Annotated in this window: 34 protein-coding genes; 19 read left to right on the forward strand and 15 right to left on the reverse strand. The window is 50.5% G+C overall.

The features are described from left to right. Positions 1-78 precede the first annotated feature (78 nt). On the reverse strand, positions 79-900 hold the full coding sequence (locus AACZ40_RS08415; protein ID WP_291174204.1) for a DUF1571 domain-containing protein: 822 nt from the start codon (positions 898-900) through the stop codon (positions 79-81). Between the two features lie 710 nt (positions 901-1,610). Here AACZ40_RS08415 and AACZ40_RS08420 point away from each other — a divergent pair. Next, the gene (locus AACZ40_RS08420; RefSeq protein ID WP_291174202.1) at positions 1,611-2,483 is read left to right on the forward strand and encodes a hypothetical protein; all 873 of its coding nucleotides are present in this window, start codon (positions 1,611-1,613) and stop codon (positions 2,481-2,483) included. Positions 2,484-2,652: 169 nt separating this feature from the next. On the opposite strand, the gene AACZ40_RS08425 is transcribed toward AACZ40_RS08420, so the two are convergent. Both AACZ40_RS08425 and AACZ40_RS08430 read right to left on the reverse strand, forming a co-directional pair. Further along, a complete protein-coding gene (locus AACZ40_RS08425; RefSeq protein ID WP_291174200.1) occupies positions 2,653-3,066 on the reverse strand; it encodes a hypothetical protein in 414 nt (137 codons plus the stop codon). A gap of 267 nt (positions 3,067-3,333) precedes the next feature. Beyond that, a complete protein-coding gene (locus AACZ40_RS08430; RefSeq protein WP_339674007.1) occupies positions 3,334-3,582 on the reverse strand; it encodes a hypothetical protein in 249 nt (82 codons plus the stop codon). Between AACZ40_RS08430 and AACZ40_RS08435 the strand changes: the two genes are divergently transcribed. Continuing rightward, the gene (locus AACZ40_RS08435) at positions 3,573-4,874 is read left to right on the forward strand and encodes an MFS transporter (RefSeq protein ID WP_291174195.1); all 1,302 of its coding nucleotides are present in this window, start codon (positions 3,573-3,575) and stop codon (positions 4,872-4,874) included. The two genes, AACZ40_RS08430 and AACZ40_RS08435, sit on opposite strands and share 10 nt — an antisense overlap. A gap of 91 nt (positions 4,875-4,965) precedes the next feature. Here AACZ40_RS08435 and AACZ40_RS08440 read toward each other — a convergent pair whose 3' ends face one another. Continuing rightward, positions 4,966-6,393, reverse strand: coding sequence for a hypothetical protein (locus tag AACZ40_RS08440; RefSeq protein WP_291174193.1), 1,428 nt, complete (start codon positions 6,391-6,393; stop codon positions 4,966-4,968). A 544-nt stretch (positions 6,394-6,937) separates the two neighbouring features. On the opposite strand from AACZ40_RS08440, the gene AACZ40_RS08445 reads away from it, so the two are divergent. The 4 genes from AACZ40_RS08445 to AACZ40_RS08460 all read left to right on the forward strand — a co-directional run bounded on the left by AACZ40_RS08445 (position 6,938) and on the right by AACZ40_RS08460 (position 10,606). Further along, positions 6,938-7,585, forward strand: coding sequence for an OmpH family outer membrane protein (locus AACZ40_RS08445; RefSeq protein ID WP_291174191.1), 648 nt, complete (start codon positions 6,938-6,940; stop codon positions 7,583-7,585). 115 nt (positions 7,586-7,700) lie between these two features. Further along, positions 7,701-8,582: a UDP-3-O-acyl-N-acetylglucosamine deacetylase gene (gene lpxC, locus AACZ40_RS08450; RefSeq protein WP_291174189.1), complete on the forward strand. Its 882-nt coding sequence runs from the start codon at positions 7,701-7,703 to the stop codon at positions 8,580-8,582. A gap of 84 nt (positions 8,583-8,666) precedes the next feature. Continuing rightward, positions 8,667-9,533 carry an acyl-ACP--UDP-N-acetylglucosamine O-acyltransferase gene (gene lpxA, locus AACZ40_RS08455; protein ID WP_291174187.1) on the forward strand — a complete coding sequence of 289 codons (867 nt, stop codon included), beginning with the start codon at positions 8,667-8,669 and terminating at the stop codon, positions 9,531-9,533. Beyond that, positions 9,530-10,606 carry a Gfo/Idh/MocA family oxidoreductase gene (locus tag AACZ40_RS08460; RefSeq protein WP_291174185.1) on the forward strand — a complete coding sequence of 359 codons (1,077 nt, stop codon included), beginning with the start codon at positions 9,530-9,532 and terminating at the stop codon, positions 10,604-10,606. Before lpxA ends, AACZ40_RS08460 begins: the two co-directional genes overlap by 4 nt. A gap of 48 nt (positions 10,607-10,654) precedes the next feature. Here the strand turns inward: AACZ40_RS08460 and bcp are convergent, their stop codons facing one another. Next, complete coding sequence (gene bcp / locus AACZ40_RS08465) at positions 10,655-11,140, reverse strand: thioredoxin-dependent thiol peroxidase (protein ID WP_291174183.1); 486 nt, start codon at positions 11,138-11,140, stop codon at positions 10,655-10,657. A 182-nt stretch (positions 11,141-11,322) separates the two neighbouring features. Next, a complete protein-coding gene (locus tag AACZ40_RS08470) occupies positions 11,323-12,984 on the reverse strand; it encodes an endo-1,4-beta-xylanase (protein ID WP_339674013.1) in 1,662 nt (553 codons plus the stop codon). A gap of 206 nt (positions 12,985-13,190) precedes the next feature. Between AACZ40_RS08470 and AACZ40_RS08475 the strand changes: the two genes are divergently transcribed. Then, positions 13,191-14,081, forward strand: a complete 891-nt coding sequence (locus AACZ40_RS08475; protein WP_291174179.1) for a phosphoribosylaminoimidazolesuccinocarboxamide synthase — start codon at positions 13,191-13,193, stop codon at positions 14,079-14,081. A gap of 388 nt (positions 14,082-14,469) precedes the next feature. Further along, a complete protein-coding gene (locus tag AACZ40_RS08480) occupies positions 14,470-16,776 on the forward strand; it encodes a hypothetical protein (protein ID WP_291174177.1) in 2,307 nt (768 codons plus the stop codon). Here the strand turns inward: AACZ40_RS08480 and AACZ40_RS08485 are convergent. Then, positions 16,773-17,987: an SGNH/GDSL hydrolase family protein gene (locus tag AACZ40_RS08485; protein WP_339674017.1), complete on the reverse strand. Its 1,215-nt coding sequence runs from the start codon at positions 17,985-17,987 to the stop codon at positions 16,773-16,775. The genes AACZ40_RS08480 and AACZ40_RS08485 overlap by 4 nt on opposite strands. Positions 17,988-18,204: 217 nt before the next feature. Between AACZ40_RS08485 and AACZ40_RS08490 the strand changes: the two genes are divergently transcribed. Beyond that, positions 18,205-19,182: a ThuA domain-containing protein gene (locus AACZ40_RS08490; RefSeq protein WP_291174173.1), complete on the forward strand. Its 978-nt coding sequence runs from the start codon at positions 18,205-18,207 to the stop codon at positions 19,180-19,182. A gap of 77 nt (positions 19,183-19,259) precedes the next feature. Here the strand turns inward: AACZ40_RS08490 and AACZ40_RS08495 are convergent, their stop codons facing one another. Then, entirely contained in the window at positions 19,260-20,819 is a 1,560-nt protein-coding gene (locus AACZ40_RS08495; RefSeq protein WP_291174171.1) for a TrkH family potassium uptake protein, read from the reverse strand. 151 nt (positions 20,820-20,970) lie between these two features. Here AACZ40_RS08495 and AACZ40_RS08500 point away from each other — a divergent pair, with 151 nt between their 5' ends. Together AACZ40_RS08500 and AACZ40_RS08505 are read left to right on the forward strand one after the other, a co-directional pair. Then, positions 20,971-22,908 (forward strand): VCBS repeat-containing protein, encoded by a 1,938-nt coding sequence (locus AACZ40_RS08500; protein WP_291174169.1) that lies wholly within the window; start codon positions 20,971-20,973, stop codon positions 22,906-22,908. 31 nt (positions 22,909-22,939) lie between these two features. Then, positions 22,940-23,512 carry a DUF1802 family protein gene (locus AACZ40_RS08505; RefSeq protein ID WP_291174166.1) on the forward strand — a complete coding sequence of 191 codons (573 nt, stop codon included), beginning with the start codon at positions 22,940-22,942 and terminating at the stop codon, positions 23,510-23,512. A gap of 80 nt (positions 23,513-23,592) precedes the next feature. Here AACZ40_RS08505 and AACZ40_RS08510 read toward each other — a convergent pair whose 3' ends face one another. Beyond that, positions 23,593-24,912 (reverse strand): nucleotide sugar dehydrogenase, encoded by a 1,320-nt coding sequence (locus AACZ40_RS08510; protein WP_291174164.1) that lies wholly within the window; start codon positions 24,910-24,912, stop codon positions 23,593-23,595. 173 nt (positions 24,913-25,085) lie between these two features. Further along, positions 25,086-27,188, reverse strand: a complete 2,103-nt coding sequence (locus tag AACZ40_RS08515) for a M3 family metallopeptidase (RefSeq protein WP_339674021.1) — start codon at positions 27,186-27,188, stop codon at positions 25,086-25,088. A gap of 342 nt (positions 27,189-27,530) precedes the next feature. Here AACZ40_RS08515 and AACZ40_RS08520 point away from each other — a divergent pair, with 342 nt between their 5' ends. The 6 genes from AACZ40_RS08520 (at position 27,531) to AACZ40_RS08545 (ending at position 32,943) form a co-directional block, all read left to right on the forward strand. Next, complete coding sequence (locus tag AACZ40_RS08520) at positions 27,531-28,415, forward strand: alpha/beta fold hydrolase (protein ID WP_291174161.1); 885 nt, start codon at positions 27,531-27,533, stop codon at positions 28,413-28,415. A 78-nt stretch (positions 28,416-28,493) separates the two neighbouring features. Then, entirely contained in the window at positions 28,494-28,901 is a 408-nt protein-coding gene (locus AACZ40_RS08525) for a hypothetical protein (protein WP_291174159.1), read from the forward strand. A 51-nt stretch (positions 28,902-28,952) separates the two neighbouring features. Then, complete coding sequence (locus tag AACZ40_RS08530) at positions 28,953-30,020, forward strand: lysylphosphatidylglycerol synthase domain-containing protein (protein WP_291174157.1); 1,068 nt, start codon at positions 28,953-28,955, stop codon at positions 30,018-30,020. Between the two features lie 31 nt (positions 30,021-30,051). Then, positions 30,052-31,029: a glycosyltransferase family 2 protein gene (locus tag AACZ40_RS08535; protein ID WP_291174155.1), complete on the forward strand. Its 978-nt coding sequence runs from the start codon at positions 30,052-30,054 to the stop codon at positions 31,027-31,029. 64 nt (positions 31,030-31,093) lie between these two features. Then, on the forward strand, positions 31,094-32,488 hold the full coding sequence (locus AACZ40_RS08540) for an MBL fold metallo-hydrolase (RefSeq protein ID WP_291174153.1): 1,395 nt from the start codon (positions 31,094-31,096) through the stop codon (positions 32,486-32,488). Between the two features lie 8 nt (positions 32,489-32,496). After that, on the forward strand, positions 32,497-32,943 hold the full coding sequence (locus AACZ40_RS08545; RefSeq protein WP_291174151.1) for an ASCH domain-containing protein: 447 nt from the start codon (positions 32,497-32,499) through the stop codon (positions 32,941-32,943). A gap of 3 nt (positions 32,944-32,946) precedes the next feature. On the opposite strand, the gene trpA is transcribed toward AACZ40_RS08545, so the two are convergent. Both trpA and trpB read right to left on the reverse strand, forming a co-directional pair. Next, complete coding sequence (gene trpA, locus AACZ40_RS08550; protein WP_291174149.1) at positions 32,947-33,768, reverse strand: tryptophan synthase subunit alpha; 822 nt, start codon at positions 33,766-33,768, stop codon at positions 32,947-32,949. A gap of 66 nt (positions 33,769-33,834) precedes the next feature. Next, a complete protein-coding gene (trpB, locus tag AACZ40_RS08555) occupies positions 33,835-35,040 on the reverse strand; it encodes a tryptophan synthase subunit beta (RefSeq protein WP_291174147.1) in 1,206 nt (401 codons plus the stop codon). A gap of 313 nt (positions 35,041-35,353) precedes the next feature. On the opposite strand from trpB, the gene AACZ40_RS08560 reads away from it, so the two are divergent. Continuing rightward, positions 35,354-35,557 (forward strand): hypothetical protein, encoded by a 204-nt coding sequence (locus AACZ40_RS08560; RefSeq protein WP_291174145.1) that lies wholly within the window; start codon positions 35,354-35,356, stop codon positions 35,555-35,557. Positions 35,558-35,575: 18 nt separating this feature from the next. Here AACZ40_RS08560 and AACZ40_RS08565 read toward each other — a convergent pair whose 3' ends face one another. Both AACZ40_RS08565 and nadC read right to left on the reverse strand, forming a co-directional pair. After that, positions 35,576-37,921 carry a hypothetical protein gene (locus AACZ40_RS08565; protein ID WP_291174143.1) on the reverse strand — a complete coding sequence of 782 codons (2,346 nt, stop codon included), beginning with the start codon at positions 37,919-37,921 and terminating at the stop codon, positions 35,576-35,578. 50 nt (positions 37,922-37,971) lie between these two features. Continuing rightward, positions 37,972-38,862, reverse strand: coding sequence for a carboxylating nicotinate-nucleotide diphosphorylase (gene nadC / locus AACZ40_RS08570; RefSeq protein WP_339674028.1), 891 nt, complete (start codon positions 38,860-38,862; stop codon positions 37,972-37,974). 168 nt (positions 38,863-39,030) lie between these two features. Here nadC and ald point away from each other — a divergent pair, with 168 nt between their 5' ends. Then, positions 39,031-40,137 (forward strand): alanine dehydrogenase, encoded by a 1,107-nt coding sequence (gene ald / locus AACZ40_RS08575; RefSeq protein ID WP_339674030.1) that lies wholly within the window; start codon positions 39,031-39,033, stop codon positions 40,135-40,137. A gap of 65 nt (positions 40,138-40,202) precedes the next feature. On the opposite strand, the gene AACZ40_RS08580 is transcribed toward ald, so the two are convergent. Beyond that, positions 40,203-44,914: Calx-beta domain-containing protein (locus AACZ40_RS08580; protein WP_339674033.1), on the reverse strand; the 4,712-nt coding region annotated here is incomplete at its 5' end.

Consider the following 44,914-nt stretch of genomic DNA (forward strand, 5'->3'; position numbering starts at 1 on the left):
GGCTGTTACAATAAAAAAAGCCGAAGACTGAATGAGAGTCTTCGGCTTTCGATTTGTTAGTGATGTTTAATATATAGTTTAGAAGTTGTAGCCAGGATTTTTAGGATCGAAGTCTGCATCCGTTAATCCGACGTTGGTGCGGATGTTGGTGTAGGTATATTCTTCGACTAATTCCGGCTGACTGTTTCTTCTGGTAGGCCAGTCATACTGTTCGACACGGACAGGCAGGTTGGTTTCCTTGTCGATGTACAGCCTGGTCATCTGGAAGCGGATACCCTGTTTCTGTTGCGGGTAGCTGGTCTGCAGTACTTTGCACTGCATGTTACCCAGTTTGGCATCCGGGAAATATTTAACGGCAACGCCGGCATCGACGGCTCGTTCTTCTTTCCACTGTTTCAGGATCTGATACAGCATTTTACGAATGCCGATCGTGGTAATCGGGTAGCGGCTCTCATCCATTGCCTGTGGGCTGTTGGGTTGCAGAGAGACGGTGCCGACAAGTCCCTTAATCCCGGTTTCATGGGCGAGAATCTGATTTCCATTTCGTCCATGGAAATAGATGACTTCGCGTCCGGCGTGTGGTTGCTGGAAGCCCAGGTAGACGCTCAATGGTTGCTCGCGAAACTTGATTGCCATTGTCTGGGTGGCCTGCATTTTACGGCCGACCTTCTCGCGTTTAATGAATGTTCCCTGGAAGTCTTTCACTTCCTCTGTCGTTTCGTAGCTCTTCATTGCGAGGCGAATCGCAGGATCAAGAGGATGTTCAGACTGTGCCTGTAATGGGCTGGTCTGTGTCAGGCAGGCAGTTGCGGTCAGAGCCAGAACTCCTGCGATGGCAACGAACTTCTTCGTCTGGCGAACCAGAACCGTGTTTTGTAAATAAGAGTGCTGTTTAACCATTGAATTCCGTGACTCCCTTTGTCGAAATCCACTTGCTTCAGGCTGATTTCCGACTGAGCACGGTAGGCGGAAACACTGTCTGAAACCAGTAAGAAATATAGACCACACAGATTTACGAAACCGCTGAGGGGTTTCCTGCAGTGAAATGATAAGGTCTTTTAAATGAATGTCGAACACAGATTCAATCTGCATTATGACTTGATACTGTAGTATAAGATCGAACCTCAAGACAAACCGTAATCAATCAGATCACGTGTTCTCCCTGTTTTTTTATAAATTGTCAAGACAGATTCTTCAGATTGACTTGTCGCTTTATTGCGATGCGTACCATTTATGTTTGCCAGGGCTGCCTGTTGACCCATTTTAACAGTTGGGGGTCAGGCAGGGAACAGAAGATTTTGTGTAGATTTCCTGAAAACAAGAGAATTCGCTAAAGTTCAATTGTTCCGTTTACGGTCTTTCTGTATGATCCGCATCCCTGTCACCAGCTGGATTGCTTTATATCGTTTACACTCGAGTGGTTTCAGGTAGCAATGATTCAACAGAGTTCCAGGTTGTAATCGAGCCTGGGACAGGCCATTGAGTGATTGTAAAAAGTGGTTGGCCAAGATGGTTTCTGGTAACCAAAACATTGAGAACAAGGAGTGTTCCCATTGTTCAAATCGGATAGTTTCCGATAGCGTGATTGCGAACATGGAGGAGAAACGCAAATGCGCTCCAAATCAAATGACTTTTTTTCAACGCTGCTTGTACTGATCCCCCTGGTCGCAGTACCGATGCTGGCGATATTCGGCATTCCGGAAATCGCTCCCGTTAAAAAGTCGGCTCTCAATGAAAACGATCTCTTCGAAAACGAAGGTTCCACCCGCTCTCCCTTTGAAGAAATTTCGTTCGACAGCTCGTCGCATGAAATTGATTTAGGCAGTGAAGCTGCTCTGGCAGATCGATCCGCTCAGGCCGGCGCGGGAATGCGAAACCCTTTTGGTGAAACAGCGTCTCCACAAAAAGGTCATAGGCAAGGGGAAGAATGGCTGCCTCCCGCCGGGGCCCTGGAAGGCTGGGAACTGGAACCCGCGCCTGCTCAGCGGAGGCCCGATCGGAATGTGAGGGAGCTGGCATCGTCAGAACCGCAAGAACGTCAGCCACCTGGCGGTAATCCCATCCAGCAGGCCTCATTTGATAACCAGTTCGGCGCGGCAAACGCACAGGATTCATTTAACCAGTCAGGGGTTCAGCCGATCGATACGGAAGCGAATCCATTTAATCAGAATACACAGCCACCATCGCAGTCAGAAGTTGCACCAGCGGAAGCCATCGATCAGCAGTTTCGGCAGCGTGCAGAAACGATGTTAAGGCGAGATCCCGCGACGTGGAGTGCCGCCGTACAGAAATTGAATGAACTGGGAATTCGTGATTATCGTCTAGAGCCAGGCTCCCGAGCTGACGAATTTTTATTCAGCTGTTCCTACTCTCCCCCTCACAATCCGCGCGTCTCGCGGCGGTTTATGGCAGAAGCACTTGACCCGTTGAAGGCGGTGATTAAAGTGTTGCAACAGGTTGACGAGTGGAATCAGAGTCGCTGAAACAACCAATAAAAACAGCCCTCTCTGAATTGATTCAAAGAAGGCTGTTTTATTTTGCGTTGGATTGTTTCAGACGGTGTCCCGTTTTACTGAAGCGTCTCCAGGGCCGTTTGGACCGAGTATCATAAATTGAGAGACGCCAGGTTTAAATGTGATGCGTATCAGAAGATCAGGCTTCGTTCTTCTTTTTCTTCTCTTTGTTTTTCTTCTTCTTTGCATCCATTTTTTTGCGCAGCTCTTTGGATGTCGGTGGTGCCTGTCGTTTCAGATGGGAGCGTTGATCGATCGTTCCTTCTGCTTCTTCGATCTGGCCACACAGGTCTGCAATTGAAGCAGCAACATCCTGCTGACGGTAAGAGGAAGAAGCCGACCAGGCACGGCAGCTTTGATGGCCTTCGATGTGGTAACTCTGATCAAGGCTGCGGATGGCGTGGCTGAACTCGACCATTTCATCGTTGATGGCAGTCGAAGCCGCACTTAATCCAACTGTGGCACCCAGAATTCCTACGGTACCAAGCATGACCAGTTCAGCAGACATCACTAAACCAGCTTCATCACGCCAGAAATTATTCAATAGATTCATAACAGACCTCTCAAGAAAGTGGTGACAGTTCAATTGAGAGTGAGGTGAGAATGAGTTCCGCCTGTGCCGATTGTAACGATTATTCGGATAAGTGGGATTGTAACGATTGTTTAACAGGTGTTAATATGGATTGACTGTAAAATTTAGATAAAATTTAAAATGGTTCGGCAAAATGTTTATAAGTGTTTGTGTGGAAAGACTTAATGTGCGATGGCGGGTAGTGTTTTCCCTGTTTTTCGGGAGTACCTGCGGCAAGGTGGGCGGTTGTTACAGCGCGAGTATGGCTGAGAAAAGTCTGGTCACGACAGCAGCGGTAGGTGAGAGGGCGGAGTTAATGGCTGTGATTAAGACAAATTCACTCGGCATGGAAGGATCTTTCAGGAGAAATTCGCGGGAGTGAATCCCTTTATACTTGCCTGATTTGTCGTTTCGGGGCATGATCGTAACGATCTTTGCTTTCGAGTTCACATAAATATGCCGCGGATCAGGAGAAGGGCCAGCCCAATATGTCTTCACAGCAATCGCCACTCACTATTGGTATTCGACTTTCCATTATGATGTTCCTCGAGTTCTTCGTGTGGGGGGCCTGGTATGTAACCGTGGGCAACTACATGGGGGCGAACGGGATGGGTGATGCGATTTACTGGGCTTACACTGTCGGGCCGATTGCAGCCATTCTTTCTCCCTTTATATTAGGGATGGTCGCTGACCGATTCTTTTCTTCAGAACGGGTGCTGGCTGTCCTCATGATTATTGGGGGCGTTGCCCTTTATATTGCTCCGAGTGTAGTTGGAGAGGGAGGAGCAGGCAGCAAGACATTCATCTTGTTATTACTGCTGCATATGCTCTGTTACATGCCCACATTAGGGCTGACCAACACGATCGCATTTACTCATTTGAAGAATCAGGAAGTCTGGTTTCCCCTGGTGCGTGTGTTCGGGACGTTTGGCTGGATCGGCGCGAATATTCTTGTCAGTAAGGTGATGGAGGCAGATATGACCTCCAAACCGCTGCTGGTCGCTGGGGGGGCAGGTGTGCTTATGGGGATTTACAGCTTAACACTGCCCCACACTCCCCCTCCTTCCAAGGGAAAGGCGATTTCTGTACGAGACATCCTGGGCCTGGATTCACTGGCTCTGTTAAAAGATCGCTCCTTCCTCGTATTCATGGCGAGTTCCTTATTAATCTGTATTCCGCTGGCTGCTTATTATGCCTACGCACCTGTTTTTGTAGCAGATGCTGGTATTTCTAATCCTGCCTTTCAGATGTCGTTCGGCCAGATGTCCGAAGTGTTGTTCATGATATTGATGCCGTTCTTTTTCAAATTCCTGGGTGTCAAACGGATGCTGCTGTTTGGGATGTTCGCCTGGGTGGCCCGTTATACATTGTTTGCAGCAGGTGCCGGGGCAGGGGCTGTAGAAATGGGAGCGAACAGCGTTTACTGGATGATTATATTCGGGATTGTTCTGCATGGGATCTGTTATGACTTCTTCTTTGTCACAGGACAGATATACGTCGATCAGAAAGCGGGCCCTGCCATTCGTGCACAGGCGCAGGGTTTTCTGGTATTAGCCACCCAGGGAATCGGGATGCTGGTGGGAGCCCAGATCAGTGGTGTTTTAATCAATCGAATTGTGATTGGTGATGGTGCAGCCAAATTGAAAAACTGGGAAGAATTCTGGATTTACCCTGCCGTAGCTGCATTTGTGATTATGGTGGTGTTCCTGTTCCTGTTTAAGGATGATCCGAAACGAGCCGTCACCGAAGAAGACGTTGCCAAGGCGGCAGGCACAGAAGAGTTGGTTTAAGTTGCTGCCTGAAGAAATAAAACAGCCCTCTGTTCCCGGCGAGCAGAGGGCTGTTTCTGTTTTCAGTGTATGAAACGTTGGCAGTCAATGATTATTGACGTGGCACAGGCGCTGCCTGCAGTCGCACGGGCATCATTGATTCGACCAGAATAAATTCCCCGCGGAGATCATTGCGGAACCAGCGTTTTCCAGTCACGCCGACGGGCTGGCCGATCGCCGCATCCAGATTGATTTGTGGTGAGACCGGCTGCAGATAAGCCAGAAACTGGCCGTTGGGAGCAGTCAGTGCATGTGTGGGCATTCCCCGGCGAACATTGCTCAGCCGGCGAACGATTCCCGCTCCAGAGAATTGAGGCTGCGCTGCTGGTGTTGATTGCTGTGTCATGCCTGGTTGCGGTATTGAAGGCTGGGGTGCACTGGGTTGTGGCAGTGGGGCCAGCGGTTGTGTGGGAAGCGTCGGTTCGGATGCAGGTTCCGGCGTTGGTGGCAGTATCGATTCAGAGCCGGGTGAGATGCTGGAATCAGGAGTGGGATAGCGGCTCGTTTTATTCTGTTCCGGAGCCATCGAGACCAGTTCCGCATCGCGTTTACTGGTTTCTTCAGCCAGTTTCAGAAAATCCTGATACTCGGATTGCACTTTACGATAGCGATTCACGGCTTCGATCCGCAGGTCAATTTTGCTGGCGATCGCTGGATGTTTGATTTCCTGTTGCAGGGTTTTGTAATCCTGTTCCAGTCCATTCAGATCCCAGGCAGTCGGTTCTGCTTCGATCATGGCACGGAACTGAGTGTCGATCGTTTTAATGGCATCTTTGGCGGCAGCAATCTGTTCCTCTTCGGGAACACTGCGCCGGGCGGAGCCATCTGTGGGAGTTTTAATCATTTCCTGCCGGGGGGCAGGTGAATTATTGAGTTGTGTACTGCCCTGGCTGAACGGATCATTCTGATTGGCGGCGATGGGTTGATCGATGGGAACCGGGGCACTTTTTCCAGGTTGATACTGGTCTGTCGGGATAATCAGATGCCCTTCAATCCACCGCCATTCACCCGTGGGCGGTTTGATCTGGTACATCAGCACATTCCCGAATTCTGTGGGAACATTTTTACTGCCGAGAATAGTTACTTCATCATTTTTGGAAAGCCGAATCTGCTCAACGTCACGTGATTCACCAAAGGCACTTCCTACCCGAACCACAACGCCGTTTTCAGTGACGCGTCCTGATTGATTTCCTGTTTTCTGTACGTGTTCCGCACGGATCCAACTGAAGCTTCCCTGCGGAGGGGAAATCATGAACCAGCCGCCTGGATCGTGGCGATGCACGGTGACGCGATTCCCCTTTTTGAGTTTGAGGGTGGGATAATAACGCGTTCCATTCCCACTACGGACCAGCGCTTCTTCCGCATTGACGACCGCGTCGTAGGGAAAAGTGCGTTTGGCCGCAAAGCTATCGTCAGCAAGACTGAGAAACAGCCCTGTGATTAATAAAGGTGTCAGAATCCAGCGGTCTAACGGACACATGGAATAAGCCTCCGTGCTGACTATAAAACAGCCCATTTGAAAGTATTTATTGAGGTGTCGAATGTGATCAATTCAACAGATAAGGTCAGGGAATTCGAATCGAAAAGGATTCAATTGAGGGGAAAGGTCCTGGTAGAGAAGTTGAAAGAGGGGCGTTTAATAATCAAAAACAAATTATAGGGCAAGACCAAAAACCGTGCTGAACGAAGGTGTCTGTGATTTACTGCCAAGAATAATGTCAAACAGCGGGGTTTGCATGAGAGGAGAATGGAGATCGATCTGAAAATGACTGCAAATGCTCACTTTTTCGTATTGACGTAAAATCCAATCTATGCAAAATTATCGTTCTCTCAGTATGGTTAGCTGGCTCATATGACATGAATCCAGTTGTATCATTAGAGTAAAATCACATTTCCCAGAGACTTTGATCACGAAACTGTCATATAGAGGCTGGGTACAGTTTCGTTACCAAATCAAGAGAAATTCTAATTCGTTTGATCGCCACTACGGAGAGTGGTCCATTCTGCAAAGGAGTGCTTAGGTCGTGAAAAAAATTATTGCTTCAGTTACATGTGTTGCCATCGCGGGTTGTTTTGCCTGTTTCACTGAAACAGCGTCAGCGCAAGGCACCGCACCTGCTGCGGGGGCCAGCTCTGCAGTGCACAAAGTGGGCCTGATTGATATGGCGCACGTGTTCAAGAACTACGAGAAATTTACAGCGCTGCGTGAAGAGCTGAAAGAAGAGATCCAGGGGAGTGATGCCAAAGCCAAAGCGATGGCAGAACAGATTCAGGCAGTTCAGAAAGAAATGCAGGACTTCAAACAGGGAAGCCCTGAATACCTGGCACGCGAAAAACAGCTGGCCCAGGCTGCTTCTGATTTCGAAGCATTCCGCAAAGTGGCGCAGCGTGACTTCCTGCGAAAGGAATCACGAATCTATCACACCATCTACATGGAAGTGACAGACACAGTCAAGAAGTATGCCAAGATCTACAACTACACTCTGATCATGCGGTTTAACCGGGAAAGCCTGGACACGGATGATCCCAAAAAACTGATCCAGGGCATGAATCGCCAGGTGGTATTTCACCGTGCCGACGATGACATCACATTGTCAGTACTGGACTACCTGAACCGCAGCTACAAGCCTGCAGGGACCGCTACTGGCCCGAAGACAAGCACTTCACGCTAAGCTGAATGTAGTGTGAGCACTCTCTTGGATGCAGCGCAGGTTCTTTCACCTGCCTGCATCCTTTTTGTGATTTTTTCAGGCACCCGCCAGTAAGCCGTCAGCGAAGGAGTAGGCAATGCGAACTCGTAACCAGAGAACGCTGGCCAGATCATTACAGTGTTCCGGGGTGGGGATTTTTACGAACAGCGATGTGAAAATTCGCTTCTGTCCTGCCCCTGAAAATCATGGGGTTCAGTTTGTACGAACTGATCTGGCTGGTTCAAAACCAATCCCCGCTTTGATTGAAAATGCTGTTTTTAAACAGCGACGGACTGCAATTGAATTTCAGGGTGCCTCAGTCGAAATGATCGAACACGTCATGGCGGCGTTAGCGGGCCTGCAGATTGACAACTGCCGCGTTGAAATCAATGCACCGGAAGCACCCTGTTTTGATGGTTCTTCACTGGAACTTTCAGAGGAACTGCTGGGAGCCGGTATTGTAGAACAGCCTTTTCAACGGAAACAGATCTGCATTGAGCAGGCTGTGACCGTCGAGGATGAGTCTGGCAGCTTTATTCAGGCCAAGCCTTTAAACCGTTCGGTGCTGGCCATCGGCTATTACCTGAATTACGGCGAAGATTCTCCCGTGTCTCCCCAGTGTCTGACGCTGGAAATTAATCCGGAGACCTGGATGAGCCAGCTCGCCTTTGCCAGGACATTCGTACTGGAGCACGAAGTCGAAGCGATGCAGTCACTGGGTTTTGGCCAGAAGCTGACTGCGAAAGATCTGCTGGTACTGGGAGAGCAGGGACCCATCGAGAATGAACTGCGAACATTAGACGAATGCGTGCGTCATAAAATTCTGGACTGCCTGGGAGACTTTGCCCTGATCGGTTGTGATTTGCAGGGTTATTTCTGTGCCCATCAGTCCGGTCACGCGTTAAACCGAGAGTTAATCAAAAACCTTAGAGCAACACAACAGTCTGCACTATCTGACCACAGCTGGAAGGTTGCCTGAAATTCCATTTTCGGTTGCTGTATCAGCAACTTCACATTCACCATCTGGTACGTCGTTGACTGCAGACTTTTCAGGATGTCGAACATGCCGACAAAAATTTCAAATCTATCCTATGTCGATCCCCAGGCAGAAATCGGGGAAGATGTGACCATCGGGCCATTTTGTCATATTGGACCGCATGTCACTATTGGAAACGGGACTGTGCTGGACAGCCATGTTTCCATCACCGGGCACACCACGATTGGCGAACGCAATCGATTTTTTCCTACAGCCGTCATCGGCAGCGAACCTCAGGATGCCGGTTACTCCGGAGCACCTACCACTGTTGTGATCGGCGATGACAACCTGTTTCGCGAAGGTTGTACAATCCATCGGGGAGCGGAAAAAGAAGATCACTGTACCCGTATTGGAAATCGGAATACGTTTCTCTGTAACGCGCATGTGGCACATAACTGTCGCGTTTTTGATGATGTCACACTGGTCAATGGAGTGTTACTCGGCGGCCATGTGCACGTTCATGACCGGGCCATTGTCTCAGGTAATACTGTCGTGCATCAGTTCTGTACCGTTGGAACACTGGCGTTTATCAGTGGATCTGCCCGTGCTACCGTTGATGTGCCTCCTTTCATGATTTGTACTGGATCCGATGATTTTCGCGTGCGAACCGTGAACATAGTCGGGATGCAGCGTTCAGGAATTTCAGAGAGTTCGGTTGCCGCCATTCGTCGCGCGCATCGATTGTTTTACCGCAAGAATAAAAAACTGGAAGAAGTCCGCGAGATCTTCAGTGAAGAACTGGAAGGCGTGATCCCGATGGCATTACAAACCCTGTTTGAACATTTTCAGGCAATTCAGGGCAGTAAAGCAGGACGGGGACGTGAAGCAGCCGCACGGAGTGCCAAATTCAACCCGGAAGATATTAATCAGCAAGCAACACGGAGAGCAGCATGAGTTCATTGAATGTAGCCGTTGTCGGAGTCGGGGCGCTGGGCCGTCATCATGCACGAATTCTGGCAGGCCTGGAAGGCGTCAATTTGTGTGCCGTTGCTGATACCAATCCGGTTCAGGGGCAGGCCATTGCCGAACAGCATGGCAGCCGCTGGGTCTCCGATTACCGGGAGCTGTTTGAAGGCGTCGATGCCGTCTCGCTGGCTGTTCCGACTCACGCACATCTGGCGGTCGCCAGCGAGTTCCTGTCGCGTCAGATCCCGGTTCTGGTAGAAAAACCAATCGCCTGCAATCTGGAAGAAGCAGAAGAACTGGTCCGCATTGCCGAAGCACACCGCACTTTACTGCAGGTGGGGCATGTCGAACGCTTCAATCCTGCTACCCAGGCTGCCTTTGAACGTTGTCCGAACCCGCGGTTCATTCGCAGTGAACGGGTCAGTCCTTATACATTCCGCTCTACCGATATTGGCGTGATTCACGATCTGTTGATTCATGATATTGACCTGGTACTCTCTATTGTGAAATCGACTGTCAAAAGTGTGGAAGCGTTTGGAATCTCAGTGATGGGAGAACATGAAGACGCTGTCCAGGCACGTTTGCGGTTTCAGAATGGCTGCATCGCCGATCTGACGGCGAGCCGAATTTCACCAACAGCGAAACGGGCCATGCAGCTCTGGGGCGCTTCCGGGTGTGTCAGCGTTGATTTTACCAGTCGTGAAGTCACCGCTTATCGGCCTTCCGAAACGCTCCTGTATGGAACGCCTCCCCTTGAGCGCGCCCGGAAAGCGGGAGCCAATCTGGAAGCATTGAAGCAGGATGTCTTCGGAACATTTCTGAAAGTGGATACGCCGGAAGTCTCTGCTGCGGATGCTTTGACAGCGGAGCTTTCCAGTTTTGTCGATGCAATCCGGACGGGATCAGAGCCACTGGTTGGCGGTACACAGGCTCTGCAGGCAATGCAGGTTGCCGAGCAGGTACTGGCAGCCGTGAATGAGCACGAATGGGATGGAAGTCAGCAGGGAGCAGTCGGGCCGTTCATTCAGTTCCCCTCAGAAGAACGCCGACTGGCCGGTTAACGCAGCCAGTCAGCGAGTTGTGCCTCTGCTGTCAGTTCAAAGACTGTCTTATTTCAGCTCTTTGAGCGCGGCGGTGACTTCTTCTGCATGACCGTCGACTTTCACCTTAGGCCAGGCAGCTGCGATTTTGCCTTCCTTGTCGATCAGGAAGGTGGATCGCTGAATGCCCATGTACTTTTTGCCATAATTCATCTTTTCCACCCAGACTCCATACTTCTCTGCGATCTCATGGTTTTCATCTGAGAGCAGGGTGAAGGGGAGTTCGAACTTGGTTGCGAATTTTTCGTGTGAAGCGACCGAGTCAGGGCTGATGCCTAAAATGACTGTGTCCTGGCGTTTGAATTTGGCGACCCGGTCCCGAAAATCACAGGATTCGGTCGTGCAGCCAGGCGTATTATCTTTAGGGTAAAAGTAGAGGAGTACATTTTTTTCTCCCTTAAACTGACTCAGACGCACTTTCCCTTCCGGGTAGGCGGGGAGATTAAAAGCAGGAGCACGCTTGCCAGCTTCGGGTACTTTGCTTTCGGTAGCCATTTGAAAATCCTTGAGATTGAGGGAGTAGTCGGCGTTGTTGCCTGTTAAAAACTGCGCGAGCTTGCCAGCCTGATTACATTGCAGGCTGCGATCTGTCCGTTTCTCACGCACGTGCATTCTAACAGGCGGACGTCAGCTTTTCGACTGACCGTGTTTCACGAACGCGAGGTAGTATGCCTGGGTCACGTGCGCCAGTATTGCCGGTGGTATTTCATAATCGTATTCAGAGCCGGTTTCGCCTGCCCCTGGGAATTGATCAGACCGGAATAAGGAAAGCGTCTGGCATCCTGATCTCGAAAACGGGACCAGTATACGCCGGTGACAGAGGGTTTGGCTAACAGCAGAGGCAGGTAGAGATCGACCCATTCGGCCTGGGCTGCTTCACTCCAGCCGGTCTTCCACTGGCTGGCCTGTACCTTGGACATGGACGGGGTTTTCTCATCCAGGTCAGAGTCATCACTGGGGAAGGCGAGCGTGAGGTGCAAAGGCAGGTTCAACACACTCCATTTATCAATCAGCTTGGAGATATCCAGCAGATCATGATGATGGGACCCGTTGGGGTAGTAACCGATTCGCAGTTCCAGATCGATTCCTGACAGGCCGACTCCCAGACGGTCGATCGCGTCCACAAACTGCATGGGCGATAACTGGTGCTGACCCTTCGAAAGGTAATCTCCCCAGGGTTGTTCGACGCGAATGTAGCATTGAATGGAGTCGTCGGTCTGCCTGGCGATCTCGATGGCCCGGGCGGTGAGTGTCAGGCGAGTTTCCTCGTTGAGACCGAAGACACCTCCCGTATTCATCGCGGAAACCAGCGTCCAGGTGCGTATGCTGCCGGTATAGCGGGTAATGGCCGTTTCAATAAAATGCGAGATAATGCTCTGGAAATTGACCATATCGATCTTCCAGGATTCCAGCCAGTCGGGCAGGCCCTGAGGTGCAAAATCCAGCAGGCAGCCGCCCCGGATCAGCAGATTATTTTTCTCACACCACTCCACCTGCTGGTCACAGAGATCCCAGTCCTGCTCTCCTTCATATTTTTCGATCAGTTTCCAGTTGACCAGGTCAATATTCGCGGCATCAAAAGCCTGACAGATCTGCTTACCTTCGCTGGCATTGGGGATAAACTCCCCCAGATTACAGCCGAGCGAGACCGGGAGTTTCATCGACTGGGAGCGCTGGTGCAGAATGGTCAGTCGCTGACGGGCATAAATCTGAACCAGCATTTCCGCAGCCGCATGCGCTTTCTGCAATGCCACCCCCGCCAGTTCAGAACATTCTTCCAGTTGGTCCTGGATGACTGCTGCCTGTGCGAAAGCCGTAAAGGCTTCATCGTGTAATCTGATTAACTCAGCCGGGATATTCAGGCCTGCAATCTGCCAGACACTGAGCTGGTCTTTCAGCGTCGAGATTTTCCCCCGCGCGAGTTCGAGCATCAGGACATAAGGCTCTTCGCGTTCGGGAAGGGAAGCCGTTCGGACGACGGGTCGACCAAAGTCGGTAATATTCCAGACGATGTTGAGCTTACAGCTCTGGGACGTCTGCCTACGAAAGGTCAGAATATTCCCGTCTACTTCAACCCGCGTAGGAAACACACGGCCGTCGACTGCATTCAGATAGGCGCGATGAAGATCAGACCAGTCTTCAGGTACTTGAGAGGGTGCAATTAAAAAACGCAGGTTGCCCATGTAACGGGTCGCAATCGTTATCTGAATGTAGAAAGAAGAGTTAAGAGTGTCATCGGGTTTATTGTAGCGGCTCCTGAACGATTTTGGGATCGTATCGCACAGGATGATGATGTAACGGGTTAAGGGACGCGCGAGAGACCGGGCCTTGATCTCCATTATTGCATTTGAGAGACCAGAGGCAAGTGTAGAGTCGTATGTATGTACATGCTGGGGGAGATACTGAAACTGACCTGAGTCTGACGATCCCCCATTTCGTAAGGGATTTACGGGTTATAATCGGTCCTGAATTGTTTAGCAGCATTGATCCCGCTACACTTCGGGTGTTCAAATTCATTAGATTTTAATCAGGGTGGTCACTGCATATGGCTTCAGCAGCTTTTACTGAAAGCACGCTTTCCGGCGTTCCCGTAAAGCGGGGAAAAGTTCGTGATGTATATGATTTTGGGGATCGGTTGCTGTTCGTGGCGACGGACCGCATCAGTGCTTTTGACTGGATTCTGGCTCCCGGAATTCCAGATAAAGGCCGGGTTTTGACCCAGATCAGCCGCTTCTGGTTTGAACGTTTTACCGGTATCTCCAATCATCTGCTGAGCATGAACCCTGCCGATCTGCCTCTGCCCGATGACGCGGATCTGGAGGCCTTACGTGGACGTTGCATGGTGGTCCGAAAAACGGAAGTGGTTCCCTTTGAATGTGTCGTCCGCGGTTATCTATCCGGTTCCGGCTGGAAAGATTATCTGGCGAGTGGCGCCGTCTGTGGAATCGAGCTGCCGACAGGGATGCAGCAGAGCGACCAGCTGCCCGAGCCTCTCTTTACACCGGCCACAAAGGCAGAGACCGGCCATGATGAGAATGTCTCGTTTCAGATGATGCGGGATGCGATTGGCGGTGAGCTGGCGGACCGCCTGCGTGAACTGAGTATTCAGATCTATCTGCAGGGGTCGGAATATGCACGTCAGCGGGGGATCATACTGGCGGATACCAAGTTTGAATTCGGACTGCTGGACGGGGAACCGATTCTGATTGACGAAGTTCTGACTCCCGACAGTTCCCGCTTCTGGCCGGCCGACCTGTATCAACCGGGGGGCGCTCAGCCTTCACTGGATAAACAGTTTGTACGTGACTGGCTGGAAACCACGAGCTGGGACAAAAACAGTACTCCGCCTGTGCTGCCCGATGAGATCGTAATGAAAACCCGTGAAAAGTATTTTGAAGCATTTCAATTGCTGACAGGGCAGGAATGCAGCTGGTAATTCGAGTCTGAAAACGATTGGAATTCAGGAAAATCTGGCGATGGGGTCCCTGGCTTACTATACTGGATACAGTTGAATTTCTCCGGTGGGGCGAAACGGATTATCGTTTCAGTCGGAACAGATTACCCTGGTTCTCTGTTTGTACCGGTGTTGAGGCACTGGATTGCCAAATTCAGCGATTTCTCCTGAATTATTGCCAATGAACGGTTCGAGTAATCGTAGGTTATCGACAGGGATATTTAATTTCTCAAATTCGGACAGACAGTCTGTCGATGAAACCAGTATGACTGTACGACTAATACCTGAATTCGTTTCTGATTCCCAACACAGCTCTGGTCGATTATTTCCATCCCGTTTTGTGTCTGCGCTGATTCTATGTTTCCTTGTAATGAATTTATCTCTGCTTCCGACTGCACACGCCGGTGAGGTGGAACTGGAAAATGGTACGATTCTCCGGGGAGATGTCGTACCGATTCTGGGGCTGACGGAAACACTGGCGTCTCGCCTTGAAGCTAAAGATGTCGAAGTGGAACTGCCTCCCCGCAAGCTGGAAGCATTTCCGATCATTCTGATCGATGATGGAATGGTTCGTTATTTTGTCCCCCGCCGCGCGACGGTCCGGATGAATAACGATCAGGATCTCTCACGATATGAAACGTTCAAGCTGCCACAGAAGGTTACGGGGCGGAACCAGATGCTGAAAACCGTCGGATCATATATTGATGTTACCGATTTCGATAAATTTGGTCGACGGACCGTGACCCTGAATACGAGTCAAGGCAGTCTGCCTTTACTGCAGGGTGTTACCGAGATCACACCGCATCACCTTAAGCTGACAGGACTCAAACAGCAATGGAATCTTGGTCTGCGTACGACTTCGATCAAGGAGGAAATCCTGGACGCCATGCTGAACAACGCCATCGATCACCTGAACCCGAATGAGCGCATCGCGGTGGCCCGGTTCTATATTCAGGCCGGCCTTTACCTGCCTGCTGGAGAAGCTTTTGAGGCGATAGAAAATGATTTCCCGGAATACAAAGATAAAATCGCGACGTATGTTTCTGAGTTGCGCACACTGCACAGCCAGCAATTGCTGGATGAACTGAACCAGCGTCGCAGAGCAGGCCAGCATCGCCTGGCACAAGATGCCATCATGAAGTTTCCTACTAATAATGTGGCGCAATCCATTCTACGTCAGATCCGCGAAGTTCAGGATGATTACCACAAACGACAGGAGCAGATCGATAAAGCACGCATTCGACTGGGAGAGCTGGAAGCAGAGATCCAGGATCCCGAAACGCGAAAGCTCCTGCAGGCATACCGTCGCGAGGTGATGTCCCAGCTTAATTTCGAAACCATTGATCGTCTGGGGGCGTTCCTCAATCTGGAAAGTGATGATTCACTGACGGCACGGGAAAAGCTGGCGCTGGCTTATTCAGGCTGGATCGTAGGTGCAGCAAATGTCGCGACCGATTTGAATACCGCGTTGAACCTGTGGACGGCCCGGGCCCAGGTCCTGGAGTACCTCAGGACCGAAAATAAGCAACTCCGCGAAAATATGCTTGAAACGCTGAGTAAACTGGAAGGCATCTCCGCGGCAGTCGTCAAACAGATGATTCCGCTCCTGCCACCCATTCTGGATGCGCCAGTGCGGGATGTTACAGATTCCTTTCCCGTTCATGTGACAGACCCGAACGCCGAAGTGCCCGTGTCATATTCCGTTTTGTTACCCATTGAATATGATCCGCATCATACCTATCCCATGATTGTCGCGCTGCGTCCTTCTACTCTGAGTGCCGATTCAGAACTGGGCTGGTGGGGCAAGTATAAAGATGGCCCCGGCCAGTCACAACGTCGCGGTTACATCGTGATTGCACCGGAATACCTGCAGAAAGACCAGCACAATTACGAGGACAATGTCACCGCACATTACGCTGTCATTGAATCCATTCGCGATGCGCGAAAACGCTTCAATGTGGATTCGGACCGTGTATTTCTCACAGGACACGGAACCGGCGCTGATGCAGCTTTTGATATCGGGATGTCGCATCCGGACCTGTTTGCCGGCGTGATTCCCATTGCAGGCAAAACCAGTGCCTTCAACCTGCACTACTGGCAGAATGCCAAAGATTTGCCCTTCTACATTGTGGGAGGTGAGCTGGACCGGGATACTCTGGAGCATAATTCGCTGGTGATCAATCGCATGATGCGCTATGGCTATGATGTGATTTATGCCGAGTACAAAGGCCGCGGCTATGAAAGCTATTACGAAGAGATTCACAATCTGTTTAACTGGATGGAACTCCAGAAACGGTTTAAGTATCCCAAAGAGCTTGAAGAAAAAATTCTACGTCCGATCGATAATCGGTATTACTGGGTGCGCACGGAAGGCTTTCCTCCTCAGATTATGCGTCCGGTCAATTTTACCGGGAATCAGCGTATCCGCACGCGCCCCGTGAGCCTGAAAGTCAGCATCAAATTAGGCAATGTGATTTATGTCAGTTCAGGCGGAAAGATCAACACGCTCTGGCTCAATCCGGAACTGGTCGATTTTGATAAACGCCTGGAAGTCCGCATAGACGGTCAGCGGAAGTTCAATGATTTTCTGCGCCCCGATATGAAAGCCATGCTGGATGATTTCAAAAATCGAGGAGACCGTCAGAAACTGTTTGACGCACGGCTCGATTTCTTTTAATTGCCCACAAATGACATGATCCGCGCAGCGTGTCCTGTGCTGGATGTCTTCCCGCTGACACGAATCCTCGCCTGATGTTTTCCCGGCTTCAATTCGCTGTTAAAGACGACAGTGCGAGGATAATGCAAACCTTTACTATAGTGATGATACAGGTCGAATGGCTGAAACGGACCATCATCAATACTGACTTCCAAGATACCGGCATCAGGGCCGGCCACGACAAAGACGCCCAATGCGGTTCCTTTGAAATCGAGCACCAGCTCCGCTCCCGCCTTATTTGCGGTCAGTATGGGAATGCTGGTGAAGCGGCTGCGTTTACTGCCGGGGATGTCATCCCACCCGGGTACCTCAATGGTCCAGCCTGATTCCAGTTTCGCATTTTTGATATCAATGAAATGTCCCTTGATAAAACTGTGGGGGTCGAGTGATTTGGCTGGCACCGGATGTTTGACCGGTTCTCCCGATTCCTGCCAGGCCTTCGTCAGCAGTTTTTCAATCATGGCTGCACAGATGGCATTTCCGAAGGGAGCGGGGTGGGTGCCTCCGAACTGTTCCCAGGTCAGCTGTTTCGCCTGAATCAGACGGGCGACTTCACTCGCCAGGTCAACGGTAGAGACCTGGTAGTGGCGGGCAACCCGTTCATGGCTGGAACTGGAGAGAGGTTTCTGTTTGTTTTGAATGGTCTCCAGCATGGAGGGATTCACAAAGTGAACCATTACGATATCCGCAGACGGGTTGTGGCGACGGATCTGGGCAATGATGCCTTCCATGCCCCTGATGGCGGCGGCTTCTGAATGACCTGCATCCTGGTCATCGTTGACGGCGAATTCCACAAAGAACAGATCGACGGGACCCTGGCTCAATACATCACGATTTGTGCGGAAGGCTCCCGTATTCGAACAGGTGGAAGAAATGCCAGCGTTAGTAAACTGAAAGCTGGTGTCGGGAAAGGTCTTTTTCAGGAATTCCATGACCATCGGACGATAGCCATTCATTTCCGTAATGGAGCCGCCCAGAAATGCAACATGGCCGGATTTGGTCGATTCGAATAGATGCTTACTGTTCAGATAGTTGCCCCGCAGCTGGATATGCTTTTCTGAAACCGCAGGAAGATTCTGGGGAGGTGCTGCGGTGACATACGTGTTGCTTAAAAAGAGGAGCAGCAAAACGAAATCAACGGTCGGTCGAGCGCCGTGTGTGTGGAATTTCATATCATTAGAAACTTAAAAAGAGGAAGCAATTCCTGTCGTGGGCAGGAAGATGAACGATTCGTGTGATTTCCAGCATGCAGAATATGAGAGCCGAGGTCAAGAGTTCTGCCTTTCAACAATTGATTTCAGGCACCCCGGTTCGCTACGATAAAAGCTGAAACGGAGCCGGTTGTCCTGCTTCGTACACTGAAAGCCCTCAGCGTTGGCAGGAGTATTCATGAAATCGTCGTCTTATCTCTTGGTTGTTTTTTCTGCGTTTCTGTTGGGATCACTATTCACTATGGAAACGCAGGCTGCAGATAAACCGCATGTTGTGTTTGTTACCGGAGACGATGAATATCGCTCTGAAGAATCCATGCCCATGCTGGCAAAAATTCTGAAACGCGATTATGGCTTTGACGTCACGGTCTGCTATTCCCTGGATGAAGAGGGACATATCGCGCCGGGAAATCAGAAATCCATCAGCGGTCTGGAAGTCCTGGATGATGCGGATCTGATGGTATTGTTCACCCGCTTTCGGGATCTGCCTCCGGAGCAGTTCGAGCATTTTTTGAAGTATGTTAAATCGGGAAAACCGGTCGTCGGCTTTCGTACAGCGACTCACGCATTTCTGTTTCGGGATCCGAAAAGTCCTTATCAAGAATGGAATGATAAAAAAATCGCAGAGCTGGTCGGACAGAAATGGATCACGCATCACGGCCATTTCGGCGACGGACATGAGTACCTCACCAAAGTGACGATTAATGTTGACGCCAAAGACCATCCGATCTTACGAGGCGTGGAACCTTATAAAGCTTATTCCTGGCTGTACCATGTGGAGGGGGGAAGCGAAGGACATCAACTGGCAGGTGACAGTCAGCCTTTACTGACCGGGCACTCACTCAAGTCGGGGCATGAGATGAAAGGCAACCTGGATAAGTATCCCCTGGACAATCCGGTCGCGTGGACCAAAACCTATACCGGTGAAGAGGGAACGAAAGGACGTGTCTTCTTTACAACGACTGCCCACCCGTTTGACTTTAAAGATCCCAATGTCAGGAAGCTGGCTCTGAATGGAATTTTATGGTCACTGGGAATGGAAGACAAAATCCCGACAGCTGGCGCAAAAGCAGATCTGGCTGGTGAATACGATCCGAATAATTCCGGTACCGGACCTGAAAAATACAAAACAGGCCAGAAGCCGCAAAAACTGTAAACAAGCACAGTTTGAATTTTAAATAAAGAGCATGGTCTTATATGAGGCTGTGCTCTTTTTTGTCGGTAGTTTGTTTGTCAGTAGTTTTTCCAGAAGCTGGGAACAAACAAAACGAGAATCGCAAACAGTTCAAGTCGTCCCAGCAGCATCAATACCGTCAGTATTACTTTCCCCGAGAGTGTGAAGTCGGCGTAGTTTTCGGTAGGCCCCAGTTCTCCGACGCCAGGACCAATGTTATTGAGAGTCGCAACGACAGCGCTGGTGCAGTCGATCAGTTTTTCAGGTTTATTCTGTTGCCATTCGGTATTCGGTTCAATCGCTGTCAATAACAGGCTGCTGAAAATGAATATAATCAGAACCAGGCTGAAATAGACGGTGACATCATTGCGAATCCCCTGTTCGATATTGGCAGAGCCAATCCGGACGGGACGGACCACATTCGGGCGAAATGATTTTTCAATTTCCAGCCAGATGATCTTGGCAAACAGGACAAACCGAATCACTTTGATCCCCCCTGCGGTGGAGCCGGCGCAGCCTCCGACAAACATCAGCAGCAGCAACAACATTTTGGAAGATTCATTCCAGGTATCAAAATCACCTGTTCCATAACCGGTGGTCGTCATGATTGACACCGCCTGAAACCCGGCGTAACGCAAGGCATCGGGAAGGTTGTTATAGATCTGATTGCTTAACAGGTTGTACGTCAGAAAAATGGTTGCCGAAGCGAGGATGATTAAGTACGTACGGTATTCGATATCATTCCGCAGCGGCGCAAAAAAATGTTTCCATGAATGGTCACGTGATCGCAGGTTTTTCAGTGAGAGAAAGTAGAGTGAAAAGTTCGTTCCGGCGATTACCATAAAAACCGCGATTGTAAATTCGATCAGCCAGCTGTTGAAATAGCCGACGCTGGCGTTGTGTGTACTGAAGCCTCCGGTTGCCATTGAACCGAAGCTGTGACAGAACGCATCAAACACGCTCATCCCTTCCAGCCACAAAATCAAAGCCAGTACCAGAGTAAATGTGACGTAAATCACCCACATCACAATCGCCGATTCCCGCACGCGTGGCCTGACCGCTTCACTGGTGGGGCCGGGAACTTCGCGCTTCATAAGAGCTTTTCCACCGGCGCCAAGGTGACTCAAAATGGCCACGAACAAAACAATGATCCCCATTCCGCCCAGGCAGTGGGTGAAACTTCTCCAGAACAGTACCGAGCGGGGTATCAGTGCCGGGTCTTCGAGTTCACGGAGTACAGAAGCCCCGGTGGTCGTAAATCCGGAGATGGATTCAAAAAGGGCATCAGGAATGGTCATCGGCAGATCCGGTGCCACCATCGAACCGGAAAACAGGTAGGGGAGACAGCCCAGAATTCCGGAATAGATCCAGCTCAGTCCCACAATGGCCAGGGCTTCTTTTCGCAAGATGGTGCCATGCTCTTTTCGACCGATCAGATAGAGCAGGGAACCGGAACCCAGGCTGCAGGCGATCGCCCCGCAGATTCCCCAGAATCCTGCGGCTTCGAATTCGGCAGCTTCACCAAAAACGGGAAATGCCCAGGGCAGGCTGAAAACCATGGAAGCTCCCACGAGCATACCCACGAGCCCCAGCAGACGACACAACAATAACCAGTTCATTATATTTCAACTTATTGATTTTGTACGGATTTGAACGACTGGATTCTTCCAGTAGATTCGAGTTAAATAGAGGTACAGCAGAAGTCGTGGGATTATAGCACGTCAGTACAAAATGAACGATACTACTCATTCCGATTTAGGAAATTCCATTATGGTCGCTCAGCCTCGCATTCGAATCGTTGCCGCTCTCTGTTCTGTCATGTTGTTTTTCTCAGCAGCTAATGCAGAAGATCTGGAACAGTTAACCTATCACAATCCCGGTCTTGAAGTGGATCTGGGAGTTGGCTTGTGGGCCTGGCCGCTGCCCATGGACTTTGATGGTGATGGTGACATGGACCTGCTGGTCTCCTGTCCGGACAAGCCTTCCAACGGAACCTATTTTTTCGAAAACAGTTCGAATGGAGAAACTAAAATGCCGGTCTTTGAACCAGGGGTCCGTCTCGGAAAAGGCTATCACAATACCTGTCTCTCCTATGTAAATGGCGTTCCCCGTGTCCTGGTCGCAGGACAGGAAGTGGTCGACTTCAAACAGCACGGATTTGACAAACTGACTAAGTTACCAGTTGATCGCAATGTGCATGGAAAAAAAGTTCGGGCGAATCAATGGTACTATGTTGATTACGATGGCGATGGAGATCAGGATCTGGTGGTTGCTGTAGGAGACTGGAGCGATTATGGCTGGGATGATGCCTATAACTCAGAAGGACAATGGACGAATGGTCCACTGCATGGATTTGTGTATGTTCTGAACAATGCAGGAACGGATCAGAAACCGGAATATGAGAAGCCGACGAAAATCAAAGTGGGCGATCAACCACTCGAAGTATTCGGCTGGCCTTCACCTAACTTTGCGGACTTTGATCATGATGGCGATCTGGACCTGATCTGTGGTGAGTTTCTGGATCAGTTGACGTATTTTGAAAATACCGGATCCCGCACGAAGCCGCATTATGTTGCTGGTCGTCGCTTGCACGATAACGGTCAGCCCATTCAGATGGATCTGCAGATGATAGTTCCCTCCGCGATTGACTGGGACCAGGATGGGGATATTGATCTGGTAATTGGAGATGAAGATGGACGCGTCGCGTTTATGGAGAATACGGGAGAGCTTCTGGGAGGCCTGCCTCAGTTTCTGCCTCCCCGGTATTTTCGACAGAAAGCAGCCGGAGTCAAGTTTGGTGCGCTGGCGACTCCCTATGCTTTTGACTGGGACGGTGATGGTGATGAAGACCTGATCGTCGGAAATACAGCCGGCTATATTGGTCTGATAGAAAATCTGGATGGGGACCCTCATTCTCCCAAACTGGCGGAACCCGTTTACCTGCAGGCAGGAGGACGACCCATTCGGATTCAGGCAGGACCCAATGGTTCCATCCAGGGGCCGTGTGAAGCAAAGTGGGGCTATACGACCCAGACCGTTGCGGACTGGAATCAGGATGGCCTGCCCGATTTGCTGGTAAATTCGATCTGGGGAGAAATTCTCTGGTACCAGAATATCGGCACCAGAACCAGGCCTGAACTGGCGCGGGCACAGACAGTTAAAGTTGAATGGGATGGAGAGGTACCGAAGCCGGAGTGGAACTGGTGGAACCCCCGTGGTAATCAACTGGTAACGCAGTGGCGTACCACACCCGTGGCCGTCGATTATAATCAGGATGGCCTGATGGACCTGGTGATGCTGGACCATGAAGGTTATCTGTCAATTTTCGAACGGGCGGGGTCGGGGCAGGATTTGAAGTTACTGCCCGGGAAGCGAATCTTCGTGGATGAATCGCTAAAGCCGATTCAACTCAATCCCAAACGCGCCGGCGGAAGTGGACGCTATAAAATCCATGTGGTCGACTGGGACGGGGATGGTCGACTTGACTTACTGGTAAACAGCATGAATGCCGATTTTTACCGCAATGAAAAAACAGTCGAGGGAAAAACAGTACTCAAGAACAGAGGGCCGTTGAGTGCACGAAAACTGGCCGGGCATACCAGCAGTCCCTGTACGGTCGACTGGGATCAGGACGGTGTGCGTGATCTGATTGTCGGAGCCGAAGATGGGTATCTGTACTGGATGCAAAATCCTCGTTCCCAAAAGTAATTTCGTTTGTAATGCGTGATCGGGCAGAAAAATGCAGTCCCAGAATCGAATCGCTTTGAAAGAATGGGGAGCTGTGTGTGCTGCGCTGGAAGAGGGAACCCAATCGGTGATTGTTCGTAAGGGGGGCATTCACGAAGGGGAAGCCGGCTTTCGCGTAGAGCATGGTGAATTCTGGATGTTCCCCACACGCTTTCATCAGGGAGCCGAACAACTACAGTCTGAGAAGAGCGATTTGCTGAATCAACCTTTGGCGCAGGAACCTGATTCCGGGAAGCTGAATCTGGGGCTGTATTCTGTCGTCGAAGCGGTTTTGGAACTGAAAGATCCGTCCCTGCTTTCGTGTCTGCAGTCATTGCAGGTATTGAACGAAGCGACAATCCAGCAGCGGTTTGAATACAGAAAACCGGGTTTGTTCGTATTGCTGGTTCGCGTCTATCGAATGGACCATCCTTTAGAAGTGGACCAGGAATCCCGATATGCCGGCTGTCATTCCTGGGTGGAACTTTCTCGGGATTATTCCACGGATGATCTGAAGCCTGTGCTTGATGTCGAACAGTTTCTGACGGTGAAACAGGCGTTTCAGGAAATCACAGCCAGAGCCTGAGATACTGTCGGCTATCTGTATCTGAAAACAGCCCGGCTCAAGTGCGCCGGGCTGTTTGCTTTGAATTTGAATCAGGGCTCTTACGCCTTGAAGATTTTCTCGCGACCGGTTTTTACATTTTTAGTTGCATTGCGCGTATCCAGGATCATCTTGCTGTGCTTGACGATGAACTCATAGTCGTAAGCTGTATGATCGGTGGCAATCAGCACACAATCCTGTGCCGCCAGGTACTCAGGCGTTAATTCCTGGCTCTCCATAGCGGGAACATTGTGGTGCCGCATCTTGGGAAGTTTCGGAATATGTGGATCGTTATAAGTGAACTCGACGCCCCGTTCCAGCATCAGATCAAGCAGGTGGAAAGAAGGGCTTTCGCGTGGATCGTCAACATCTTTTTTGTAGGCCACACCCAGCATGCAGATTTTGCTGCCTCTGAGTGGTTTGGACTTCTGGTTGAGGAATTCTGACAGCCGATCAATCACGTAGCGAGGCATGCGGGTATTCACTTCCCCGGCTAATTCGATGAAGCGGGTCGTCTGTCCTTCCTTGCGTGCCAGCCAGCTCAGGTAAAACGGGTCAATGGGAATACAGTGACCACCCAGGCCAGGGCCCGGATAAAAAGCCTGAAAGCCAAAGGGTTTGGTTTTGGCGGCATCGATGACTTCCCAGACATCGATGTTCATGCGGTCAAATAATGTTTTGAGTTCATTGACCATCGCGATATTGACAGCGCGATAGGTATTTTCCAGGATCTTACAGGCTTCGGCGATTTCTACCGAGGAAACCTGGATGACATTCACGACCGCATGTTCGTACAGAGCGGCGGCAATTCGCAGGCTGTTCTCTTCCAGCCCGCCTACCACTTTGGGAATTCCGGCAGCAGAGAAATCCGGGTTGCCGGGATCTTCCCGTTCCGGGCTGTAAGCGAGATAGTAGTCTACGCCAACTTTGAGCCCGGTCGCTTCCAATATAGGCAGCAGTACATCTCGCGTCGTGGTTGGGTAAGTGGTACTTTCGAGGACGACCAGTTGCCCGGGACGCAGGCTGGCGGCAATCGCTTCTGTGGTTTTTTCCACATAAGTCAGGTCGGGATCGCGACTGGTTGTAAGAGGAGTGGGCACACAGATCAGCAGGGCGTCGGCCTCTTTCATCCGCGAAGCTTCCGCAGTTGCCTCGAACTGCTTTTTCTCCAGCCAGTTGGTGACTGTTTTTGAGGGGATGTGCTGAATATAACTCTTACCGGCCTGTAGCTGTTCCACCTTGTTTTGATCAACGTCAAAACCCAGTGTCTTGAAACCGCTGTTCACAAACGCATCAATCAGAGGCAGCCCGACATAGCCTAAGCCAATAATTCCAATGGTTGCCGTTTTGTCTTTAATCGCCTGCTCAAGCTGATTTGCCATCTGATACCGTCCTTGTTTCGTTCCTAAATGCAGGGAAATGATACAGCTGAAGTGGCCGGATCATATCACTCGAACTTATTTCCTGCAAGCATTTTAGCAGTAAGGCTTCAGCACCCGACAAGACCGGCTTTTCTACTAGACAAGTGTTTGAAACCGGCTCTGTCTGAGCTGAATTATTCTTCGTTTGAGAGTAGTCCCGTATGCCTGAGAAGTGGTTCAGGGCTCGGTTCGCGACCACGGAATTCTTTAAACAGATCCATCGGATGGCGACTGCCTCCCATCGCAAGGATGGTATCCCGGAACCGACGCCCGGTCGCCTCGACAGCCTTTTCATCATCAAGGCCTGCCTCTTCAAATGCACTGAAGGCGTCCGCACTGAGGACTTCAGCCCATTTATAGCTGAAATAGCCGGCTGCATAGCCGCCTGCAAAAATATGCTGAAACGAGCATAAGAATCGATCCTCGGGCAGCATCGGCAGGACGGAAGTGCTTTTGCTGATTTCGCGCTGCACGTCAAAAACGGATTCAGCACCTTCCGGATCAAATTCGCTGTGCAGTTTCAAATCGACAACGCCAAATTGAATCTGACGCAACATTTGAGTTCCTGCCTGGAAATTGCGTGCGGCTTTGATTTTTTCAAACAGTTCATCGGGCAGTGTTTCACCCGTTTCGAAATGTTTAGCCATCCCTAGCAAGGTCGGTTTATGATAGCACCAGTTTTCCATGAACTGACTGGCAAGCTCGACGGCGTCCCATTCCACTCCATTGATGCCGGCAGCATCAGCTTCGTTGATTGTGGTCAGCATATGCTGCAGACCATGGCCAAACTCATGGAACAGTGTTTCCACTTCTCGAAACGTCATCAATGAGGGCTTGGAACCCACCGGAGGTGTCGAGTTGCAAACCAGGTGTGCGACTGGAAGCTGAACCTTTCCGTTCACAATCTTGCGACCCAGGCAGTCATCCATCCAGGCACCTCCCCGTTTGTCGGCAGGACGGGCATAGGGGTCCAGGTAAAAGCCGGCGATGTTTTCTCCGGACTCATTCGCGATATTGAAGTACCGGACGTCTTTATTCCAGACCGGTATGTCGTCGGTGACCTGGGTGACTGTAATCCCAAAGATGCGATTGACCAGTTGAAACAGCCCATCCAATACTTTTTCCAGCGAGAAATAGGGCCGTAATTCTTCATCGGTATAGCTGAATCGCTGTTCCCGCAGACGCTCTGACCAGAAAGCGAAATCCCATTTAATAATGGGTTCGGTTTCACCTTGCGCCGCGGCGAACTCCTGCAGTTCTTTCAAATCCTGCTGGCCATTATCGATGGAGGCCGTCCGCAGTCGTTCTTCCATCTCCAGCACGGCGTCGATACCGGGTGCCATTTTTTCAGCCAGGCTGATTTCTGCAAAGTTGGCATACCCGAGCAGTTGTGCTTTCTCTTTGCGTAACTTGAGAATTTCTGGAATCAGTGGTGCGTTGTTGATTTCACCTTCCGACGCACGCGTAATAAATGCGCGATATACTTTTTCCCTCAACTCCCGCTTGCGGCAGTGTTGCATGAACGGGCCGAAACAGGGAAAGTCCAGGCTGATGCGCCAGGGACCCTCTTCCGGAGTCGCTTCAATTTCAGGTGTTTTCTCTTCCCAACTGTTATAGGATTGTGCGGTCAACTGTTTGAGACTGTCAGGGAAGCCGACGACATCATCGGCACTGGTAATGATCAGCGTAAATGCTTTTGTGGCATCCAGTACATTGTTGGCAAATTTCGTGGACAGGCTCGAAAGTTCTCTGGCAATTTCATTGAATCGGACCAGCTGTTCGCCGGAAAGACCGATGCCGGCCAGTTCCGCTGACAGGATTCGTTTCTCGATAATCCGTTTTTGTGCGTCATTGAGCGAATTCCAGTTTTCACTGTCCCGCAGAGCCACTAAAGCTTCGTAGATGGGTTTGCTCTGCCTGGCACTTAATGAAAACGCAACAATGTCAGGTAAAACACTTTCGTAAGCTTCACGGATTTCAGGAGTGTTTTTCACCCCCAGGAGGTGACCTACTGAGCCCCAGGAACGTTCCCAGGGATAATCCAGTTCTTCCAGAGGCTGCAGCAAACCAGCCCAGGAAGGCTGCGCTTCCGCTTCGATTTTTTTCAGCCCTGCTTCTGACTGCTCCAGAAGTGCTTTGACCGCTGGTTGAATGTGTTGAGGCTCAATACGATCAAAACGCGGAAGGCCTTCTAAAACCAGGAGGGGATTATCTGATAAACTCGATTGCGGATCCATTTGTAAGTCTGTCCTTCCCGGGGGAATTGATAATATGCATAATTGAGAGGTTATAGTTATGAAAACCTGCGCTGTCACCGATCAGTCAGGTCATCATAAAATAAACAGCCGCTGGATTAAAAGGCATTCTTATGGATTCGGGAAATCGATACAATGCCTGAAATCAGTTTAACTCTTTTGCAGGAAAGTTAGTACCGGAGAGCAGGAAATATGAGACAGATTTTCTACGCCTGTTCGGTACTGGCACTCCTGTTTTTTCTCTCGGCTTTCTGTCAGGCTGAAGAGACTGCTCCGTCATCAGCTAAGATTCAAAATGAAGAATACCCAGCGAAGGGATTAGTAATGAAAACCATGGGTGGACGGCAATTCTGGGGGGATATACAGTTTTTTCAGGGCTGGAAGATTCAGCAGCATGTCATCAGCCAACATTATCGTCTGCTGGATCCGAAAGACCAGAGGCACGCGAGCGGATCACTGGAGCACTGTCGAGACCGCCTGGCAGAGATGAAGGCGGCCCGGCAGATCCCACCTATGCAGGGGAAAGCGGTGATTCTGATACATGGCATCATCCGCTCCTCCAAGTCGTTCGTAAAAATGAAAGAATCATGCGAGCAGAAAGGCTGGCTGGTAGTTCCCTTCGATTATCCAAGTACGCGACGCACGATCCCCGAAAATGCCAATTTTCTGGGAAAAGTCATTCAATCACTCGAGGGGATCGACGAGATAGATCTGGTGGTGCACAGCATGGGAGGGCTGGTTGTGCGCTCGTGGCTGGCTCAACAGGATGTTGTGGACCCGCGCGTGAAACGCATGGTGATGCTGGGAGTTCCCAACCGGGGAGCTGATATGGCTGATCGCTTCCGATCCAATTTACTGTTTAAAGCCATATTTGGTCCCGCTGGTCAGCAACTGGTCACCGAAGCCAACAGTGATTTTATCAGCAATCTGCCAACACCACCATTTGAATTTGGTATCGTCGCCGGGGGACGAAATACCTTGAAAGGCTACAATCCACTGATCCGCGGAGACGATGATGGAACCGTCGCTGTCAGCAGTACCCGCCTGCCGGGAGCGGCTGATTTTATTTTGATACCGATTCTGCATTCGTTCATGATGAATGATCCGGAAACGATTGCCCATACGCTGCGTTTCCTGGAGACCGGTGTATTCCGTGAATCAGGAAAACCTCAGCCGATTCCTGTACCTCAAGCTGCAACAGTGCCATAATCACAGTCTGGAATTGAGAGATCAGCTTTATTGTTTCAAGTGTTAATTGTACCCGTCTGAATGAATTGGGCTCTTCGAATGGACCGTGATCAGCGACATCTGCAGCTGCTTTCCAAATTACAGATCCTCTTTGGCATTCTTAATGTTCTGGTGACACTGATATTTTATAATGGATTGAAAGAATTGTCGGACGCCGCCCGAGACTATCTGGGACAAACACGACCCGAGCTGGAAGTGTCCCTGACGATCGGCTTTGGGGTCATCTTTTTCTTGATTGGTTTCGCGATCTTATTCTGTATCATTCTGGCCGGACAATGTCTGGCACGTTACGAAAACTATCGGTTCTGTTTTATCGTTGCCATTTGTGAATGTCCGATGTTCCCGTTTGGTACTCTCCTGGGAATTGCCACGATTGTTGTTCTGCTGAGAGATTCTGTGAAGCAGTTATTTCTGAAAAACAGCCAGGAAAGTCAGCCTGCCAGTTAGCTGCTGCGGTATCACTCCTCTTTCAAGTTTTCTCTCAAAGTCTGATCTTTCATGCCTGACAAATCAGCCGTATCTGCAAAAACGACTGGCTCCGCTCTTGCCTGGAAGTTGACGAAATGGGGACTGCTGGCGCTGGTACTCTACTTTGTCTGGCAGCAGGGGGCTCAACTGTATGCGCAGCAACAGGCAGCGATTACAGAAATTCAAATCAGGCCCATCTGGCTGATCCTGGCCGGCGTCTGTTATTTTATTGCCTGGTTACCCACTGTCTGGTTCTGGCAGAAACTGATGCTTGCCTCCGGGGAACAGGTTGATTTCTGGCCGACAGCACGCGCCTATTATTGCGGTCACCTGGGAAAGTATATTCCCGGCAAAGTAACCGTCCTGCTGATCCGTGCGACGTTACTCAAGGAATCTGGTGTTCGTGTTTCCATTGCCGCTGTGACGGCTGCGTATGAAACGCTGGCGGTCATGGGCGTCGGGTTGGTTCTGTTTCTGGCATTGATTCCATTCGCGATCAGCGCCGATCAGCTGGATCAATGGCCCGCCTGGATTCGGTATATTCAATCACATCCTTTTCTCGTTCCCACTTTAATTCTGGTGGTTCTCTTTGTCTCTCTGCCTCTGGTGGCACGCCTGTTAAATTTATTCTCAAAGAAGTTCACCCGTTCCAATGTGGAAGCATCCGCCGCAGAACCACAGCCGGAGTTTTCCCTGCGACTGTTATATGCCGGTGTGTTGATGTTTTTGCTCAGCTGGAGCCTGCACGGTTTAAGCCTGGGGATGACGCTGGCCTCGATTAGTGATCAAGGCCTGGTCTGGCAGGAATGGCCACGCTGGATCGCGGCCGTCTCGGCTGCCTATGCACTGGGTTTTCTGGCATTATTTGCGCCAGCAGGTCTGGGTGTACGCGAAGGGGTAATCTCGGCAATCCTTGCCGGTTCTCCGTTAATCGGAGACGTAAATGCGTTTGTTGCCGCGATATTAATACGAATCGTTTCATTTACCAGTGAATTACTGTCTGCCTTTATCTTATACTATAGTATCGGGAGTCAAGCTTCGTCAGCGGCCGAGACAGGCCGGAACGAGCCGTCTTCCGAGACAAATGAAATTCTGTAGTAATATAAAACGAGTGAAAGGTGTGTGTGTTGTGCTCTCTATCATGATTCCGGTTTTAAATGAATCCGAAAGTCTGCCACAGCTGTATCAGGAGATCTGTGACACGAGTCAGCAGCATAACATTGATCTCGAAGTGATATTTATCGATGATGGTTCCACAGACCGTTCCTGGGAGATTATCTCCAGGATGGCTGCCAAGGATGGTCGTGTTTCCGGGATTCGCTTTCGCCGCAACTTTGCCAAAGCGGCCGCATTGACAGCTGGAATGCGGGCTGCGCGGGGATCGGTGATCATGATGATGGATGCCGACCTGCAGGACAATCCGAAAGAGATCCCCCGGTTCCTGGAGAAACTCAACGAAGGTTATGACGTTATCAATGGCTGGAAGGAACGTCGTCTTGATCCCTGGCATAAAGTCTATCCGAGTAAAGTCTTTAACTGGATGATTGCCAAACTGACCGGACTTCAGTTGCACGACCACAACTGTGGCTTCAAGCTGTTTCGGAAAGAAGTTGCCGCAGAAATTCGGATTTACGGAGAGTTGCACCGTTTCATACCCGTGCTGGCTGACGCCCGTGGTTTTAAAGTCACGGAAATTCCAGTCCATCACCGCGAGCGACAACACGGTCATTCCAAGTACGGCGTGCGACGATTCCTCAGGGGCTTCCTGGATCTTTTGACGGTCCGCTTTCTAACCGGATACGGACAACGGCCACAGCACATGCTGGGAGCTATTGGCCTGGGATGTCTTGCCTTAGGTTTTCTGGGGCTGGGTTATCTGGGGCTGATCTGGATTCTGACGAATCTGTTTGGCATGGGGTTTGGCCCAATCGGAAATCGACCTCTGTTAGCCTATTCCATCGCCGCAACGTTTCTGGGGGGGCAGGCCATCAGCTTGGGACTGCTGGCAGAATTAATCGTCGCTTATACAGGGCGTCATCAGGATTCGTACAGCATCTCTGATCGCACCGATACAGCAACTCAGAACGAACAGGAAATAGTGATCTGAATCCGTTCACGGTTTCAGAAGTATGAAGTCCGTCCTGCTATTTTATCTGGAAATGAAGCCATAGATGAAAATTACGTTTCTGGGAGCCGCTGGTGAAGTCACGGGTAGCCAGCATTTAATCGAAACTGACTCCCGCCGCATTTTACTGGACTGTGGGTTGTTTCAAGGTCATCGGCAAGAAGCGTATCTGAAAAACAGTCGCTTTGAGTATCCTCCCGAATCACTGGATGCCGTCTTTCTTTCGCATGGCCATATGGATCACTGCGGGAATCTGCCTCGATTGTTCAATAAAGGATTTCGAGGGCCGGTGTTCTGTACTTCGGCAACCGCGGATATTGCTGAAATCATGTTGAAGGACAGTGCACGTATTCAGGAAGAAGATGCACGCTATCTGGCCAGAAAGCTCGAAGACAAACATCCTCCGATTGAACCATTGTATTCCGAAGATGATGTCATTGGAGTTGCCAAACAGTTCGAACGCCTGGAATATCAGCAATGGCACGAACTGGGTGATGATCTGAAAGTGCGTTTTCTGGATGCAGGTCATATCCTGGGCTCTGCCATCATCGAGATGAAAATCAAAGACCAGCGCGAGTGGCGACATCTGGTGTTTACCGGCGATCTGGGTAGACGCGATCTGCCGTTACTTCGCGACCCGGAATTGATTGAAGGTTGTGAGGTGCTGATTTCAGAGAGTACTTACGGCAATCGAGTTCATGAAAAAGCTGCTGATGTAAAAGAGGAACTGGCACAGATTCTGGATGAAGCATATCGGCTGGAAGGACGCGTGATCATTCCCGCGTTCAGCCTGGGGCGTACTCAACAGATCATTTATTACCTGAATGATCTCTACAATGAAAAACGTATCCCCCACATTCCCGTTTTTGTAGACAGTCCGCTGTCCACGCGGCTGGTCTCTGTTTTCCGTGCCCACTTACAGGATATGGATGACGACGTACAACGGGTAATTTCAACCGATCGGGATCCTTTCGGATTTTCTTTACTGGATTATGTCTCCACTCGCGAAGAAAGTATCGCGTTGAATAAACGCAAAGGGGCGTTCGTTGTCATCGCCGGGAGTGGCATGTGTGAAAATGGTCGGGTACGACATCATCTTAAAAACGGAATTTCCAATGCGGAAAATACGGTGGTGCTCATGGGCTATCAGGCCGCACACACTTTAGGCCGACGTTTACAGAATAAGGATCCCAGGGTGAAAATCTTTGATCGGTATTATGATGTGAATGCGAAAGTGGTTCAATTGAGTGGTCTGTCCGGGCACGCAGATGTGGAAGACTTTAAATGGTGGTACGAAGAATCGGCCAAACGGGGAAATATCGGACAGGTCTTTCTGGTGCACGGCGAACCGGAATCGGCGTCGGCACTCGCCATGTTAATCCGGGATCAGTGTGACGAGGATCCGATCATTCCCCAGTACCATGAATCATTTGAAGTGTAGAACATTCGATGACGAAGCGCATTTCACACCCTGATCACAGACTGCCTGCATTAGGCATCAGGCAACCCTGGGCAGAACTGATACTGCGTGGCGAAAAGACGATTGAAATTCGCTCCAGTCAGACACAGATTCGGGGCACAATTTATGTTTATGCTTCCAGGAAACTGGCGACCACGCCACATGCTGTGAAGGCTGCATTGAAAGCCGGTATTGACGTGACGACTCTTCCCACAGGAGTTCTGGTAGGCACAGTGGAAATAGTCGATTCGTTTCCCGCCGCTGAAAAACATGCTACTGCAGCCGGAGTCCCCGCTGAATTGCTTGAGGGGAAATTTGGCTGGAAGCTTGCGAATCCAAAGCGATTGAAGAAACGGATCGTCCCTGAATACCTGCCTTACGGCGTCTGGTTTTACCCGTTTGTACGAAAAAATCCTGGAACGCGAAAGCAGGCGTAAAGTTCAACCGCGAGTCGCGGCGGCCATCTTGCCCGCATATTCACCAATACGCTCGATTATGTCTTCACGTTTCTGGCTGGCATCAGAAAAAGCGGCGAACTGTTTCACAATCGCAGAGCCGATAATAAAACCATCCGCTTTTCCTCGGAGCGTATTGACGTGTTCCGGGTTACTTATACCAAAACCGACTGCTAAAGGAAGATCCGTCAGCTGGCGTAATGACTCAAGATGGGCCGTCAGTTCTGGTGGGAGATCGTCACGTACGCCAGTGGTTCCAGCCACTGAAATACAATAAATGAAGCCGCTGGCAGACTGCACAATGCGTTTCGTGCGTTCTTCCGGAGTCAGTGGAGAAACGAGCTGTACCAGATCCAGTTCAGAAGCTTTGACCTGGTCAGCAAATTCCGATGCTTCATCGCCGGGGAGATCGGGGACGATCAGACCTGAAAAGCCGGCGCCGGCAGCTTCCTGCAAAAACCTGTCTGCGCCGTAGCGAAAGATAATGGCATAGGAAACCATGGCAACCAGCGGTGGCAGGCTGACAGATTTGTCGGCAGAAAGCTCATTCAGGCTTTCAAACAGTTCGCGAACATGAAACTTGTTGTTGAGTGCACGTGTATACGATTCCTGTATGACGGGGCCATCAGCGATTGGGTCACTGTAGGGAAAGCCGATTTCGATCAGGTCCACGCCTTGCGCCGCCAGCTCTTTCAGCACAGCAACAGTGGTTTCCAGGTCAGGGTCACCGGCTGTAATGAAGGGCATGAATGCCATGCGGTTTTCAGATTTGACCTGGGCAAATTTTTCTGAGATGGATGTTGTCACGATGTGCAGTACTACTTTATTTAAATGATCAGGGGATGGATGCAGGGAGCAATGAAACCAGCGAGATTAGATTTCCCGTCCTAACAGGCGGGCAACCTCATTCACATCTTTATCTCCTCGACCGGATAAACAGACGACAATCGTTTCATCGGGGCCAGATTCCCGAGCCGCTTTAATCGCGTGAGCGATAGCGTGTGATGATTCAATCGCGGGAATAATCCCTTCGAGTTTTGCCATTGTCTGGAAACCTTCCAAAGCCTCGTCGTCGGTGATGGCGGTGTAATTGACGCGTCCCGAGTCTTTCCAGTAACTGTGCTCGGGTCCGACACCAGGATAATCCAGTCCGGCGGAAATCGAATGCACGTCCATTGTCTGACCGTCATCGTCCTGTAAAACGTAGCCAAAGCTGCCATGCAGTACGCCCTTGGCACCATAGCTGAGTGTACTGGCATGCTCACCCGGTTCAGGGCCTCTTCCGCCAGCTTCGACGCCCGTCAGCTTAACCGATGCATCGTCGATAAAGGGATAAAACATCCCTGCAGAGTTGGAACCACCGCCAACACAGGCAATGACATGATCGGGCAGGCGACCTGTCTGTTCCAGACATTGGGCCCGCGCTTCTTTGCCGATGACAGATTGAAAATCTCGCACCATCATGGGAAAGGGGTGGGGGCCAATTACGGAGCCGATAATATAATGTGTGGTCTCGACGCTCGACATCCAGTCACGCATCGCTTCGTTGACGGCGTCTCGGAGTGTGCGTGAGCCACTGGTGACTCCTCTCACTTCCGCGCCCATCATCTTCATGTTGAACACATTCAATTTCTGACGACGAATATCTTCTTCACCCATATAGACAATACACTCGATCCCAAAGCGGGCACAGGCGACTGCGGATGCAACACCATGCTGGCCAGCTCCGGTTTCGGCAATCACCCGTTTTTTCCCCATCCGCATAGTCAGCAATGCCTGACCGATCGTGTTGTTGATCTTATGCGCGCCGGTGTGATTGAGGTCTTCGCGCTTGAAGAAAATTTTTCCGCCGCCACAATGCTGCGTCAGTCGCTCCGCAAAATAGAGCGGATTAGGACGACCGACATAGTTTTTCAGCAGGTCATCCAGTTCTGCCTGGAATGAGGGATCCTGCTTTGCTTTTTCATATTCCCGGGTCAATTCCTCCAGGGCATGCATCAGAGTTTCAGGGACAAAACGTCGACCGAACTCTCCAAAACGGCCTGATGCATCAGGCACATTTGATAAACTCGAAGTCATAATTGGCTCAAATATTCGAATACAGATTTAATAAATTGTGGCATTGACCCATTATTGAATTCCCGACGTCGATGGTCAATGCCCGCAAGTTGGACGCTTCAGAATCAGAGAAGGTTCACTCTCGAAAAGCAGGATTGATGGCTTGTGGCGTAGATATATGTACTTTGATATCATGGCCTTGTGACGTTTTAGACGCAAAAATGAAAGTGTCCAGCCAGAATTTGGTAGGATTTTCCACTTTTGTCAGATAGAATACGTGATGCGATTCGTGAGGCAATCAGCCTTACAGTCTGTACAGGAGGGGGACTGAATTATGAATAAGACAGATGAAAAACTGGCGGAAGCCATCAATTGCGATTCGATTCACATCGATGAATTTGAACGGTTTTGTCTCCTGGAGAGCAAACCACGGGGTTATCAGAACCTGGATGACAGCGACATCATCATCCCCGATTTTCCGCGGGATCATCGAGCTGCCCGGCGGGAAATTAATGACTTCGTACCACCGGTTGGCTGAACGTCGCGGACGTAGACTTCATTGCGAAGTCGCGACAGGAAAGATCTGAGCGGTGATGAAATACCGCTCCCCATCACGCTCCACGACCAGTTCCGGTGCCCATTCAAGCAATGCTTCCAGATCTTCTTTTCTGAAGGAATCGAGTTTTCGATAGCTAAACCGATTCGGTAACGGCGGTTCGAGGACTCCTGATTGAATCAGTTGTTGAAAGCGGGCAGGGGTAACATAGTCGGTGTATCCATATGAACCGGGCAGACGGTATCTTAATACTTCTGCCCAGTTCACATACACGTAAGCAATATGCTCTGCTTTGAATTTCTCTTCGATTTCTTGAGCCGGTTTCATTTTCAATGAACGGTCCGGCACATCTGGTTCAAGCTGTGCGGTCCACTGTTTGAAGATGTCTTCATCGAAGACAGTACTATATATCACGGGAAACTCTGCATAAAACAGCTCAGCATCGCCAATTGAGAGTACCACCTGATCCGGTTTTAACTTCATCTCATTCAGCTGTAGAATTTCCGGTCCGGTCATCGCCAGGGCAAACTTCTGAGCATGGTTCATATCGTCCAGATACGCGTTGTTGCCACTCAGACCACTGGTGGCGATTCCCAGATTAAACAGGACTGCCAGGCAGATGGCTGCCGACAGACTGACTTTCCAGATCGTTCGTGAACACCAGGTCGCTCCAATTCCCGCCAATACGGAGACCACAGGGATCATCGGTATCCAGAACCGGTCAATCCGATGGGTAAACAGCCACCAGGTAATAAACAGAAAGCCAACATATATCCACAGCCAGAAGATCAAACGGCGATGCTGATGTTTTAGGAATGCCAGCGGTGCCAGACTGAACAGCAGCGGACTTAACCAGTCGCTTTTAAAAGTAACATCAATGAATTTGATCGCCAGATCGACGGGATTGTGATCCTTAGGACTATGCCCGCCCTTCCATTTCTGATTGAGTGCTTCGCTCAGATCGGTCCCCCCGAATACAGAATAGAGTAAAGGATAGACGGGGTTTCCCGTCTCCACCAGATTTTTGAGTAGCCACGGTCCGATGGCGAATAATGTTCCAATAGAGAAAAGCACACCCAGCTTGAGCGTGACAGTATGACGCTGCTTTTTATTCTGATTAAGCAGAACCCAACTGAAGCCCAGCAGTGTCATTCCCAGGGGGATCACGACGGATAATACACCAGGATACTTACAGGCCATTGCCGAGCCAGACAGAAAACCGGTCAGACAGGTAAACGCCCAGAGTGACGGGGGAGTATCGGTACCGATTGTTTGTGAATTGGCATCCTCGGGTGATTCGGATCGAGACCAATTGAGCAATACTTCAATTGCGAGTATCAGGCTCAGCAGACTGGCGATCAGATAATAAGAGAGTGCTCCTTCCGTATAGGCAATAATCGAAATCCGATAGGTCCAGGGAGTCGTCAGCAGGATCGTCACTGCCAGCCAGCCTGCATGGGAACCAAACCAGCGACGGGCTGTGGCAAATACAGCCAACGCTGAGAACAGGGAAAATGTCATCAGAATCAGCTTGCCGGCCTGCGCGCCAGAGAACCAGTCGGCTTTCAATGTCATTGCCAGCAGAGTCAGCATCTCGGTCAGAAAAGGAAAACTGGTATAAACATTGTGTGGCAGGAAACCTATATATCCCTGCTGATAGTATTCCTTCGGACCACCAAAGTGATATTCCAGTACATCGTAATCAGTCGAAGGTAGCATCGATCCCAGCAACATGCTCAACACAAACGGAGTCATGAGTATCAAACAACCAATCCGAAACAGTTCCTCATACCCAAAGGTTTCCGGCAGTCTGAACCGAAATGGAAAAAAAGCCCCTGTTTTCTGCTTTGATTCCTGAATCGCCGAGCCGAAACCGACCACCGCAGAGAGAATCAGCACCAGGTAACAGAGCGATTGGGAAAGGATTCCCAGCAGCCCGCCCCCGAGGGTCAGCAGCGAAACTACAGAAATGCCCACGCCATACGCGAAGACAGTGCGTTCTGCCGTGAACGGTTTCAGCGGAACCTTGATCAATCGGGTCAGCAGTATACCCAGTCCCCAGGCGCCAGCGAGAACCGTCAAAGCAATCTCCACCAAGGGAAAGCGTTGCGGGAAATAGGTCCAACCTGAGGGAGGCGCATTTTCAACGGGCAGGGGGTCAACCAGATCAATCAACAGAACAGGCAGATAAGTAAAAACGTCCCAGCGACTGGTTGCCGGATTGCTGTTGGGGAGCGTGAAGCTGATGAAGATTATAGAAAACAGGAACAGCCAGACGATAGCACCTTGCACGTACAAAGGACGGTCTTCGAGAGGAGCAGAGTCGTTGGCAGCCGATTTATTCATGAGTGAAGATCTAATGGTACAGAAGTGAAGTCTTGATCCGAAGGACCATATTACGTACGGCGTTTCCAGTCGAATCCTAAATCCAGTGAAATCACAGAATGCGTCAGTGCGCCCACGCTGATGCGTTCCACGCCGGTTTCTGCCACGCTGCGGATGCTTTCCAGTGTAATGCCCCCGGAAGCTTCCAGCAGCGTCGAGGGAGAGTTCGCATTCCGCATTTCGATCGCCTGTTTCATGATTTCTGGGGACATGTTATCGAGTAGTACGATCTCCGGCTTTGCCTGTAATGCATCCGCCAGTTGATCCAGTGTGTCCACTTCAACCTCAATTGGTTTCTGGCCGTTGACTGATTCGCGTGCCTGCTGGATCGCAGCGGCAATCGTCGGTTGAGTAGTCCGGGAGGCCCAGCCGGCCAGATGATTATCTTTGATCAGAACGCCATCATACAGTCCCATTCGATGATTGGTACCACCACCGGCAGCGACCGCGTATTTTTCCAGTACGCGCCAGCCGGGTAGCGTTTTTCGTGTATCCAGAATGGTCGCATTCGTGCCTGAGACTGCTTTCACATAACGGGCAGTCAGCGAGGCCACACCACACAGGTGAGTCAGAAAGTTTAACACGGTCCGTTCGCCGATCAGAATGGAAGCGAGTGGTCCGGCGCAGGTCGTCACGGCGGAACCGGGCTCCAGTGTATCCCCGTCTGAAAGATGGTGTGTGCAGGTGACTGTCCGGTCCAGTTCATTGAAGATGAGAGATGTGATCGGTGAGCCGGCCAGAATCCCCTGTTGTCGGGCGACAATCTGGATTTCTGCCTGGTCTGACGGGTCAATCATTGCCTGACAGGTGAGGTCACCTGTCTGCTGCAGATCTTCTTCCAGGGCGAGTTTAATCAGGGTCGTGGCGGCATTTTTCTGGAGATCATCGAAAGGGACTGTCACTGTAATAATCGAGCTTTCCTGCTAAGTGTCTCTGTATTGTTAATTTATTGGCATGTTTCTGGCTCAAGCCTGCCATAAAAATCAGACGAATAATATGAAATCAAGGCATATAATGTCTATGATCGTATCATACCAGTCTGCAGTCTGAGATGTAATTGGGAGAAGCGCATGATTATTGGAGTCCCTCATGAAATTAAACAGGACGAGTATCGCGTCGCATTGATTCCGGTGGGAGCCGAAGAACTGACTGCTGCCGGACATACCGTGCTGGTTGAACGAGGGGCCGGCATGGGAAGCGGGATTCCCGATGAACTCTATGAAGAAAATGGCGCCGAGATCGTAGAAACCGCCGAGGAAGTCTTTGCCCGCGCGGATATGGTGATCAAGGTCAAAGAACCCCAGCCGACGGAATGGGCCTTATTGAGACCGGGGCAGATTCTGTTTACCTATTTTCATTTTGCCGCGGATGAGAAGTTAACGCGCGGTTTTCTGGAGACAGGAGCCACTGCCGTTGCCTATGAAACACTGGAAGGCCCGCATGGCCAACTGCCCCTCCTGACGCCAATGAGTGAAGTCGCGGGACGAATGAGTATCCAGGAAGGGGCAAAATACCTCGAACGTCCGCAGTTGGGCCGTGGGATTTTACTGGGAGGCGTTCCCGGCGTACCACCCGCCCACATTGTGATTCTGGGAGGTGGAGTGGTCGGGAAAAACGCCGCGCAAATTGCCGCCGGCTTTCAAGCGGATGTTGTGATTCTGGATATCAATGTCGACCGCCTTCGCTATCTCGAAGATATCATGCCTGCGAATGTGAATACGCTTTACAGCGATCGACATAATATCCGGGCAGAACTGGAACTGGCGGATCTGGTGATTGGCGCGGTATTAATTCCAGGTGCCCGCGCTCCGGTGCTGGTTCCCCGTTCGGCATTGAGTTCAATGAAACCCGGAGCGGTATTGATTGATGTGGCCGTCGACCAGGGAGGCTGTATCGAAACCACACGGCCGACAACGCACTCCGATCCCACGTTCGTCGTAGATGGTGTGGTGCATTATTGCGTTGCGAATATGCCCGGCGCAGTCGGGCGCACGAGTACCTATGCTTTGTGTAATGTGACGTTACCGTATGCTCTCAAGCTGGCCAATCAGGGTTTGAAAGCAGCCTGTGCACAGAGCCATGGCCTGTTAACTGCGGTGAATGTCCACGAGGGGGAAGTGACAAATCGTGCGGTCGCTGAAACTTTCGGGATGGAATACAAAGAGTTAAAGCCGTAAAAAAGAGGTGAGAAATCGGTTCTCACCTCTTTGAATCTAAATGGAATCTGTTTTTCGCTGGGTAATTATACCAGCGGGCCAGACCAGTCGGCAAACAGGCTGTCCAGTTCTTCATCGGCTACTTCAGAGTCCCCGACCTGATCCAGATCAAATTCAGGATTGAAACTGAGCTCTAAAGTGCTTTCTTCTGGTTCCAGATCGTCTGACAGTTCTGTTTCATACGATACATCGAACAGGGAACCGATCAGGAGATCCTGATCCACTGACTGTTCTACAATCACGCTTGAGTTTGAAAGCGGCAGTGCAGGAGCAAGGTACCAGGATGGTAACGTGTCTGACTGCAGTTCCGATGATTGTGATGTTGCAGTTTTGACCTGTTGTTGCTCTGGTGCAACGACAGGTTTCGAAACAGGAGCCGCGGGTGCTACTGCAGGAGCAGTCTCGGTTGTTGAAACGGTCTGCAGGATGGATGCCATCAATGGTGCATTCAACGGGGTAAATACTGCTCCGTCTGCATTGTTGTAGGCAGCCTGCAGAACCTGAATATCCAGGGTGGAAATCATCTTCCTGGTAGAAGGGTCCAGCGTGGCTCCCATGATATCGTCCGGATAGAACGAATCATCAATGTGCAGTCCATCCTCTGTCAGGGGTACGATGAAGTCCCAGCTGACAAATTGAACCTGACCGGAATCACTGGTTTCCACATGGTTAGTGTAAGCGGAATAACTTGTTGTAAAGCCGGCGGCGTGACCGATTTCATGCAGCAGCACTGTATAAAGATCATAGTGGCCTTCCGCAGCAGATCCGGCTATCGCCTGTCCGTTGCTGTCAAATGCCAGTCCTTCAACAGATGAGTACCAGCCCAGGCCGGCGGCATCGTCATCGATATAGACACGCCCCTTGACAGGAATGCCGTTCTCATCGAGTTCCAGAATATGGCCTTCACCCAGCTGTTGACCACCCAGGTCAGTCACGACGACCTGTACTGTTAAATCAGGATTGCCTGTGGCCGTTTTCCATTCTTCGGTCGCGGCATTGATCAATGTTGTCAGACTGTCATTACCCTCAGTGGTAATCGCAGTACCATACCATTCCTGGGGGAAGTTAGCCGGGAAGGAAATCTGTTGACCGTTGTCTCTGGAGCGATTGTAGTTCGAGACCAGAGAAATCAGGTCTCGGTAGTTGATCTGTCCGCTCTTGTCAAAGTCAAGCGACCAGGCCAGCCCCGATTCTGCTCCAATGACGGACGTCCCGTAATAGGACGTGAATGTGATCAGGTCGCGGTAGTTGATGGTACCATCGTCATTCAGGTCAAAGGGCACGGCCCAGAGATCTGTGTCCAGAACATCTCCTGTGGAAGCAGTCACGCCACCAAAGTCTGTGACATCCAGTGATGCGTTGACGACGCGAATTCCCAGGTTATGAGGGCCCAGGAATCCGGTTACTTTATCGATGGCAACATTATCTTCACCAATCGATTCAAACTTGACGCGTGCCAGCAGAACCTGTCCGCTGCCACCGAGGGAACCGTGACCGTTCTGGCCACTGATGCCCGATACGATTCCCGTCTGGTCATCTATGCTGGCTGTACTGGAACCAGCGAAGGCCGAACCAAATTCCACAGCGGTCGCAGTAAAGTAATCGGTATTGTATTCCAGATCAAAGTTACCGCCGCTGATGCCGGAGCCATCACTGGTGTTCCCCCAGACTTCGACCCAGAAACTGTCCCATTCATCAATCCAGTCCACACTGTCAGGCACAGAAGTGGTTTCGCCGTTGGCGTCAGTTACCGTAGGTGCTGTGACCAGTGAGGTACTGATGGTGGTGTTGGGGGAAGCGGTTCCCGTCAATGGCGGGCCAGCGGGATCGAGAATCGTTCCGGTGGCGGTTGTTGTGGGGAAGAACTCCAGGATCTGAAAGCCACTGAATGTATCCGCAACAAAGGCCAGGGTGCCTGAGACAAACAGACTGCGGGCACTGCCAGCTGTGTTAAACGTATTGGCGATGACTGGGGCCATGGGATTCGTGATATCGATGACATGCAGACCAACGGATCCGTCAGCTACATAGGCGAAGTTACCTACGACCCGAACCCCTGTGGCGATCCCTGGGGTGTCGAGAGTCCCGATAATTGATGCCGTTGCCGGTGTGCTGATATCTATGATCTGTAAACCACCTTCACGATTCGCGACGTAGGCGAAGTTTCCAACAATGTCGAGTCCAATCGCAGCACCACCGGGGGTGGCAACTGTCTGGTGGAATGTCATGTCACCATCGGGAAGTGTGGGATCTGAAACATCGATTATATGCAGCCCATTATTACCATCCGTGACGTAGGCAATGTCGTCCCTTACAAATACACCGCCGGCCAGGCCGCCTGGAGTCGACACTCCGAAGCTGCCCAGGAGATTGACATAGTTACCGAAACTGTCAACTTGACCAACGTTATATGGATCGGAAACATCAATGATCTGTAATCCACCGCCGTTTCCACTATCGTCGGCGACGTAAGCCAGGTTGCCGACCACTTGAACGCCACGGGCACGGGCAGGAGTCGCGATGCTGCCGACAAATGTGGGGTTCGCCGGGTTCGAAATGTTGATAATCTGCAGCCCTGCTTCACCGACGGCCAGGTAAGCGAGGTTGCCGACCACATCAATTGCCTGGGCAATTCCCTGCTGGTTAAAGTCGTAAGCACCGACATGAACCGGGCTGGAAGGATTGCTGATATTAAAGATCTGTAGTCCACCATCCCGGTCAGCGATGTAGGCATAGTTCCCCACCACATCGACGGCAATAGCCGCGTCTGTTGTTGCAGAACTCCCCCGGGCTTGAATGCTGGTCAGGTAGACCGAGCGACCGTTGGGATCCAGGTTATCCAGGGTTAGATCAAAGGTTTCCGGGCTTTCCACGTGCAAGTCGGGCAATACGGTAATATTAACTGTCTGCTGAGTAACACCAGCGTTAAACGTCAGGGTTTGACCGAAAGAGAGGTAGTCGTCTGGTGCGATGGCGGTTCCGTTAAAGGTGGCTGCATCAACGGTGATCGCAACATCAACGGGGTTGGAAAGTTCAACCAGGAACTCAAAGGGACTGTCGTTTTCAGTGCCAATCACGGGAGTAATTGAGAATGTGGCAGAGTCGTCGTTGATGATATGGCCCTGACCAGTACCGTTGATGATGGAAACATCCCGGCCGGCGTTCAGTAAATTGGCCATAATCGTTGAGAAGAATTCATCATCTTCCACGATGTTGTCATTGTTAACAGTAATTGTGAATTTCTTAGTGAGCGGATCTGTGGTATTAAAAGTTAATAACAGAGGTGTACCAGGTGCGATCGCATTGTAGTCATTGCTGTCTAAGAGTGATGAAACTGCTTCTGTGTAAACTTCAACTGTGATACTTGAGTCTACCGGGTTCGAGAGGGTGGCAGTAAAGTCGAATTCACCATCTGACTCCAACTGGGAAACATTATTGATGGTGATGGTCGCCGAATCATCATTGATGATAGTGCCCTGAGTGACCGGGCCTAATACCACATTACGTCCCGCATTGTTTATATGGGAGAGAATGACGTCGAATATTTCATCAAGTTCGACCTTATTGTCGTGATTGATCTGAACAGAAAAAGTCTGCTGTGCAGGGATAATGTCGCTGCTTGCAGAGCCCGAGAAAGTAAACTGTTGGTTGAGAATGCGGATGTAATCATTATCAGCAGTGGTGGCAGTGCCATCCTGTGTTGAAACGTTGAAGCTGACATCCGTATCGACGGCATTTGAAATGTTGACGTTAAATACAATTTCCGTCGTGGTACCGCCGGTTCCTTCCTCAACTCCTGCAGAGATTACAGGATCGATTGTTATGGTCGCTAAATCCGTGTTTCTGATAACACCTGTTGAATCTGCGCCGAAGGAAATTCTTGAGTCGAGACCGTTCGCGTTTAGATTGTCCATGAAGACTGTGAATATTTCATCAAGCTCGACTTTATTGTCATTCGTAATCGTGACCGTGAAGCTTTTGAGCCCGGGCTGGTCATCGGTATCCGGAGTTCCAGCGAATGTAAACGACTGAGTTTTGAATTTGTAGTCGTCATCACTCAATTCATTGGTTGCAGTGCCATCCATGGTTGTAATGTCAAAAATGACATCCTCGGCGACTGCATTCGACAGCTCGATATTGAATGTGATCGAACCAGTTTCCTCATTTACGACAACAATATCTTGAGTAAACGTTATCGTAGCGGTATCCGAGTCATCGATTATGGTTGCCTGGGCGGGGCTGTCGAGTGTGATTCTGCTTTCGAGCCCGTTGGCAGACAGGCTGTCCATCAAAACGTTAAAGACTTCATCCAGTTCTAGCTTGTTGTCATTGGTGATGCTGACGAAAAAAGTCTTACTGCCGGGGATCAAATCTGTATCGGGAGTTCCCAGGAACGTATGCGTCTCACGTTTGGATGTGAAGTCATTATCGCTGTTTTCATCGGTGGCATTTCGCATAGTGATCGAAGTGCCGTCCTGGGTGTAGAGATCGAAGCTGACATCCTCGGCAATGGCATTGGAGATCTGTACTCGGAACAAGACAACGCCTGCTTCTTCAATCACGGTCACATCATCGTTGATAAACGTGATACTGGCAGTGTCAGAATCATCCAGAATGGTTGTCTGTGCCGGTGTGCCTAATGTGATTCTCTCGGTCCTGTCATTGAGTCCCCCGGCATTGAGATTGCTGAGGAATGCATTGAAGACTTCATCCAGTTCGAGCTTGTCATCATTGGTGA

Source organism: uncultured Gimesia sp. (assembly GCF_963972345.1).
Taxonomy (GTDB): Bacteria; Planctomycetota; Planctomycetia; order Planctomycetales; family Planctomycetaceae; genus Gimesia.

Excerpts from the sequence above, each read along its gene's own strand:
- AACZ40_RS08565 (WP_291174143.1), bottom strand. The coding sequence starts at position 37,921 with ATGAATAAATCGGCTGCCAACGACTCTGCTCCTCTCGAAGACCGTCCT.
- trpB (WP_291174147.1), bottom strand. The coding sequence starts at position 35,040 with ATGACTTCGAGTTTATCAAATGTGCCTGATGCATCAGGCCGTTTTGGA.
- AACZ40_RS08490 (WP_291174173.1), top strand. The coding sequence starts at position 18,205 with ATGAAATCGTCGTCTTATCTCTTGGTTGTTTTTTCTGCGTTTCTGTTG.
- AACZ40_RS08500 (WP_291174169.1), top strand. The coding sequence starts at position 20,971 with ATGGTCGCTCAGCCTCGCATTCGAATCGTTGCCGCTCTCTGTTCTGTC.
- AACZ40_RS08530 (WP_291174157.1), top strand. The coding sequence starts at position 28,953 with ATGCCTGACAAATCAGCCGTATCTGCAAAAACGACTGGCTCCGCTCTT.
- AACZ40_RS08485 (WP_339674017.1), bottom strand. The coding sequence starts at position 17,987 with ATGAAATTCCACACACACGGCGCTCGACCGACCGTTGATTTCGTTTTG.
- AACZ40_RS08515 (WP_339674021.1), bottom strand. The coding sequence starts at position 27,188 with ATGGATCCGCAATCGAGTTTATCAGATAATCCCCTCCTGGTTTTAGAA.
- AACZ40_RS08510 (WP_291174164.1), bottom strand. The coding sequence starts at position 24,912 with ATGGCAAATCAGCTTGAGCAGGCGATTAAAGACAAAACGGCAACCATT.
- AACZ40_RS08475 (WP_291174179.1), top strand. The coding sequence starts at position 13,191 with ATGGCTTCAGCAGCTTTTACTGAAAGCACGCTTTCCGGCGTTCCCGTA.
- AACZ40_RS08525 (WP_291174159.1), top strand. The coding sequence starts at position 28,494 with ATGGACCGTGATCAGCGACATCTGCAGCTGCTTTCCAAATTACAGATC.
- AACZ40_RS08425 (WP_291174200.1), bottom strand. The coding sequence starts at position 3,066 with ATGAATCTATTGAATAATTTCTGGCGTGATGAAGCTGGTTTAGTGATG.
- AACZ40_RS08460 (WP_291174185.1), top strand. The coding sequence starts at position 9,530 with ATGAGTTCATTGAATGTAGCCGTTGTCGGAGTCGGGGCGCTGGGCCGT.
- AACZ40_RS08435 (WP_291174195.1), top strand. The coding sequence starts at position 3,573 with ATGTCTTCACAGCAATCGCCACTCACTATTGGTATTCGACTTTCCATT.
- AACZ40_RS08545 (WP_291174151.1), top strand. The coding sequence starts at position 32,497 with ATGACGAAGCGCATTTCACACCCTGATCACAGACTGCCTGCATTAGGC.
- lpxA (WP_291174187.1), top strand. The coding sequence starts at position 8,667 with ATGCCGACAAAAATTTCAAATCTATCCTATGTCGATCCCCAGGCAGAA.
- lpxC (WP_291174189.1), top strand. The coding sequence starts at position 7,701 with ATGCGAACTCGTAACCAGAGAACGCTGGCCAGATCATTACAGTGTTCC.
- AACZ40_RS08560 (WP_291174145.1), top strand. The coding sequence starts at position 35,354 with ATGAATAAGACAGATGAAAAACTGGCGGAAGCCATCAATTGCGATTCG.
- AACZ40_RS08505 (WP_291174166.1), top strand. The coding sequence starts at position 22,940 with ATGCAGTCCCAGAATCGAATCGCTTTGAAAGAATGGGGAGCTGTGTGT.
- AACZ40_RS08480 (WP_291174177.1), top strand. The coding sequence starts at position 14,470 with ATGAATTTATCTCTGCTTCCGACTGCACACGCCGGTGAGGTGGAACTG.
- ald (WP_339674030.1), top strand. The coding sequence starts at position 39,031 with ATGATTATTGGAGTCCCTCATGAAATTAAACAGGACGAGTATCGCGTC.
- AACZ40_RS08415 (WP_291174204.1), bottom strand. The coding sequence starts at position 900 with ATGGTTAAACAGCACTCTTATTTACAAAACACGGTTCTGGTTCGCCAG.
- AACZ40_RS08440 (WP_291174193.1), bottom strand. The coding sequence starts at position 6,393 with ATGTGTCCGTTAGACCGCTGGATTCTGACACCTTTATTAATCACAGGG.
- AACZ40_RS08470 (WP_339674013.1), bottom strand. The coding sequence starts at position 12,984 with ATGGAGATCAAGGCCCGGTCTCTCGCGCGTCCCTTAACCCGTTACATC.
- AACZ40_RS08495 (WP_291174171.1), bottom strand. The coding sequence starts at position 20,819 with ATGAACTGGTTATTGTTGTGTCGTCTGCTGGGGCTCGTGGGTATGCTC.
- AACZ40_RS08420 (WP_291174202.1), top strand. The coding sequence starts at position 1,611 with ATGCGCTCCAAATCAAATGACTTTTTTTCAACGCTGCTTGTACTGATC.
- AACZ40_RS08540 (WP_291174153.1), top strand. The coding sequence starts at position 31,094 with ATGAAAATTACGTTTCTGGGAGCCGCTGGTGAAGTCACGGGTAGCCAG.
- AACZ40_RS08520 (WP_291174161.1), top strand. The coding sequence starts at position 27,531 with ATGAAAACCATGGGTGGACGGCAATTCTGGGGGGATATACAGTTTTTT.
- bcp (WP_291174183.1), bottom strand. The coding sequence starts at position 11,140 with ATGGCTACCGAAAGCAAAGTACCCGAAGCTGGCAAGCGTGCTCCTGCT.